The sequence below is a fragment of the Rossellomorea sp. SC111 genome, from assembly GCF_024733565.1.
GTDB lineage: Bacteria > Bacillota > Bacilli > Bacillales > Bacillaceae_B > Rossellomorea.
In genome coordinates this window covers 173,014-230,684 of sequence record NZ_JANIOC010000006.1, presented here as the reverse complement: position 1 = coordinate 230,684, position 57,671 = coordinate 173,014, and the positions used below count along the sequence as shown (strand labels likewise).

At 41.6% G+C, this 57,671-nt stretch carries 51 protein-coding genes (1 of these 51 running past the window's edge); 12 read left to right on the top strand and 39 right to left on the bottom strand.

All coding sequences use genetic code 11. The features are described from left to right. Positions 1-122: 122 nt before the first annotated feature. The 3 genes from NQ095_RS10105 to NQ095_RS10095 all read left to right on the top strand — a co-directional run bounded on the left by NQ095_RS10105 (position 123) and on the right by NQ095_RS10095 (position 3,369). On the top strand, positions 123-890 hold the full coding sequence (locus NQ095_RS10105; RefSeq protein ID WP_258263338.1) for a CsxC family protein: 768 nt from the start codon (positions 123-125) through the stop codon (positions 888-890). Positions 891-1,077: 187 nt separating this feature from the next. Next, a complete protein-coding gene (locus NQ095_RS10100; protein ID WP_258263337.1) occupies positions 1,078-1,833 on the top strand; it encodes a CsxC family protein in 756 nt (251 codons plus the stop codon). A gap of 318 nt (positions 1,834-2,151) precedes the next feature. Next, positions 2,152-3,369, top strand: a complete 1,218-nt coding sequence (locus NQ095_RS10095) for a hypothetical protein (protein WP_258263336.1) — start codon at positions 2,152-2,154, stop codon at positions 3,367-3,369. Between the two features lie 150 nt (positions 3,370-3,519). Here the strand turns inward: NQ095_RS10095 and NQ095_RS10090 are convergent, their stop codons facing one another. Further along, complete coding sequence (locus NQ095_RS10090) at positions 3,520-4,275, bottom strand: CsxC family protein (RefSeq protein WP_258263335.1); 756 nt, start codon at positions 4,273-4,275, stop codon at positions 3,520-3,522. Between the two features lie 354 nt (positions 4,276-4,629). Here NQ095_RS10090 and NQ095_RS10085 point away from each other — a divergent pair, with 354 nt between their 5' ends. Further along, positions 4,630-5,667, top strand: a complete 1,038-nt coding sequence (locus NQ095_RS10085) for a coiled-coil domain-containing protein (protein WP_258263334.1) — start codon at positions 4,630-4,632, stop codon at positions 5,665-5,667. Positions 5,668-5,708: 41 nt separating this feature from the next. On the opposite strand, the gene NQ095_RS10080 is transcribed toward NQ095_RS10085, so the two are convergent. Further along, on the bottom strand, positions 5,709-6,911 hold the full coding sequence (locus NQ095_RS10080; protein WP_258263333.1) for a hypothetical protein: 1,203 nt from the start codon (positions 6,909-6,911) through the stop codon (positions 5,709-5,711). 281 nt (positions 6,912-7,192) lie between these two features. On the opposite strand from NQ095_RS10080, the gene sat reads away from it, so the two are divergent. The 5 genes from sat to NQ095_RS10055 all read left to right on the top strand — a co-directional run bounded on the left by sat (position 7,193) and on the right by NQ095_RS10055 (position 12,560). Then, positions 7,193-8,353, top strand: a complete 1,161-nt coding sequence (gene sat, locus NQ095_RS10075) for a sulfate adenylyltransferase (protein ID WP_258263389.1) — start codon at positions 7,193-7,195, stop codon at positions 8,351-8,353. Positions 8,354-8,366: 13 nt separating this feature from the next. Further along, positions 8,367-10,124, top strand: coding sequence for an SLC13 family permease (locus tag NQ095_RS10070; protein WP_258263332.1), 1,758 nt, complete (start codon positions 8,367-8,369; stop codon positions 10,122-10,124). Between the two features lie 26 nt (positions 10,125-10,150). After that, positions 10,151-10,747: an adenylyl-sulfate kinase gene (gene cysC / locus NQ095_RS10065; protein ID WP_258263331.1), complete on the top strand. Its 597-nt coding sequence runs from the start codon at positions 10,151-10,153 to the stop codon at positions 10,745-10,747. A 58-nt stretch (positions 10,748-10,805) separates the two neighbouring features. Continuing rightward, positions 10,806-11,576: a 3'(2'),5'-bisphosphate nucleotidase CysQ gene (cysQ, locus tag NQ095_RS10060; RefSeq protein ID WP_258263330.1), complete on the top strand. Its 771-nt coding sequence runs from the start codon at positions 10,806-10,808 to the stop codon at positions 11,574-11,576. Between the two features lie 102 nt (positions 11,577-11,678). Then, a complete protein-coding gene (locus NQ095_RS10055) occupies positions 11,679-12,560 on the top strand; it encodes a glycosyltransferase family 2 protein (RefSeq protein WP_258263329.1) in 882 nt (293 codons plus the stop codon). A 56-nt stretch (positions 12,561-12,616) separates the two neighbouring features. On the opposite strand, the gene NQ095_RS10050 is transcribed toward NQ095_RS10055, so the two are convergent. The 6 genes from NQ095_RS10050 to NQ095_RS10025 all read right to left on the bottom strand — a co-directional run bounded on the left by NQ095_RS10050 (position 12,617) and on the right by NQ095_RS10025 (position 19,019). After that, positions 12,617-13,498: an NAD-dependent epimerase/dehydratase family protein gene (locus NQ095_RS10050; RefSeq protein ID WP_258263328.1), complete on the bottom strand. Its 882-nt coding sequence runs from the start codon at positions 13,496-13,498 to the stop codon at positions 12,617-12,619. After that, positions 13,495-14,316: a dTDP-4-dehydrorhamnose reductase family protein gene (locus NQ095_RS10045; protein ID WP_258263327.1), complete on the bottom strand. Its 822-nt coding sequence runs from the start codon at positions 14,314-14,316 to the stop codon at positions 13,495-13,497. The genes NQ095_RS10050 and NQ095_RS10045 overlap by 4 nt, the downstream gene beginning before the upstream one ends. Beyond that, complete coding sequence (locus NQ095_RS10040; RefSeq protein ID WP_258263326.1) at positions 14,313-15,305, bottom strand: polysaccharide biosynthesis protein; 993 nt, start codon at positions 15,303-15,305, stop codon at positions 14,313-14,315. Before NQ095_RS10040 ends, NQ095_RS10045 begins: the two co-directional genes overlap by 4 nt. Beyond that, positions 15,295-16,389 (bottom strand): non-hydrolyzing UDP-N-acetylglucosamine 2-epimerase, encoded by a 1,095-nt coding sequence (gene wecB / locus NQ095_RS10035; RefSeq protein WP_258263325.1) that lies wholly within the window; start codon positions 16,387-16,389, stop codon positions 15,295-15,297. The genes NQ095_RS10040 and wecB overlap by 11 nt, the downstream gene beginning before the upstream one ends. A 244-nt stretch (positions 16,390-16,633) precedes the next feature. After that, the gene (locus tag NQ095_RS10030) at positions 16,634-17,857 is read right to left on the bottom strand and encodes a glycosyltransferase family 4 protein (RefSeq protein ID WP_258263324.1); all 1,224 of its coding nucleotides are present in this window, start codon (positions 17,855-17,857) and stop codon (positions 16,634-16,636) included. Between the two features lie 202 nt (positions 17,858-18,059). Beyond that, positions 18,060-19,019, bottom strand: a complete 960-nt coding sequence (locus tag NQ095_RS10025; RefSeq protein ID WP_258263323.1) for a YncE family protein — start codon at positions 19,017-19,019, stop codon at positions 18,060-18,062. A 255-nt stretch (positions 19,020-19,274) separates the two neighbouring features. Between NQ095_RS10025 and NQ095_RS10020 the strand changes: the two genes are divergently transcribed. Then, a complete protein-coding gene (locus tag NQ095_RS10020; protein WP_258263322.1) occupies positions 19,275-20,342 on the top strand; it encodes a glycosyltransferase family 4 protein in 1,068 nt (355 codons plus the stop codon). Positions 20,343-20,435: 93 nt separating this feature from the next. Next, the gene (locus NQ095_RS10015; protein WP_309137632.1) at positions 20,436-21,338 is read left to right on the top strand and encodes an NAD-dependent epimerase/dehydratase family protein; all 903 of its coding nucleotides are present in this window, start codon (positions 20,436-20,438) and stop codon (positions 21,336-21,338) included. Between the two features lie 56 nt (positions 21,339-21,394). On the opposite strand, the gene NQ095_RS10010 is transcribed toward NQ095_RS10015, so the two are convergent. From NQ095_RS10010 to NQ095_RS09995, 4 genes are all read right to left on the bottom strand, one after another. Then, the gene (locus NQ095_RS10010; protein ID WP_258263320.1) at positions 21,395-22,096 is read right to left on the bottom strand and encodes a glycosyltransferase family 2 protein; all 702 of its coding nucleotides are present in this window, start codon (positions 22,094-22,096) and stop codon (positions 21,395-21,397) included. 102 nt (positions 22,097-22,198) lie between these two features. Then, positions 22,199-22,588: a M67 family metallopeptidase gene (locus NQ095_RS10005; protein ID WP_258263388.1), complete on the bottom strand. Its 390-nt coding sequence runs from the start codon at positions 22,586-22,588 to the stop codon at positions 22,199-22,201. A 165-nt stretch (positions 22,589-22,753) separates the two neighbouring features. Continuing rightward, positions 22,754-23,965, bottom strand: a complete 1,212-nt coding sequence (locus NQ095_RS10000) for a hypothetical protein (protein ID WP_258263319.1) — start codon at positions 23,963-23,965, stop codon at positions 22,754-22,756. A gap of 93 nt (positions 23,966-24,058) precedes the next feature. After that, the gene (locus NQ095_RS09995) at positions 24,059-25,231 is read right to left on the bottom strand and encodes a BMQ_0737 family morphogenetic spore coat protein (RefSeq protein ID WP_258263318.1); all 1,173 of its coding nucleotides are present in this window, start codon (positions 25,229-25,231) and stop codon (positions 24,059-24,061) included. A 483-nt stretch (positions 25,232-25,714) separates the two neighbouring features. On the opposite strand from NQ095_RS09995, the gene NQ095_RS09990 reads away from it, so the two are divergent. After that, a complete protein-coding gene (locus NQ095_RS09990; RefSeq protein ID WP_258263317.1) occupies positions 25,715-26,722 on the top strand; it encodes a hypothetical protein in 1,008 nt (335 codons plus the stop codon). 21 nt (positions 26,723-26,743) lie between these two features. Here NQ095_RS09990 and NQ095_RS09985 read toward each other — a convergent pair whose 3' ends face one another. The 27 genes from NQ095_RS09985 to asd all read right to left on the bottom strand — a co-directional run. Beyond that, a complete protein-coding gene (locus tag NQ095_RS09985) occupies positions 26,744-27,610 on the bottom strand; it encodes a 2-oxoacid:ferredoxin oxidoreductase subunit beta (protein WP_258263316.1) in 867 nt (288 codons plus the stop codon). A 3-nt stretch (positions 27,611-27,613) separates the two neighbouring features. Next, positions 27,614-29,356: a 2-oxoacid:acceptor oxidoreductase subunit alpha gene (locus tag NQ095_RS09980; protein WP_258263315.1), complete on the bottom strand. Its 1,743-nt coding sequence runs from the start codon at positions 29,354-29,356 to the stop codon at positions 27,614-27,616. A gap of 858 nt (positions 29,357-30,214) precedes the next feature. Beyond that, the gene (locus NQ095_RS09975) at positions 30,215-31,138 is read right to left on the bottom strand and encodes a dipeptidase (RefSeq protein WP_258263314.1); all 924 of its coding nucleotides are present in this window, start codon (positions 31,136-31,138) and stop codon (positions 30,215-30,217) included. Positions 31,139-31,238: 100 nt separating this feature from the next. Further along, on the bottom strand, positions 31,239-31,499 hold the full coding sequence (spoVS, locus tag NQ095_RS09970) for a stage V sporulation protein SpoVS (RefSeq protein ID WP_034760060.1): 261 nt from the start codon (positions 31,497-31,499) through the stop codon (positions 31,239-31,241). 136 nt (positions 31,500-31,635) lie between these two features. Next, on the bottom strand, positions 31,636-32,439 hold the full coding sequence (locus NQ095_RS09965) for a TIGR00282 family metallophosphoesterase (protein WP_258263313.1): 804 nt from the start codon (positions 32,437-32,439) through the stop codon (positions 31,636-31,638). Positions 32,440-32,601: 162 nt separating this feature from the next. After that, positions 32,602-34,161, bottom strand: coding sequence for a ribonuclease Y (gene rny, locus NQ095_RS09960; RefSeq protein WP_258263312.1), 1,560 nt, complete (start codon positions 34,159-34,161; stop codon positions 32,602-32,604). Between the two features lie 447 nt (positions 34,162-34,608). Further along, positions 34,609-35,646 carry a recombinase RecA gene (recA, locus tag NQ095_RS09955; protein WP_060669610.1) on the bottom strand — a complete coding sequence of 346 codons (1,038 nt, stop codon included), beginning with the start codon at positions 35,644-35,646 and terminating at the stop codon, positions 34,609-34,611. Positions 35,647-35,843: 197 nt separating this feature from the next. Continuing rightward, positions 35,844-37,079, bottom strand: coding sequence for a competence/damage-inducible protein A (locus NQ095_RS09950; RefSeq protein WP_258263311.1), 1,236 nt, complete (start codon positions 37,077-37,079; stop codon positions 35,844-35,846). Positions 37,080-37,150: 71 nt separating this feature from the next. Then, complete coding sequence (pgsA, locus tag NQ095_RS09945) at positions 37,151-37,729, bottom strand: CDP-diacylglycerol--glycerol-3-phosphate 3-phosphatidyltransferase (RefSeq protein ID WP_258263310.1); 579 nt, start codon at positions 37,727-37,729, stop codon at positions 37,151-37,153. Positions 37,730-37,810: 81 nt separating this feature from the next. Beyond that, positions 37,811-38,710 carry a helix-turn-helix domain-containing protein gene (locus NQ095_RS09940; RefSeq protein ID WP_258263309.1) on the bottom strand — a complete coding sequence of 300 codons (900 nt, stop codon included), beginning with the start codon at positions 38,708-38,710 and terminating at the stop codon, positions 37,811-37,813. Between the two features lie 19 nt (positions 38,711-38,729). After that, the gene (locus NQ095_RS09935; protein WP_034760078.1) at positions 38,730-39,521 is read right to left on the bottom strand and encodes a DUF3388 domain-containing protein; all 792 of its coding nucleotides are present in this window, start codon (positions 39,519-39,521) and stop codon (positions 38,730-38,732) included. Positions 39,522-39,751: 230 nt separating this feature from the next. Then, on the bottom strand, positions 39,752-40,009 hold the full coding sequence (locus NQ095_RS09930; protein ID WP_258263308.1) for a DUF3243 domain-containing protein: 258 nt from the start codon (positions 40,007-40,009) through the stop codon (positions 39,752-39,754). 88 nt (positions 40,010-40,097) lie between these two features. Next, positions 40,098-40,814 (bottom strand): elongation factor P 5-aminopentanone reductase, encoded by a 717-nt coding sequence (ymfI, locus tag NQ095_RS09925; RefSeq protein ID WP_258263307.1) that lies wholly within the window; start codon positions 40,812-40,814, stop codon positions 40,098-40,100. Between the two features lie 69 nt (positions 40,815-40,883). Then, positions 40,884-42,173 carry an EF-P 5-aminopentanol modification-associated protein YfmH gene (yfmH, locus tag NQ095_RS09920; protein ID WP_258263306.1) on the bottom strand — a complete coding sequence of 430 codons (1,290 nt, stop codon included), beginning with the start codon at positions 42,171-42,173 and terminating at the stop codon, positions 40,884-40,886. A gap of 2 nt (positions 42,174-42,175) precedes the next feature. Further along, positions 42,176-43,450: an EF-P 5-aminopentanol modification-associated protein YfmF gene (gene yfmF / locus NQ095_RS09915; RefSeq protein WP_258263305.1), complete on the bottom strand. Its 1,275-nt coding sequence runs from the start codon at positions 43,448-43,450 to the stop codon at positions 42,176-42,178. Positions 43,451-43,721: 271 nt separating this feature from the next. Further along, on the bottom strand, positions 43,722-44,681 hold the full coding sequence (locus NQ095_RS09910; protein ID WP_258263304.1) for an ABC transporter permease: 960 nt from the start codon (positions 44,679-44,681) through the stop codon (positions 43,722-43,724). Next, positions 44,682-45,731, bottom strand: a complete 1,050-nt coding sequence (locus NQ095_RS09905) for an ABC transporter permease (RefSeq protein ID WP_258263303.1) — start codon at positions 45,729-45,731, stop codon at positions 44,682-44,684. Beyond that, entirely contained in the window at positions 45,724-47,259 is a 1,536-nt protein-coding gene (locus tag NQ095_RS09900) for an ABC transporter ATP-binding protein (RefSeq protein ID WP_258263302.1), read from the bottom strand. The genes NQ095_RS09905 and NQ095_RS09900 overlap by 8 nt, the downstream gene beginning before the upstream one ends. A 209-nt stretch (positions 47,260-47,468) precedes the next feature. Next, positions 47,469-48,563, bottom strand: a complete 1,095-nt coding sequence (locus tag NQ095_RS09895; protein ID WP_258263301.1) for a BMP family lipoprotein — start codon at positions 48,561-48,563, stop codon at positions 47,469-47,471. Between the two features lie 50 nt (positions 48,564-48,613). After that, a complete protein-coding gene (locus NQ095_RS09890) occupies positions 48,614-49,339 on the bottom strand; it encodes a GntR family transcriptional regulator (RefSeq protein ID WP_258263300.1) in 726 nt (241 codons plus the stop codon). 425 nt (positions 49,340-49,764) lie between these two features. Beyond that, a complete protein-coding gene (locus NQ095_RS09885; RefSeq protein WP_258263299.1) occupies positions 49,765-52,128 on the bottom strand; it encodes a DNA translocase FtsK in 2,364 nt (787 codons plus the stop codon). Between the two features lie 184 nt (positions 52,129-52,312). After that, complete coding sequence (locus NQ095_RS09880) at positions 52,313-52,519, bottom strand: YlzJ-like family protein (RefSeq protein ID WP_258263298.1); 207 nt, start codon at positions 52,517-52,519, stop codon at positions 52,313-52,315. Beyond that, positions 52,516-53,250 carry a ClpP family protease gene (locus NQ095_RS09875; protein WP_258263387.1) on the bottom strand — a complete coding sequence of 245 codons (735 nt, stop codon included), beginning with the start codon at positions 53,248-53,250 and terminating at the stop codon, positions 52,516-52,518. Before NQ095_RS09875 ends, NQ095_RS09880 begins: the two co-directional genes overlap by 4 nt. Positions 53,251-53,394: 144 nt before the next feature. Beyond that, the gene (locus tag NQ095_RS09870) at positions 53,395-55,062 is read right to left on the bottom strand and encodes a ribonuclease J (RefSeq protein ID WP_309137631.1); all 1,668 of its coding nucleotides are present in this window, start codon (positions 55,060-55,062) and stop codon (positions 53,395-53,397) included. Positions 55,063-55,348: 286 nt separating this feature from the next. Further along, entirely contained in the window at positions 55,349-56,221 is an 873-nt protein-coding gene (gene dapA / locus NQ095_RS09865) for a 4-hydroxy-tetrahydrodipicolinate synthase (RefSeq protein ID WP_375162828.1), read from the bottom strand. Between the two features lie 22 nt (positions 56,222-56,243). After that, positions 56,244-57,482 (bottom strand): aspartate kinase, encoded by a 1,239-nt coding sequence (gene dapG / locus NQ095_RS09860; RefSeq protein ID WP_258263295.1) that lies wholly within the window; start codon positions 57,480-57,482, stop codon positions 56,244-56,246. An 87-nt stretch (positions 57,483-57,569) separates the two neighbouring features. Continuing rightward, a protein-coding gene (gene asd / locus NQ095_RS09855; RefSeq protein WP_258263386.1) for an aspartate-semialdehyde dehydrogenase crosses the window boundary here: on the bottom strand, positions 57,570-57,671 show its end. 948 nt of this gene lie beyond the right edge of the window; only the last 102 of its 1,050 coding nucleotides appear in the window; the start codon falls outside the window, past its right edge; its stop codon occupies positions 57,570-57,572.

Sequence of the window (57,671 nt, the reverse complement as noted above, 5' to 3'; positions counted from 1 at the left end):
AAATGAATTTCCCTCGTAAATTTCCACTCTTATACTGATTCATTTAACCACTCTTAATAGATTCAGTCAGCATACTATAAAGTGTAGTTTAAATATTGTTTAATTATATAGGAGGAAAAAAAATGAGTGATTATAATAAGAATAGAAATTGTGTGAATGTGGATAAGTCTGCATCACTTGATCACTGCGACAACACAACTGTAAACCCAATTCTTACCCCGGCAGGAGAAAGAATTGTCCATGTACCGGTAGATTTAGGAGTATATCGTGTATCCAGTAACCTTGAAGCACACATCACATTCCCGGAACCTGTAATGGAAATCAAAGATGTAAAAAAGAAGGTTGAAATTGTTCAATGCCGTTTAATGACGATTCCAACCAGCAATGGCGACTTCAGTGAAGATGGTACACAATTTCCCCTGTTGCTATCAGGATATGTGCGCAAGAACATTCAATATGCTACACCATGTGGAGGATCAGGACTTGATGGATCCTGTGTATCTTCTGACATTAAATCATTAACGGTCCGCGTTCCATTTAAATGTATGACTACAATTACCCTGGAATCCCCGGTCCAACTTCCAAGAACGAATAATCGGCAGGAATTTGACTTCTTTAGAGCTCAAGACTTAGGGACAGGCTATCCTGAGAAAGATCAATATTTATCAAATGATATCTCCCAATTCCATCAATACAGCAATCAATACTATAATCAGCTTCCTTATTGTGAATTGCTTTCAAGCAGCATCCTAGAATGGGATGAATCAACAGATCGAGTAGCTGATGGTCCTGTAGGTGAAGGATATTTCTACAATATGCTAGAAAAAATGTCCCTCAACTTTACCGTTAAAGTACTACAAAAACAGCAAGTTCGTATTAATGCATTATAAGCATCGCCCTATTATCATCAGCACTGCCCCAACTGTTAGCATACAGTAGGGGCAGTGCTTTTTTTCATTATTCCTAAGTGGTTCTAAATCATTCTCGAGTCATTGATCTTTTTGCATATAGGCTTTGGCCCAAACAACTATCAATTTAAATCATAAGATGGCATTATCTTGCTTTAGGAGGCCCATAATGTTTGATAACCACAATAAAATGTCTGAATGTAGTGAAACGTCACATCCCCATGAATGTAAAAGCCATTGTCACCATCCAAAAGTTAGTATAGGTAAAATTGTGACCAAAGTTCCTGTTGTAATAGCTGAACTGTCACTGGAAATAAATGTAGATGCGACCATTACCTTTCCAGAAGCCGTTTTGGAAATTAAAGATATTAAAAAAACGATCAAATTAACACAGTGCAGACTTCTCCTCCCTACTAACAAACTATTTGTAAAAGGGTTTGTTCGAAAAAACATTCAATATGCAAGCCCTTGTAAAGAAATTGAAGAAACTTCCCTTTCTTCGATTGCCTCAGATCTTCACTCCTATACTGTAGATATACCTTTTCAATGTGTGACAGACATAAAGCATTTCTTATCCATGCCCGTCATGCCGGAAGTAAATAACCGTCAGGAATTTGATTTCCTTATCTCGAAACCCTTACCTTCGGGGTATCCGGAAAAAGATGAATTACTAACACATGATATATCTCAATTCCATCAGGAAAGTCATCAATATTACAATGAAATACCTTACTGCGAATTAGTTTCCAGTAAAATCATCGAGTGGGATGAAGCAATCGACCGGTGTCCCCTCCCTCATTCTGGTCCCATTGGAGAAGGCTACTTCCGCACAATCGAAGAGAAAATGGTCATAGATATTTGTGTGAAAGTCCTTCAGAACCAACAAATCCGGGTTACCTCCACCACCAATGATGATTGCGACTGATTATGACTATTCATTGATTTTAGAGAGGAGGTAAATGATTAGGTGTGATGTTGAAGAGCACCGATCACCATGATTATGAGAGAAGAACATAATAATGATATAGAGAACCATTTTATGGATAACATGAAAGAAAATGAAAAAAATAGCCGGAAATCGCCTTCATTTTCTCTGTTTAACCTTACTCAGAATCACGATTTTTCCTTACAAGGTCATGTGTCGAATAAAAATAATCCCATAAAAGATACAGTCCTTCCCAAGGAAACTCAGGAAAAAATTCATTCCCAGCCAACGTTTTTCCCTCCACCTAAGGTGATGGATATGGAAGTAAACCAAGAAAATATACTGAGCAAAACCGATGAGTCTGTAGATGAGGAGGAATACGGGGACTTGAAGTCCGATAACACCGAAAATGATTTATCTGATACCCGGAATAACTACGGCCATTCGACTTCAGATGAATATAAAGAAATCTCTCCCTCCGTGGAGAAAGAAGTTATTATAGAGGATTCTGAAGAGGAAAATGAACCTGTGTCGATCCGAGAAGAGATATTTATGATGCTCGAGGAAGACCTGGAGGAACAAAGAAAGCTCCATCAAGACCAAGAAAACGATCACGAACCAAATGGCATTTCCAAAGACGCTTCCCCTACTGCAGTTGAAGAAGAAATGCTGTATTCGAATCCTGAATTTGATCATGAAGAAAATCACCAGCCTTCATTTAGTCATTACTTAGAAACAATATACTGTGAAAAGAACTCAAATCCGATGAAAAGTAAACAGACTGATTTCGTTCATTGCATTGGTTCCCTAACCTCGGTTCTCAAAAAAATTTCCACAGAGCGGGAAACGATCATTGAACATCAAGATAATATCGGGGAAGTCGAGAATGAACATCCAAGTCTGACGGCATTAAAAGAGCGTTTCGAAAATGAACTATTTTCAGCAGAGCAACAGCTGGAAAATGTGAGCGAAACCTCGGTACCCGACTTACGGTCTTTAAAAATAAAGATTCCCGTTGTACTGTCTACTTTGCAGGTTGAAGTCGCCATCTTTGAAGACGTTGAATTACCGTTTCCAATTGAACATATACATTCCATACATTGGTCCATCCACTCTCTTAAGAAGCATATTCCTATTCCTGCTGCGATTGTGTTTGTGAAAGGGACGCTTGTTGCTTCGATAGAATATGTAAATCCAGGGGAAACAACTTCTATCCACTCTATCAAAATCCCGATTCAATGGAGGCACACCACTCCCACTCGTTGGAAACTTCCGCCTAATATCCCTAAGAGTGAGAAGAGGGAATACACATTCCTGGCAGAAAACAACCAAGAACCAACTATTCATCATGAATGTCATTATTCCTTCTGTGATTCAATTGAACATTTTCTACAAGATTTCACGTTTATCAGTCAACATGAATCCTTTAAGCAAAATGGCAAATCCACTTTAAGAATTCAAGGTTGTTTACACGTATGCCTTCATTTAACACAAGAACAATTTGTGCACATCCAATCGGATGATCTGATTCAATGATATGTATACTGAATAAAGAGGAAGGGGCTCACCCTCAAGGTGAACCCCTTTTCAACTCGACACTCTACCCTCTCACAGCTATCTTCGTATCCTTTTAAAATGCCTTCAAGACAGCGTGTTTCAGTACGCCGAAGACATTCTATTTTGCCATTATCGTTGGATGATATTCCTAAAACGATCAAATACTACTTCTGGACCTTGTTGATCTTCACCTGTATCAGCATCTCCAGCCAATTGTTGTCTCTTCTGAGTCAATTTAATAAGAAGGTTAATGTCCATTTTTTCTGTGATTTTATTAAAGCGTCCCCAATTATCAAAGTTTTCGGTAATATCCCACTGATTTACTGCAGAAGCAAGAAGTTTGCAATTAATAGGCTCATTATTGATTTCAAATGTCAATGATCCGAATTCGCAACGGTTTGCTCCCATTCCGTCTTTGGCAAGTTCTCTTCTTTGTAAAACATTTTCCTTAATGCTGAAGTCGATTCCAAATGGTTTATTGACAGGATTGGCCAGTCTCACTCGATCATACGCTTTAAAAGGAATGTCAACACTATAATCTTTTACTACTCCGTAGGAACCCTCTACATATTGAATGTTCTTATGGACAATTCCTTCTACAAATAATTTCACGTATTCAGGAAACCCTGGTACAGGAATCGCTTTACACTGGGTGAGTGAGACGTTTTTCTCGATGTTTTTAATGGCGCTCGCATAAGTTGGAAGATAAATATCCGCTTCAGTTAAAGATTGCAGAAATACATCTCCAAGAACGACCGTTACTTCTTCCAAGTCAAGATCGGGTACATATGTTTCTGTAAATAAGCTTTTTGATTTTGCTTTATCGCTTGATGGTTGTGGTGGGCATCCGTGATGACCAAACCCGCAGCCTGTATTCTTTTTCATATTCATTCACTCCTGATAGTCATAAATTAATCAGTAGAAAAGGCAATAAGTGTAGCGAAAATAGTGAGTATTCCTTTTCTATCGACTTACTATAATCTATGATTTTTTTGAAGAAATGAGTGGACGAGTGTCGGTAGGCTTCAACATATTTCTAGCATTACTTATAGTAAACTATGAAACATAATACGAACTCATATGCAATAAGGGTTAATCAATCTAAACAACTTGGGTATTTGTAACGTTTACCCAATCGGATCCATACAATAGAGTAAAAGTCTTTAGGAGGAGATTATTATAAGGGAGGATGCGAAATTATCACCGATGTACACGATTTCTGATCAAGAGGTCCTCTATTTGAAATCTGAGATCGAGAACTTGAATAAAACGATTCGAACGCTGAAAAGCAGTTATTTGTTTGCAGAAAATGAGTACCATAAGGAACAACTTCAAAAGGTACAGGAGGAATTAACGCTTGCTGACCGCCGGATAAATGAGAACGAAACAGTTGAGAGGGAACTCATTAAAGACCGAAACCTGTTTAAAGAAGGGAAAGAGAAGCTTGAAGGTCAGGTAAGGGCACTTCATGACGCCTTACATGGCAAGGATGAGTTGTTGCAGCAGTCGCAAGCGACCAAACATGACCTCCAACAGGAACTCCTTTCCAACAATCTCGAAAAAGAACAACTTTCTCAAAAAATAACGGAATTGGAAAAAAACCAGCACGAGCTATTCAGTAAAAATCAATCCCTATTGGAGGAAAACATCCTGCACCTAAGAAAAATAGACAGCTTAAACAGTGAACTGCAAGGTAAAAAGCTTCATATTTCTGATTTGAACACAGCTTTGGCTCATTCAGAAGATACTAAGAAAGAAGTATTCTTTAACCTGATAGTTAAAACCGAAGAGTTAGAAAAGGTCATGTCAGAGAGGAAGCATACCCTTGATTCATTGCAATTGGCAAAAGAGCACTTAATTGAAGCCGAAAAGCAAAAAATGGAGTACATTAAGACATTCATCACTCAATATCAAAAGCATTTTGAAGAAAATGAATGGTGGCTTTCCTCACAATTTGCTGATATCGATCAACGTACCAAACTTCAGGATGAACGAATCGATGCGGTAGAACAAGAGCAGGAAATTCACTTTACCCTACAGAATGAAGTGCTGGAGGGGAAATTTGAGCAAGTGGAGCAAAAGTTTTTGGATTTTCTTGAAGAGGTCGACTCCATACGGGAATATAATGTAACCCTGACCCATAGTCTATTGGAGCTCAAAAGACTTGTTGAGAGCCAAAAACGCAGTCAGTCTCATATCATTACAGCACGTCAAAAATCTTCTGCAGAAAAACTTCCAGCTCCGATGAATTTTTTCATAGAGGATGAAAAAGAATGAAGAAAACGATGCCACAGTAGATTCCGTGGCATCGTTTTTAATTAAAATGTAATTTTAATCTTGTTATTTGAGCTGAGCTGAAGGTCTTGATCTTCAAATAATACAAACCCTAAAATGGTTGAAACTTCCTGTTCTTTTAGAGATTCAACCGTAAATTGCAGCCCCTCCACTGCTATCGTTTCACCAGGTGGGATGAATGATTCCTGTATCGTTTCTATCCAATACTCTCCTGTGGAATAGGCTTTTTCCAACCAATCTTTCCCCATATACTTCCATCCTTGTGCCCCGTTTTGACCTTGGAGAGAAAAAATTTCGCTCATTTCAGGTGGCAGGATCTGACCTCCTATTTCTATCTTATCAGGAGGATCCATTCGAAAACAGATCTTTGGATTCATCAGATCTACATTTCCTGTGTTCTTTATGAAGAAATCGGCTTTAATGGAGTAGCGTTCTGATTTTCGATTAGGTATTACATTGTAATCAAAATATATTTCCGCATATGGCTTTCTTTCCTGTGCTTCACGAACTTTCCGGTTTGCTTTTCGCATTTTGATTTCTTCGTACGTTTTATCATCCATGTGGATCTCTTTACTCGGCTTCTTCTCAACCGTATTTGTGTCTGATTCCCCTGACTGATTACTCGCTGCTTGAAATAAATGAAGAACATCTAAATCCAGTAAGCTGGGCTTTTGATTTCCAAGTAGCGTCTTAAGTACACAATGCGTTAGAATGGCGGGGGCTTCTTTTAGCAAGAACTCCTCGTCTTTGCACTTTATCGAGCACCTTAGATGAGGAATGGCATGGTGTTCAGGTATCAAATAGTATCCCTTAAATGACAGTTCATGCTTATATATTTCGAGATTTTTTTTTACATTAATGGAATTCAGTCTTTCATTGTACCCTACAGAAATGGACCTTTTGTCTCCCTTCGACTTACTGGAGACTAAATCAACAAATAAATCCCCGTCCCTTATCCTGCCAGTATCACTTTTTGTAGAAACGTCGATTCCATAATCGGTTAAAACCCCGGTCACTTTTTCGTTGATTTCATTGTTTATGCTTGCATTCGTTGTGTTTACAGATAGCCATACTTTCTTTCCATGAAGGGAACTTTTCACTTCCACCTTCTGTTCTTCTTCGTCCAAATGAAATTGAAGATTATTCTCCGCACAATAAAATTGGATGGCAGCTACAGAATGTGTTGGAATCGTTCCCCAATCATGGTTGTTGATTGATAATTTCATGTACAGGCTCACCACCCTTTTGTTGTAGTCTATGTATCTTATGAATACAGGGAAAAAAATATGAATTTCTGAAATTATTTATCACTGAACCAAGCTTCTGCTTTCATTTCTAGGCAGATGCTTGTTTTATTAAACAGCCCTCTCCCACTGGTAGATCTTCACATAAACTAGTAAAAGCAAGATTGTTAGCGTTCTACACAGCGAAAAATGGAGCCGTAGATGATGGATTCTTGGCATCAACTGCTGTGTTAAATTTATTCCAATCGAAAGGAGAAATCAGTATGATATCCCCACACGGAGATATGCTTGTTGATCAAGTTGTTATCGGGAATGAACGAGATGAGTTACTTAAAAAGTCATCCACTCTCCCCTCAATCACGCTCGATTCGTGGGGTCTGTCCGACCTAGTTCTGCTCTCAACGGGAGCCTTCAGCCCCTTAACGGGATTCATGAATCAAAAAGACTATCTACACGTATTGAAAGACATGAGGTTATCGAACGGGTTGGTTTGGAGTTTGCCCATTACCCTCCCGGTACCCAAGAGATTGAGTAAGACTTTATCCATCGGGGAAACCGTTTCACTTAAAGGACAAGATGGAGTAATCTACGGAACAATAGAAGTTGAAGAAATATATGAATATAGTAAAGAAGCGGAAGCCCTTTTCGTATTTAAGACATTGGACAACCTTCACCCGGGTGTTCAAAAGACATATCAGAAAGACGAAGTGTGTGTCTCTGGTCCGATCAAACTTCTTCAGTTCCCTGCCATTTTCAAGAAAGATTTCCAAACACCGAAACAGCTTAGAGAGCGATTTAGTGAATTGGGGTGGAACACAGTCGTTGCATTTCAAACGAGGAATCCCATTCACAGGGCTCATGAATATCTGCAAAAAACTGCACTCGAACTAGTCGATGGTCTATTGATACACCCCTTGGTAGGAGACACAAAGCAAGATGATATTCCTGCAGAAATCCGTATGAAAAGCTATAGAGCATTACTCGACGAGTATTATCCCAGAGAGAGAGTCCTGTTATCCACATTCCCTGCAGCCATGAGATATGCTGGACCCAGGGAAGCCTTATTCCACAGTATTGTAAGAAAAAACTTTGGATGCACCCATTTTATTGTCGGCAGGGATCACGCAGGTGTCAGGGATTACTATGGCACATACGATGCCCAGGAAATCTTCAATCAATTTTCAAGAGAAGAGATCGGTATCGAGATACTGAAGTTCGAACATGCCTTCCACTGTATTAAGTGTGGGGGAATGGCTACTTCAAAAACATGCCCTCATGACGAACCATTTCATGTCCACCTTAGCGGTACAAAGGTGCGAAAAATGTTAAGAGACGGAATGAGGCCCCCAAAAGAGTTCTCAAGGCCTGAAGTGATAGAGGTACTTCTCAATGAAATGAGGAAAGGTTCTCAAAGGGAGCGGTGAAGGAGACTACATCATGCTTGAATTTTATATTGTAATACTTGGAATGATCGTTATGCTATCATTTCTGGTTTTTGAATTGGAGCGACCCGAAATCATTCTTCCATCCACTCTCCTCCTTTTCGTCATGACTGGGGTCATTACACCACAGGAAGCTATAAGGGGGTTCTCAAATGAAGGGATGCTGACCATCGGTTTATTGTTCATCATTGCCGGAAGTATTCAAAACAGTGGAATTGTGGATCATGCCTTCAAGAAGCTATTAAACCGTTCAGCTTCAAGAAAACACATGCTTGCCAAGCTCCTCTTCCCCATCTCCTTCCTTTCCGCGTTCCTGAACAATACTCCCATCGTCATCGCTTTTACGCCACTGGTGAAGAAATGGTGTGAAGATCATCATCTCGCCCCTTCTAAATTTCTTATCCCAATTTCATATGCTACGATTCTTGGAGGTACCATTACAATGATTGGTACTTCCACAAATCTTGTTGTCCATGGTTTGCTTCTTGACTCGAACCTGCCAGGATTCACGTTTTTTGAACTGGGTAAAATAGGGGTACCGATAACTCTCATAGGTCTGTGCTACCTCATATTTTTCAGTTCTTCCTTATTGCCTGAGAGAGGAAGCAGACCTGTCAATATGGAAACCTTAAGAGAGTTCACGGGAGAGATTTTAATACTTGATGACTTCCCTTTCATTCAAAAGACCGTTGAACAAGCCAGGTTAAGAAGCTTAAAAGGACTATTTCTTGTTAGTATCATCAGGGAGGATGAAACCATTACTCCAGTATCGAATACAACAGCATTAAAGGCATATGACCGTTTGATATTCACCGGGGATATTACCTCCATCACAGAACTTCAATCCCATAAAGGCCTCCAATTACAAAGTAATGGCGGCTCCTCTTTTCCGAAGCACCATCGGTTGACGGAGGCAGTGGTCTCCCATCATTCTTCCTTATTATATAAGAAGATTAAGGATACCAATTTCAGGAGCAGGTTCAATGCAGCTGTCATTGCTGTTCATAGACAAAATCAACGGCTGAAATATAAAATTGGCGATGTCATTTTAAAACCGGGAGATATTTTACTACTTGTCACGGGAACTGATTTTTATAAGAAAACCAGCACCAATGATTTCTATATTGCCACTCCACTGGACAAGACCATGATGACTCGAAAACAGACCATGAATGGGTGGTTCTCCATCGCACTACTAGGAACGATGATCCTTATGGTGACATTGGGATATATTTCGATGTTTACAGGAATGGCGTTTGTGACACTGTTATTACTTTCTTTAAGAATCGTCAGTCCCCTGCAGGCAAAAACAGCCATTCAATGGAATGTACTGATGGTGGTTGCCTGCTCGTTCGGTATCGGCTATGCGATGATCGACTCAGGTGTTGCCGCTTTTCTTGCCGATCTACTGATGCTCGCATCAAAGCCGTTTGGGCTTTTTGCCATAATTATGGCAATCTACCTCCTTACTAATGTGTTTACCGAAATGATTACGAACAGCGCTGCCGCCGTCCTGATGTTCCCTATTATCCTCGAAGTTTCAAATACTTTGGATCTAAATCCCACCGCGTTGGCCGTAACAGTCACCATTGCCGCTTCAGCAAGCTTTGCGACACCGATCGGTTATCAAACCAACCTGATCGTATATGGACCAGGTGGCTATCGATTCAAGGACTTCCTGAAGGTGGGTATCCCCTTGAATATCCTGACAATGATCACCACAGTATTATTGGTCTACTACTTTTGGTTATAAATATCGAAAACAATGGAGGTGATAAGATGAATCAAAAAAATATTACTTGGCATGAGGGTAAGGTCCAGAAAGCAAACAGGCAACATTTAAATGGGCATAAAAGCGCATTGCTATGGTTTACAGGTTTGTCTGGTTCCGGTAAGTCCACAATCTCAGTTGAAGTAGAGAAGAAATTACATGAGCTTGGACTTCACACTTTCCGTCTTGATGGTGATAATATTCGTCGCGGTTTGAATCGTGATTTAGCATTTTCAGAAGAAGATCGTACGGAAAACATCCGGAGAATTGGAGAGGTATCGAAGTTATTTGTCGATGCCGGCATCTTAACCTTGGCTGCCTTTATTTCTCCATTTAAAGAAGATCGGGAATTTGTCAGATCCCTATTATCTAATGAGGAGTTCATAGAAATCTATGTACAGGCGAGTATAGAGACTTGCGCAGGTCGAGACCCGAAAGGCCTTTATGAGAAGGTGAGAAAAGGGGAGTTAAAAAACTTTAGTGGAATCGATTCTCCTTATGAAATCCCCGAATCCCCTGAAATCGTGATTGATACTGAGAATCAATCTATAGATGAGTCAGTTTTACGAATCGTAAACCATTTAAAGAATAAGCGATTGATATAATCCGAATCGAATTTAAAAGAAAGTCACTTCCCTATTTAATACGAGGAGTTGATGAAATATGCTGAATGACGTAATTGAAATAGCGATTGGGGCAGGAAAAAAAGTGCTGGAAGTATATGAGGCTCCGTATACCATTCATGAAAAAGCAGATAAATCCCCCCTCACCATCGCAGATCAGTTGTCACATGAACATATAAAAACCGAATTAAGCAAACTTTCTCCCGGCATTCCCTTACTGAGTGAAGAAGGGGCCAGCATCCCTTACAATGAGAGAAAGAACTGGTCATCTTTCTGGCTGGTTGACCCTCTGGATGGAACGAAAGAATTCATTAATAAAAATGGCGAATTCACTGTCAATATCGCCCTTATCCAAGGAAACCGGCCAGTATTGGGGATCGTTTATGCACCTGTAACAGATACTCTTTATTTTGCGGATAAGAACAAAGGCGCATATAAAGTCATGGCTGCCAGTTCTTTGGAGAAAAGAAAGCAGGTAAAGATCAATACCGCATCATCTGGTGTAAAGAGAATCGTGATCTCAAGATCCCACTTGTCGGAAGCGACTCAGGAGTATATCGACGACCTTCAACGGCGAGAAGGAAAACTTGAATTCACTTCGATTGGAAGTTCATTGAAGTTTTGTTTGATTGCAGACGGCAGCGCACACTATTATCCCCGACTCGCGCCAACAATGGAGTGGGATACAGCTGCCGGTCAGGTAATTGTAGAGGAAGCTAACGGTCAGGTGATTGAATATGAAACGGGTAATCCACTGGTATATAACAAGAAAGACCTTACGAACCCCTCATTCCTCTGTTCCATAAAATAATGAAGAATGCTGCGGCACTCGTCGCAGCCTCTTTCATTATTCACGGAAAATCCCTATTTACATACACTAACGTAGAATATTTCAGTTTAAGGGAGCGAGATTATGGGAAACAAGCCTCCAAAGGTATCCATCATTTTCCCGGTGCGTAATGAAGGAAAGAATGTAAAGATGACACTGGACTCTTTGTTCACGGTGAAGACCAATATAGAGTTGGAAGCCGTTATCGTGGATGATGCTTCAAATGATCAATGCTGTAATTTTCTAAACCACTATCCATACCGGGACAAAGTAACGTATATTAGGACGAACGGGGTCGGACCTGCTAATGCCAGAAACCTGGGAGCAGGGAAAGCCCGACATCCATATTTAGCATTCTGTGACGCTCATATGACCTTCGAAAATTTCTGGATCGATCGTTTAGTCTACTACATCGTCAAGGGAACAAGCGACGCCGTATGCCCTGCCATCGGATCCATACAAGATCCCGTCGTAAAAGGATATGGCCAGTCCCTCACTACCTCACTCAAGATCAAATGGCATCAGAAACGAAAATCTTTGTTTGAAACAGCTATCCTGCCAGGTGCCTGCATTATCACCTCTAAACAAGTGTTTGACGACGTAGGTGGATTTGAAACAGGCTTTTCTACATGGGGCCATGAAGATGTTGAATTATCCCTCAAGCTTTGGCTGTTTGGGTATCGATGCCATTGTGAGCCAAACGTCACCGTACTGCACTTGTTTAGAACAACTCATCCGTACACAGTAAACTATGAAGGAATATATTATAATTTACTAAGGATGGCCTATCTTCATTTTGATGATAAAAGAATCAAGAAAGCCAAATCACTGGTCGTACATGGATCGGCAGCAACTATAGAAAAAAAGGTGCTCAAAGATGGTGTATTACGAAAAAGGGCTCAATATATAAAAAGAAGAAAAATGGATATTGATAACTTATTTAAGAAATTCAATATTTACTTTTAATAAAACAAAAAATTCAAGACAGCTGAAAGGAATTTCAGTTGTCTTGAGATACAAGATTATTGCTCCTGATAATAAAGGAGGGTATCCTTCAAACTTTGGTTTAGGGATATGGTTTGTTTCCAGGAGAGACTCTCTAGTTTTTCAATCGAATATTGAACGCCAGGGGTAGATAGAAAATGTTCGGTCGTTAATGGCAGGTCGCTTTGAGATAACCTCTTCAATTCTTTAGCTACCTCGAGAAACTTGTACGTTTTCCCTGAAGCAACGACGTACGTTTCATTTTTACACCCCTTTTGGAGAATGCAGTCATACGCACTTACCGCATCCCTTACATCCAGGAAATCTCGGCGATCCAGAATGTTATGGAAGTGAAAACCTTTCCCGTCCACGTTGCGATGTTGCACACATTTTTGCGCAAGAAGAGCGCAAATTCCATTGGAATGGCCGGGACCGATTAAATTGGACGTCTTGGCAATCCGAATATCCAGATCATAAAATGATGACCAGCTTGTGGATAGGAGCGTCTGAATATACTTAGATAATCCATATGGGTGATTGGGTACTATAGAGTGGCATGGATTGAATTCAATGACAGAGCCAATAATGAGGATTCGTGCGGAAGGAATTGTTCCCTTAACTCCTTCCAGTAGATTCATCGTCCCTATTACATTCGTATTTATGGTGGAAATCGGATCTTCCCATGATTGTCCGGTATGATTTTGAGCTGCAAGATGAAGAATCATGTCCGGTTGGATATTTTCAAATAATACCTTCATTCCTTTTGCATCCATTAGATCACACAGCACACTTCGAACTTCTTTTATGGGATGAAAATGACTGCGTACAGCTCCAAAAACCTCATAGCCCCTTTTGATGAAATATTCACATGCATGGATCCCCGTAAAGCCTGTAGCCCCAGTGATGAATACTTTATTCATCTCCCCTTCATCCAATCACGAAGTTCAAGGAGCATCTCCTTGTAACCTGGGACGGAGTATTTATAATCATTCCGTGTGTGTAGGAGGGTTTTATCATGGACCGGTTTTGCGACTGGTATGATGACCACTCCATTGTTTCCGAATATTTCCTTAAAGAGAAGCAGAAGATCATATTTAGAAATCTTTTGATCTACACTCAGATGATACAGTCCTGAAACCCCATTCGTTATGAATGAGTGTATCGCTTTAGCGAGTTCCAGTGTAGTCACTCCATTCCAGAAGACGTTCTGATAACCATTGATCCTCCCTTTCTGCTGAAGGAACCAGTGGAGAAGGCCAATACCATCTTTTTTCAGTTCAGGCCCTATGATAGAAGTGCGAACAGTCAGATGAGGTGGGGCATCAATCTCTCCCAAGGACTTTGACTTAGAATAGATGTTAGTCCCATCTTTCACGTCATGCTCTGTATACCTCCCTTTCTCTCCTGAAAACACGCAATCTGTACTAATATGAATCAATTTGCCACCGTATTCATTTATCATTCCCACCAATGCGTGAGGTAAAAGACTGTTTACCTGGACCGATTCCATTACATGGGTTTCAGCATAGTCATTTAGTAGACCCGTCGCATTGATAACGATATCTGCACTTTGCTCACTCAAAACCTTCCTCACACTGTCAAGGTCCCTAACATCTAATCGAATTCCTAGAGGATCTTCTTTTCTAACAGTATAAGACACCTCATGGCCACATCCCTTCATATATTCAACGATGACATGACCAGCCATTCCATGTCCTCCTAGAACGAGAATCTTCATTCTAGAAACCCTCCATCCTTCAGCATCGTCTTTATCTGATCATAAGGGATGATGTTATCACTGGAAGAATACGTATCAAGATCTACTTGAGGAAAATCTTCATAATATTCCATGAGCCCTTTAATCGGAATGGTTGGCAGGATGACAAAATACTCATTGTCATAAACGATGGTATTATGGCTTTCAAATTCCGTTAAAAGTAGTTCATGCAATTTTTCTCCAGGACGAATTCCCAGTTCCTCAATGATCACTTCTTTATCAGGTGAATATTGATCGATTAGTACCTGTGCAAGATCGATGATTTTACATGTAGGCATTTTCATGACGAAAATTTCTCCACCATGACTTTCATAGGTTGCCTTGAATAACAGTTTGATGGCATCTTTTATGGTCAGAAAAAAACGCGTCATTTTTTTATCAGTAATCCCGATTTTAGATTTTGTTTTGATTCCATGCTTGAATACGTGAATGACGCTGCCGTTTGTGCCTAATACGTTTCCACCTCGTACACAGACAAACTTTGTTTTATCTGTTAACACATTAGCATTGATGATCAACTTTTCTCCCATAGCTTTTGTGAATCCATAAAAATTGGAAGGGTTCGCTGCTTTATCCGTAGAAATATTAATGACTTTTTCAACATTATTTTCGATTGCAGCGTCAATGATATTCTGTGTTCCCATTACATTCGTCTTCAATGCTTCCAGTGGCTGAAATTCACAAACCGGGACATGCTTTAGGGCAGCGAGGTGAAAGATATAATCAACCTTTTGTGAAGCTTCTATAACAGCTTCCTTGTCCCTCACATCTCCTATGACGAACGTTAACTTGGGGTGATTTTCAAACTTTTGCTTCATTAATACCTGACTCGTTTCATTACGTGAGAAAATACGAATCTCTTTCGGGTCTTTTTCAAGCAGTTGACTCACCAGTTCATTTCCCCATGATCCGGTACCACCGGTGACTAGAATGGTCTTATTAGTAAACAATGTCGGAACCTCCTAATAAAATATTTATCACTTTATCTGAAACATTTCTATCCAGATACTCTGCCGGACATGTCCAGTTGGATAGTTTCGAAGTCATCACCTTAACCCCAGTTAAGATGTTATCTTCCTTTAACCCTGATATAAAATTACTCCCACAATCCACGGTTTCCGGTCTCTCTGTTGTCTTCCTGATGGTTACGGTCGGAATGTGAAAAATACAACATTCTTCTTGTACGGTGCCGCTATCCGTTAATGCGCAATAAGCATTTTTCTCAAGCTTAATGAAGTCAAAAAACCCGAAAGGTTCGTGAAGTTCTATTAGTGGATGCAAATGTAAGTGAGGGGCAGCTTGCAATTTTGACCGTGTTCTAGGATGAGTGCTAAGAATAATTCTTTTGTTGTAAGTGATTGCAAGTTGGTTCATTGCTTTGACAATGGAAGTAAGATGAGCGGAGTTGTCGACGTTTTCAGCACGATGAATGGTCGCAAGGAAGTATTCCTGTTTCTCAAGTTTCAAATTTTGAAGGATAACACTATCCTCTATCTGCTGCTCGTAGTGGCTAAGAACTTCAAAAATAGGATTGCCCGTTATGATGATTTTGCTTGATGTCATTCCTTCTTTAAGCAAATTGGTCTTGCTGTAAGGGGTGTATACAAGATTGTAGGAAGATACGGCATCAATGATTTTCCGGTTTTTTTCCTCTGGTACATTTAAGTCAAAACAGCGATTCCCTGCTTCCATATGAACCACAGGGATCATCATCCTTTCAGCAAGAATGGCACTAAGCCCACTATTTGTATCCCCAAGCACCAGTACTTTGTCCGGCTTTTCTTTGATTAGTATCTTTTCAAGCTCAGTAAATAAAGATGAAAGTTGCTCACCCAGGGATTGCTGTTTATCCGCCAACACATAATCAGGCTCTCTTAAACCCAGTTCCTTAAAGAAGACACCATTTAGGGAATGAGTAAAATTTTGACCTGAATGGACAATAATATGTTCATCGGCGAGTAAATCCAATTTCTTCATAATGAGACTTAACCGGATGATTTCAGGTCTCGTTCCTAATACCGTCACTATCTTCATAATCACCTCTCCTTTTATATTCTCTTATTATATTTATGTTAGGATTTAAGACATGTCCTAGACTGTTCTCTCTATTTTTTAAAAAGGCTAGTGACTAGTTTAATTGTTCATCTACTAGACAGTACTGTTTCGCTGTATGCCCGTGTATAGTCGGTCTCAACTATCGATAAATGGTTTCTAACTAGCTTGTAGGTGATTTTTTATTTTTGTTTCCTGCTCAATATTTCCATGCACCACCTTCTAACTAGAAAATTCCAAGCTTGTCATGCCTAGCTTTAACATACAACTCCAAAATAGAACCACCCAATCTATTCACATCCCACATCGCTTTCCCCATCTGTTTAGCAGATTGACTCATTCGTTCCCTGATTTCATGATTCTCCAATAGATATTGGATGCTTTCTGATAACTGTCTGCTGTTTGCCTTTTCTGTTATCACACCATTTTTGTAATTATCTACCATTTCCGGCAGACCTCCTGCATTACTTACAATGGTAGGTACTCCTGACAGCTGAGCTTCTATTACTGCGAATGGCTGATTTTCCTGCAAACTTGGAAGAACGAGCATGTCTGCTTGATGCAAATGTTCTTTCACGTTGGAACGGTTTCCCAGAAACTTTACATTCCCTTCAATCCCTAATCTTCTGCACTCGGCTTTTAATTCCTTTTCCATCTCTCCTTCTCCCAATATCCTGCACTCCCATGTATTCTTATTATTCAGCAATGATAATGCTTCCATAAGATGGTGCAGTCCTTTCAGGTATACAAGCCGACTTATGACCAGGATGATTTGTTTATCCTCTTTTCTTTTAGAGGGTAATTTTTGAGTGAATTCAGAAAGCTTCACTCCATATCGGATTGTATGGATTTTTGAAGGCTGCATCCGAAATTCTCTTTCAATGATCCCTCTCATCCATTGACTGGATGTGTGGATGTAATCACTGGCTTCATATCCAATTTGTTCTAGACGCGAATAATATTGGAGAAGGAAGGAATTCCATATTTCTCGATCACCTAAAGTGACGTGTCTTGTTTTATATTGATGAAATATCGCTCCAGTCAGGAAGCCATGTACACTTGTAACGAGAGGGAGGTGATTGGGTTTAATCCGGCTCAGAGCAACTGCAGCGATTACATCCTGTGCATGAATTACATCATAATGGTTCAAATTCAATTCCGATACTCCCTGTTCAAAGAGATACCGGTTCATTTCCGCATTGTATACCCAGGGTTCCCTCACCAAATGGGGAACAGATTGCAACAATTTTTCATTAACATATGGACGGTAATGTGCAAGATCTATCACAGTGTTTCGATTCAGAAGGACCACTTTTTTATTATCATCTCTCGTGCATAGAACATCGACTGTGTGTCCCTGCTTGATAAGATTCTCTCTTAAATTTGAAACAAATGACCATATGCCTCCGCCTGGCAAAGGGAACACCGTAGCAATTAGTAATTTCATCATCCATCAAACCTTCGGGCACTGATCTAATACAGATTTTAGTCTTGAGTCAGGAATAGCTAATTTATCTTGTTTCAACATCCGTGCTTTTTTGGATGGTTTGTTGGTAACCGTAGGTCTAGAATATCCATACACATGTCTAAGATAATTCTTTCTTGGTAACATGACGCTCACTCCCATGAAAAATGAATAGTTTACTTGCCGATCAATGAATTGAATAAATCACGTTCATGTTTTGCTCTTCCAGGTTTTTTTCCCACAATAGCGTATTCGAATGAATATTATAGCAAGCGAGACGTGTAGGCATAACTCCATAATCACCAACATAATACGTCTTTCCATCGGCAGTTTTCTTACTGGATGGACGTATACGCGAGAAACCGATCAAGATCAATTCCTCCGACAATGGTTTAATCCCCCGGCACCACCCGATTTTCTCTTTGTGTTTACTTATTTCAACCAGATTCACTTCGCGTTCAACCTTCAGCGTCGAGGAGTTTACAATGATGATCCTTCCATCTACCTGTGTAAAATATATTTTTCCATTGTAGATAACACCGTCATGAATAAGTTGACGACCAATGTCTATTCGCTTTTGACTATCATTCAAACATATGGCATCCTTCTGCAAGCATCTCGTCACCCATACCTCCCCATTCAGTTCAAAGACAAAATTGGGGTGTGACATATGAGGCTTGGTGTTGGCAATCTTTCTATAATCAATGTCTGGGCTGAAGCGGCTCCACGGATCATCCCCCATTACATTCCATAGGTTTACCACCTGACCCTTTCGATCCAGTTCCGCTACCATATCCAGTCCTGTGTTTGCAACCAGGAGATTTCCATTCTTCCTGGGAGTCACATGGTGAACATCATTGAATAACGGTAAACTCACGTAATCGATCATTTTACTGGTAAGGAGATCGAATACTAGGACTTCCGTCTGCGTACCCACATATAATTGGTTGTCTCTTACTGTACCTGCAGTGAACGAAATCGATGCTTTCTCATCAGGACAAACTTTAAGTGGAGATACATACTCGATGACTCTTGTTGTTTCTTTTGTCGTGCCATCCATCTTTAATACAATCGCTTTTTTGAATTGCTCCCAATCATTCATTACTTTGGATTTCTGTTCCGCACCGATAAGGAATAAATCTTTCAACTATTCTCACCTCATTATGATAAATATTTCACTTCACTGACAGAATGCTTGGATTCTCGATATTGCTCCGGTCCTTATCCTATCTATGCTTCTCGATATACTATGTACAGCTTGTTTCTTTTGACATACATATTTAACAAAATAGGAACTCCTTAAAAAAAATAGCCGTATAGCCCTCTACAAAACCGTTCCTTTCACATATAAAAGTAATAAGATTGTTTTATTAGATCGTACATTTTGATTGGAGGATGACAGATGAAAGTCTTATTTGTCTTTTACGTACCGAGTGGAGGCGTAGAAACGTTAAACAGACAAAGATCCATCGCACTCAAACAAGTGGGAATCACTTGTGACTTTTTGTATTATAGTAAACGGAGAAAATTACTGAATCACGAGAATTCAAATGTTTTTATCACCAATAATGATCAAGAGATACAAAATATCCTTAGAAAAGAGAACTATGATGCGATCGTTATCACGTCGGATTATGCAGCAATGGAACGATTTCGGAAGTTGGGATTCAAAGGGAAAATCATACTCGAAATACAGGGGTTCGGTCCACAGGCTGTGGCCAGACAGCAATTGCAACTTGCCATTCCCTATGTACAAAACTATTGTGATGCTCTCTTATATCCCAAAACTCCACATATTGGTGCAATCTTCAGGGAGTTCTTTAAAACGACTCCAATCTTTGAATTTAATAACTGCTTTGATCACAAGGCATTCACCTATCAAACATTGCCTAAGCCATCAAAGCCGATTGTGGCATGGATCGGAAGACTTGAGGACAATAAAAATTGGCGCGAATTCTTATCCATTGGTCAACAATTAATCATGAAGAGACCTGAAATCGATTTATACATGTTTGAAGATCCGAGTCTATCCACCCAGCAAGAACGAAACGATTTCATCCAGTTGAAAAGTAGATTAGGCTTGGATAAACACATTCATCTGTTACAAAACGTACCCAACAATCAGATGGCTGCTTATTACTCCAGAATTGGTGACTCAGGTGGATTCTTGTGCTCCACCTCTAAAGTTGAAGGTGCTCCTTATTCTTTATTGGAAGCCATGAGTTGCAGGTGTCCAGTCCTTACGACAGATTCTGATGGGGTCAGAAGTTCGATCTTGCACAATCAATCCGGGAAATACTATCAAATCGGGAATATTCAGCATGCGGTACAACAAGCTGAAGAATTGATGAATGATACTAAACTTCGTCTCTACATCATTGAGAACGGATTACTCCATTTACAATCGCAATTTAGCCACCAACAATACAGCCGGCATTTCTCCAGGATGCTTAAGGTTCTAAATGCTTAGTTTCGACCATATCTCGGGCGAGTGTTCCATCAAAGGTCTTACCTTTTGCATATGTTATTAAAAAAGTAAAAGGTGAGATGCCAATTGAAAGCAATGGTGACAGGAGGAGCCGGTTTTATCGGCTCCCATCTAGTTGATACGTTAATTTCCAGGGGCTATTGTGTACATGTGATCGACAATCTAAGCAGTGGGAAGAAGGAGTATTTGAATCCATCAGCCATTTTCCACAACATGGATATCACTTCATCAGAAGCGTATGACGTCCTATTGTCGGAAAGTCCGGAGTATGTTTTCCATTTAGCTGCTCAGGCTGATGTTTCACGTTCCACAAAGTGGCCATTCGAGGATATGCAAACCAACATTGCGGGGACACTTAATTTACTGGAGGCGTGCAGACATTTCCCTGTAAAGAGCTTTGTATTTTCATCTACATCTGCCGTCTATGGAAATGCTCCCACAGATTTCATTGACGAAACCTGCCCCCCTTCTCCTATATCCTTCTATGGATTATCGAAATTCACCTCAGAAAGTTATATTAAATTGTACGGAGACACCTTTGGAATACCATTCTCCATACTCAGGTATGGAAATGTCTACGGCCCCAGGCAAACGTCCAAAGGGGAAGGAGGGGTTATTGCTGTATTTCTTGAGACCCTTATGAAAAATGAAAGCCTGAAAATAAACGGGGATGGACTTCAGACGCGAGATTATGTATATGTCCAGGATGTCGTAGAAGCAAATATTCTAGCTGCAGCAAAGGGGAACCAACACATTATGCAGATTGGTACAGGCAAAAAGACATCTGTCCTGCAATTGATTAACTTATTACAAAATGTACATTCAAAAAAAATAACTTCCTTTCATGCGCAAGACCGTCAAGGAGATATCAAGCATAGCTGCCTTGATAATAGGTTTGCTAAACGCATATTGACTTGGGAACCTCAATTCCCAATTAAAGATGGGCTTAGAAAAACGTATTGGTCCTATACAAGTTGAGAATATGTACAAAAAAGACATCAAACAGATTCGATTGATGTCTTTTTGTTTTGTTGTTAAAAACCTTTTTTTCTTGCCATCTTAAAGAATTGTCGATATTTATTCTGGATGTGCAGGGATTCCTTTACCATCCCCGCGCCATTTTTTGCAGAACCCATTTCGGAATGGACCCGGTATAACACTAGCACTTCATCGAGATAGTGCATATGTGTATGGAGTGTCAACCGGCACCACATTTCATAATCCTGAGTGTATTTCAACCTTTCGTCAAACCAACCGGCCTGCTTTATCAAATCCGTTTCGGCCATCACAGTGCAGCCGTTTACTGGACAAGCCTTAAGCAGTAGTTTTTGCAACACATTTCTACTCATTCTACGTGAATGGATTTCATTGACAACTTTATTATTTTGATCAATCGTTTTAAATGCCGTATAGGATAGCCTCGCTCCTACCGTCTGCATGTAGGCAAGTTGCTTCGCGACCTTACTTTCCATGAACATATCATCTGAACTCAGCCATGCAAAGTATTTCCCGGTTGCATGCCTTAAACCTGTATTCAGTGCAGAGGCAGTTCCTCCATTTGCTTTCCTGATATATTTGATTCTGTTCTTGAATGGTTGAATTTTTTCAACATACTGAGTTGAACCATCATCCACAACGATTACTTCGATATCCTTATAAGTTTGACGAAGTGCGCTATTAATGGATTGATCGATATAAGCACAATTATAAAATGGAATAATGATTGATACTTTCACTTTCGTTCACCGCTTTCATAGGAAGTGATACTATTATTATATGTAGTTCCTTATATGTTGCTTGTACCATTACCTAATAAAGAAGAGTGCCATTAGCACTCTTCATACAATTCTGATATTTATATGTTTCACTTTTCCCTTATTAATTTTATAGCAGCAGAGCTCTTCCTCCTTCCCCCCAACTGAAGCAATAAAATAATAGACATCAGGATATATGGAAAAAGATACATCATCCTTTGAAGGAACCGGTTTTCCAAATGGATGGGAGTGATAGATCCCTAAAAACGATTCTTTTCTTCCATGCATACGTGATAAGACCAATTCCTGCTCATCTGGATCAATAGCAAAAGAATATGGCGTGGATTCAATATTTTGCATTGGCCAAACCGTCAAACATCTGTTTTCCACTCCGGAAATCAAGCCGCAAGATTCATTGGGCAGATCTTTTTTCACTTCCAGCATAATCCTGGTATAGACACGGTGGGAAAGGATGACCGTTTCTTTAGGCGTTGCACCCGCATCCTTTATATTTGAATTTCGTCCTTTTGGCTTCCATTTGCATTCTTTCTTCTTTCTTAATACCCAAGGGTATACTTTTTTTCTGCTTGTAAATTTTATTCAGATCTTTGGACTGCATGATTATCCCCCCTTTCAAATTCACCTCATGTATTTATTTGGATTGAACATGGTCCGTTTAGCATCCGAAGACATTGGAATATTACCGTATTCATCGAATTGAGGATTGACTTGTGGAGCTTGTTTTTTTGCTGAACTCTGCTGCTTCATTTTATTGTACAATTCATTTTTTTTATTTGATTGAGCTTGGAGCTCCTTTCGCAGCTGCGTTAATTCCTTTTCAAGCTCTGATTCCCTCTGATTTTTTTCTTTTTGTTTCCCTGAATACTTATCATTTAGCAGTTCCACTTGCCTTTCGAGTTCATTTTCTCGTTGTTTACATTCTTCTACCTGTGCCTTCAATCCAAGGATTTTTTCTTCATAAAATCCTTCCACTGTTTTTAACTCTTCATATAGTGCATTCATCTGATTCAAGTAGTCCTGGGTTGTTTCCGCCCTTTTTTTATTTTGATCCAGGGAATCCTTTACTTCGTTGAATTTATCTGAATAAGACATCAAATGATCCTCGATCAAATCAAGTTTCTTAATAATTTCTGGATGATTGTTTTCCTCTTCCTTGCCCCATAAGAATTTCCACACTTTATGATGCCACCTTTCATTTTTTTGTCCCTTTAATTTATGTTTTTGCATTTGTAACCAGTCTATATAAACATGAAAAGCATGTTGAAACATCTCAAACTCATTAGACTCTTTACCTTCCAATAAGAAATATCTATTCGCCTCCATTAATAGCAAAATAACTTTATTCTTTAAAGATTCGAGACTGGATTTTCCTTCACTTGAATGACTTTCATATATGACTCTTATTTCAGGGATGAAGGAAGGAGGGAAAGGGATGTCACTCTCCGACTTTATACCTTCTTGAGTATCCGTCTCAACAGTCAACGTTGTTCGTTTATCCTGAGATTTATCAAACAATGTTTCTCCAGCTGATAAAGAGTCGAGATCTACCTGTTTTTGTATTTGAATAAACAGCTCATGTTTTACTTCCATCTCCTGAAGTAAATAATCAATTTGTTCGGTTAAGGTCTGTATAGTATGATGGTTTTCAGCAATTTCCAGCTGATAGACCCTGTGTTTCGATCTTTCTCTGGACAATTCCTCCGACACATTTCGGATCCGGTTTGAATAATGAGTATAGAGAGCCTCTAAATCATTCGAAAGAACTTGAATGTCATTTATAATGTCATGATGCTCTATGTTGGTGCTAGATGTATGATCCTCCTCAATCATTTTTGTCACCCCCCGTTGGCGTTTTTATTATCATATGTACGGTTTGTTTACATGTTAAAAAAAAGGAGAGAGATACCTCTCTCCCTCATTTAATTAGGCGTCCATATCTCCAAGTAAGTCAGCGAATGTTTCACACTCACCAAACTCGACTAATGCATCTACAACACCACTATCAAAGATGACAACGTTGGCAGTATTTCTAAGGATTAAGCGGAAACCTTCAGTTGGTGCATCAAAGATTTGAAGCTCATAGAATAATTGTTCAGGTGCTCCGTCAAAGTAACGGATTCCTTCTCCAACTGCCGTAAGTGCATCGGTACCACAAGTAACTCTGTCGATAGAAGATGGATCGAATGTGAAGCTGAAATCAGGCTGGAAGCCAGTAGCTGTAGGAGCTGGTGTAGGACCGACTTCTGTATCTGTAAAGGAGTAAGAGAATGTGCTGTCTCCAAGAGAACATTCCTGACAAATCTCGGCTCTCAATGTGGATAGCCCCGTTACGATGTCAGCTGTTCCTCCAGTACCGAATGTTGCCTCTGTATCTTCATTTCTAGCAAGAGCTGTTCCTTGACATTCACAGTTCGCAACAGGGAATAATCCAGGACATTGTCGAGGGAATTCTAGTAAACTAAGGTCGCACTTAAGTCTTTCTTCTGGCACAGGAATGTTATTCGGACGAGGGAAACAGAATTTAGCCAATACTTCCAATTTAACTGGGTACTCGACTTGAACATCTTTACAAAGGACTACTTTCAGTGGAATCATCGGTCCAAATGGATCTGGTCCCATTAATACTCCACCAGAAGTCGCTATGACCTGTGTCGCTCTGATGTTTAAGTTTGCATTTGTGATTCCGACCGGTACGCATAGCATGATTTCATCTGTGAATTGAGTGCGTACAGTGAATGAACATTCCGCTACTCCTGCAATTAAAATCGTTACTTCTACAGGAACTGTCCACACGATTAGGACTTTCCCCGGGTTACCGTTCTCAATGATAGAGGCTGAAACACTTACGTCTGCTGGATCTACCGGAGCGGTTTGTACCTCTACTCTTTGGCCAGCCGCTAATGCTGCACTGACTGCCGCACGACATGCTTCATCTGGAATAAAGTTTTTGTTCTCATACTTGTTCGCGAAGAACACCCAGTCATATACTTTGTCAACGCGGATACATTCCGGTGCTAAGTCATTGGGATCCAAAGGGATTGGTGACGGTGATGGTGTCGGAGTCTGGGAACCCCTAATTTGTTTACGCTTCTTCAAACAAATCTTCCTTTCTTTTAATGAATATTTATATCACATTATATCCTATGGACGAGAAAGAATTTGGTATAGAGTAAACACCTATTTATTCAAAAAAAAATTAATAGGCGTATTCATAGTTTTTTGAATACTATTAAAAAATAGGCTGGTTCTATAGACGTTTGACAGTACATCAGGAATGAAACCGTCATATTATATAACATAAGAAAGGAGGAATGTTAAAGCATAAAAGCAGGCTACATGTTAAAATAAAAAATTTAAACATTCATATATAGTTTAATTTAAACTTTATTGGGTTACGCAGCTTCCTTTAAATGAATATTACGAACGTGAACGATCAACTATCATTGCAATGATATTAATTATATATAAAAGCCATGTAAACGCTGGGAAGTTTACATGGCTTCTTTCATGGACAAATACCGTTCATCTTGATCATTACATATACATAATAGAAATAAATGGTGAAAGGAGCTAATTTCCATGAGACAACTTTCCAACATCCAGCTCCAGCAACAAATCATCCATTATAAATCTGAAATGGAAAAGTACAAAAAAAAGTGTGAAAGGTTAGAAAACAGAACCCTTCCCCAAAATTATGTCGACATCAAGAAAGAAAATGCTCTATTACAAAGCCGGATACAAACATGTCTTAGGGAGCTTGAAATCCAGGCATCTGAAAAACACATGGAATCCTCAAAATACCAAGCCCTTTTGTCTGCTCAGGAAAGGGAAGTAAAAAAGCTCCGGTATATTCTTAACCAGGTCAAAGACCAACTACGGACATACACGACTCATTATGTATCAGAAACCAATAAACAAACCGAACACTATCTTGAATCAAGGAATTCACTGGTACACGAAATCAGGGCCTTACAAGTTGAGAATAGTTACTTATTGAAAGAGAAGGAACTCCTAATGATTTCCAACCAAGAAGCAGATAAACAATTATATAAAAAAGAAATCCTATTATGGGAGCTTGAGGCACTGTTAGAGGATTTGAAAAAAGAATCGGCATCAAAAATGCACCGGTTGCTTATCGAAAAATGTTTTACTGAAGATCAGAATCATCGTCTTCTGTATGACAATGAGATGTTACAAAATCGCCTATACTTCAATGAGATCGAGTTATATGAGTCTTATAACCTCCTGACGGAATCCAAGATCATATCTGAATGGGTCAATAAGCGGCAAAAAGAATATCTTGAACGTGCAGGTCAAGTTCAGAAGGATAATGAGTCATCAATTCAAAAGTTACAGGAAGAATTAAGAAAAATGCAGGATGATAAAAACGTCATCACCCGTTCACTTCAATCCGTCAGAATGAACATCAAAGACTTGAAGGATAAAGTATTCTTCATTGATGAAGAAGATCCCATCGCCACGAAAGACACTCTGAAAAATTATGAAAATACCATCCATCATCTTCAATTCACCAACTCTCTCTTGAATGAAGAAATCAATAAATTAAAAAACAAACCGGGCCCCTAAAAAGGAGTCCGGTTTCTTCCATTACATAAATTCTTTCACTAATTCATCAAATTTACTTTCATCTAATTTTAAATCATGAGTGCTGAGAGGCTCTTCGGAATAACCTGACACCAAGTCCTGGTAGGATGGCTGTTCATTGTTTTGATAAATCAAGCCAGTAACCAGTCCATCCTTCTCCATAAGAGTATTCATGGCTTGCTCCCGATTCGATGGGTCATATCCTTCTACATCACCGAGCTTTGTCAGGTTCTCCTTGAACCAATCGTACGTATTGATTTTATTATATGTGACACAAGGGCTGAATACATTGATCAGGGAAAAACCTTTATGGTTAAGTCCCGCTTCGATTAATGCCGTCAGCTCTTTCAAGTCAGAAGAGAAGCTTTGAGCGACAAAGGTTGCTCCTGCCGAAAGGGCCATTTCCATTGGGGCAAGTGCCTGTTCGATCGATCCCTGTGGCGTAGACTTGGTTTTGAACCCGGCGGACGAACGTGGAGACGTTTGTCCTTTTGTTAATCCATAAATTTGATTGTCCATTACAATATATGTGACATCAACATTCCGGCGAATGGCATGAATCGTATGCCCAAGACCGATGGCGAATCCATCCCCATCCCCGCCTGAAGCGATGACGGTTAAATCTTTATTGGCCATCTTCAATCCTTGGGCAATCGGAAGTGACCGCCCATGGATTCCGTGAAAGCCGTAAGAATTGATGTATCCGGAAATACGTCCCGAACATCCGATCCCTGAAACGACCGCTAACTGTTCCGGATCCAGACCCACATTGGCAGAAGCCCGTTGGATCGCAGCTTGTACCGAGAAGTCACCACATCCAGGACACCAGTTTGGTTTAACATTATTCCTGAAATCTTTGAAGGTAGCCATGGATCAGTTCAACTCCTTACATCTTGAATGAATTTCATTTGGTAAGTATGGTGTGCCATCATACTTTGTCATTTTAACGATTTTATTCCCGTAGCCTACATTCATTTTGATAATATTGGCTAATTGACCGGTAGCGTTATTCTCAATCACGACCACTTTCTTCGCAGTTTGCATTAATAGTTCCAATTCATCTGCAGGGAAAGGATGGATTAAACGGACGTGGGCATGATTCACTTTCAATCCATCGGCTTCCAAACGACCCATCGATTCTTCAATCACCCCGCGAGTGGAGTTGAAACCTACTAATAATAAGTCAGGCTCTTCATGAGGAGCATGTGTGTGTATTGGAGTTTGGAATTTGATTTTCTCAAGTTTCCGCAGTCGTTTATCCATCTGCGCCTGTCTGTTCACAGGAGATTCAGATGGCTTCCCAGTTTCATCGTGCTCTACCCCTGTGACATGATGAATCCCATTTTTCATACCTGGGATGACGCGGGGTGATACCCCATCTTCAGTCACTTCAAAGCGCTTATAATATTTCTTAGGCTCTAATTCTTCTAATTCAGATTCGTTTGAAGAAAGTTTTCCTCTGCGTATTTCCACTTTACTGTAATCAAGTGGTTCCACCGTTTGTTTACCTAAGGAAAGTTGGAGATCCGAAAGAATGATGACCGGGCATTGATACTCTTCCGCCAGGTTAAAAGCTTCCACTGTATCATAAAAAGCTTCCTGAACTGTACTTGGAGCCAGGACGATCTTAGGGATTTCTCCGTGGGTACCGTAAATCATCGCCATCAAATCGGATTGTTCCTGTTTCGTAGGCAACCCTGTAGACGGTCCCCCGCGCTGCGTATCCACTACAACCAGTGGCTGTTCTGTCATCCCCGATAGCCCTATCGCTTCCATCATGAGTGAGAGCCCTGGTCCTGCTGAAGCCGTGAAGGAACGGATCCCTCCGTAGTTCGCTCCAATTGCCATAGTGGCCGCTGCAATTTCATCCTCTGTTTGGATGACGGTCCCGCCGACCATTGGAAGCTTCTTAATAAGATACTCCATGATCTCAGAAGCAGGCGTAATCGGATAAGCTGCCATCAAACGAACGCCTCCTGCCAATGCACCTAGTGCAATGGCGTCGTTACCGATCATGAACATGCGTTTTTTCCCGTCTGCTTCTCTCAGTTGCAGTGAACCGACCTTGTCACCGAGTTCTGCTTTCATCGTCGCGAATCCCTGCTTAATCGCTTCCATATTTTTCTCCACGACCGTTTCACCTTTACGACCAAAGATTTCTTCCACTACTTCCTTGAAAACATTTGGATCCAGGTTGAGAACGGCACAGGTAGCCCCAACTGCCACCATGTTCTTCATAAGGGAAGTCCCGAGCTCCGTCGCTAATTCAGTGAAGGGTACAACGTATAGGGATGCATCCGTATCTTCAGGTTTCACAGGTTTGAATTTCGCATCGGCGATCATAACGCCATCGCTATGTAATTCTTTATAATTGACATCAATCGTTTCCTGGTCAAATGCAACCAAAATATCTAAATCATCAGCAATCGCACGAACTTGAGTGGTGCTTACACGGATCTTATTATTTGTATGTCCTCCTTTAATACGGGAGGAGAAATGGCGGTAACCATATAAGAAATATCCAAGGCGATTGAGGGCCATGGAAAAGATTTCACCTGTACTCTCAATACCTTCACCCTGCTGTCCGCCAACTTTCCATGAAAGCTGTTCCTTCATTCATTACACCCCTTCATTCATTATTTGCAACATCTATTGTTGAAGCATATTCTCTTCATTAGGATCGATCATCTATTACTGATGCAGCATTTTCATATATTTACTCTATCAGTTTATCACTTTTCTCTTTAAATCACTACTGTATTGAAGAGATTATCATTCGAAACACGTCCATATCGGCACAAGTGAGGATGGGACATAACTAACTCTTGTTCCTCTAAAGACGAACAATCAACCAATTAGTTAGGATCACCTGTTACACCGCTGCCAGATTTCCGTGCAAGACTTCGCTTTCCTCGGGCGTTCGGCTTGCCTCCTCGTCGCAGACGCTCCTGCGGGGTCTTACCTATTCCGCTTTTCCCGTAGGAGTCTTCGTCTTGCACTCCAATCAACAGCTAGAACCTGCTATATACATCGATTGCTTTAGCAGAATAATATAGTCCCGGTATGTCGGAGCAGTATGGATCATTCACATCAGGTAAGAAAGAGTATTTGTATGATTAACTGAAATCCGTCACTGAAACTAATAGAATAGAAATTGGGGTATGCAATCGTGTAGCAATTATAGTGAGACGCTTACGCTTGGAAAGTTGATTTCCGTTCCAGGTGCTCGACTCCTGCGGGAATTGCGGGAAAGTTGAGACCCCGCAGGGCGAAGCCCGAGGAGGCTCAACTCACGCCCCGCGGAAAGCGAGCACCTGGAACGGAAATCAACCACTACTCACTACATCTAAAACATAAATATGTACGTTAACAGCCAAATGATGAATCCGAACGATCTGATTTCAAAAAAGAATTTCGAATGATCGTTCGGACTTTCTTTTTAATTAAACACTTTTGTCCCAGCTTCATTTGTAATCAATCAGGTAGTCTCTCAAAGAAGTTCAGGAATAAGAATTTTTCCACTAGCTTTTCACTGTAGTATCGTTGGAGGGTGTTGATTAGGTTACCATAGTGAATGTATGAGGATAGGCCCTGTACGGTTTCGGATATACCGTCGAAGTCTGAGCCAAATCCGATATGGTCCTCACCTCCGAGACTGCATATATGTTCGATATGGCGGACTACATCAGAAATCTCCGCTGTCCCTTTCTTGTTTAAAAACGGCGGGACAAAGGTGATGCCCATCACACTGTTTTTCTTGATGAGTGCCTCAATTTGATCATTCTTTAGGTTTCGTGGATTGGGACAGATCGAGTAGGCATTAGAGTGGGAGGCTATTGGATATTCAGCTGAATCCATCACATCCCAGAATGCTTTTTCACATAAATGGGAGACATCTGTCCAAAGTCTTTTCTCATTTAAGAAGGATATGATTTCCTCCCCGAAGTTAGTCAGCCCGCTCCCTCTTGGTTCAAGCGCACCATCTGCTGCTGCATTTGCCCAATTCCACGTTAAACCGACTGACCGGACTCCCAGCCTGTAAAGGATCTCGAGCTTCGTAAGATCCTCCTCCACTGCTTCGGCACCTTCCAGTGTCAGCATTGCTCCTATTTCATCTTCCTCAAGGTGTTTTATATCGTTTTTACAGGTGACGAATTTCAGTTTAGGGTTTGGCTTAAGGATCTGATTATGAAACAGATTCACCATTTCAAGTGCTGCTTGAAACCGTTGCCCCGGCTTCAGGTAAGATGGGATATAAATTGCGAACAACTGTACTTTACTACTGCTTTGAATGAGTTGAGGATATGTAATATGTAAGGAACTCTTTGATTGAAAGGCTCCACTCCCCGGCTCTAAATATAGTTTCATCAAAACATCACAGTGTGCATCAAATATCATATTTGGTCTTCCTTTCCGTTTCTTTTCATATATGTATATTTGTTCATAGTATAAAGGCTGTCCACTAAAGGGTCCCCTTTAATGAACAGCCTATGGTTTATTATCTCGGTTCCACGATTAACTTTATCGCCGTACGTTCTTCTCCATCGATCAGAATATCTGTAAACGCAGGAATACATATTAAATCTAAACCACTGGGAGCCACAAAGCCTCTTGCAATGGCAACAGCCTTGACCGCTTGATTTAAAGCTCCTGCACCGATTGCTTGTATTTCAGCTCCTCCTCTCTCACGAAGAACACCGGCGAGTGCACCAGCTACAGAATTAGGATTAGATTTTGCTGAAACTTTTAATATTTCCATTCCTTTTCCTCCTTGTCATTTCCCCCATACCGTATGTCCGTGGTAAAGAACAAACTTGGTATAAATGATTCCACTGATACTATATTCAGGAAATGGACAAATCATTCCGGTAACACCGAAAAAGGAAGGAAAACATTTAATATTCTGCCATAAATGGATGGTCTTCGTTGATCAATATGCGCTCGATTTTTTTAGATTTCCCCGACTTCTGATCAATATCGATTAAACAAGCACTCAGGATTTTACGACCGGCCTTCGGTACTTCAAAACGGACAGGAAGACTGGTCTGGAACCTCCTTAGAACAGAATCCCTACTCATTCCCAATACCTCATCGTATGGTCCGGTCATACCAACATCACACATAAAGGCTGTCCCATTTGGAAGGATCCGGTTGTCCGCCGTTTGAACATGTGTGTGTGTTCCAATCACTGCAGACACGCGGCCATCCAGAAACCACCCTACAGCCTGCTTCTCACTTGTTGCTTCTGCATGAAAATCAACGAAAATCACGGATGTTCTCTTTTTCGCCTCATCTACAAGCTCATCAAGAGCTTTGAATGGATCATCAAGTGGAGGCATAAACGTCCTTCCTTGAGCATTGATGACCGCAACCTCTTTACCGTACACCTCCCCGAACACCAAACCGCTTCCCGGCGTTCCTTCCGGGAAATTAGCCGGCCTCACCATTTGTTTCGATGAGTCGATAAAATTAAAGATATCCTTATTGTCCCATGTGTGATTTCCCAGCGTGACCATATTGGCACCATCTTGTATGAATTGTTTATATATTTTCTCAGTTATTCCTCTTCCTGATGCAGCATTTTCCCCATTTACGATCGTAAAATCCGGTGAATGCTTCCTCTTTAACTTAGGCAGGTATTCTGTAATCATTTCACGGCCCATTGAACCTACTACGTCTCCAACAAATAATATTTTCATTAAAATTCCCTTCTCTATATGTATTCATCCTTGTCATTATTGTATCACAAATAATCTGTCGCCTAATCATCCTTATAAAATCCAACATCCATTCTGCGACGGATGATAGAAAGAGATAAAAAAAGCTGACTCGAAAGGGATATCCCTCCTCGAGTCAACCTCTTATTTTGCGTATTCGACGGCCCTTGTTTCACGGATGACCGTTACTTTAATATGGCCTGGATAGTCAAGCTCATCTTCAATACGTTTACGGATATCCCTTGCCAATCGGTGGGATTCCAGATCGTCAATGGCTTCCGGCCTAACCATGATACGTACTTCACGGCCAGCCTGGATTGCGAAGGATTTCTCAACGCCTTCATATGACTCTGAGATTTCTTCAAGTTTCTCCAGTCGACGGATGTAGTTCTCAAGCGTCTCACTTCTTGCTCCAGGTCGGGCAGCAGATAAAGCATCGGCTGCAGCAACCAGTACGGCAATGATGGACGTTGGCTCTGTATCTCCGTGGTGAGAAGCAATACTGTTGATGACAACAGGATGCTCTTTGTACTTCGTTGCAAGCTCTACACCAATTTCGACGTGGCTTCCTTCCACTTCATGGTCGATCGCTTTACCGATATCATGAAGCAATCCGGCGCGTTTGGCGAGTCTTTCATCCTCACCAAGCTCTGCTGCGAGTAGTCCGGATAGATAGGCCACTTCCATTGAGTGTTTTAAAACGTTTTGACCGTAACTTGTACGATACTTCAAACGTCCCAAGATCTTGATCAAATCCGGATGAAGCCCATGAACGCCTACTTCGAAAGTTGTCTGTTCACCAATTTCCCGGATATACTCATCCACTTCACGGCGGGATTTATCCACCATTTCTTCAATTCGTGCAGGGTGGATACGTCCATCCTGAACTAATTTCTCTAATGCAATTCGAGCCGTTTCTCTACGAATCGGATCAAAACCAGAAAGAATAACTGCTTCAGGAGTATCATCGATTATCAAATCAATTCCCGTAAGTGTTTCCAGCGTACGAATGTTACGTCCTTCCCGCCCAATAATTCGACCTTTCATCTCATCATTCGGTAGATTCACAACACTGACCGTTGTTTCTGCCACATGTTCGGCAGCACAACGTTGAATAGCCAGTGAAAGGACTTCTTTCGCCTTCTTATCTGCATCTTCCTTCGCACGGGTTTCATGCTCTCTGACCATGATGGCGATATCATGGGAGAGTTCATTTTCAACGCGGTCAAGGATGATTCCTTTCGCTTCATCACGAGTCAGGCTTGAGATACGTTCTAGCTCTGTTTGCTGTGATCGTACCATCTCGTCCACTTTGCTTTCCGTCTCTTCAATATGTTGTTGTCTCTCGTTAAGAGTCCCCTCTTTTCTCTCGAGTAAGCCTTCACGCTTATCAAGCGATTCATCTTTCCGATCGAGGTTTTCCTCTTTTTGCATCAAACGATTTTCTTGTTTTTGCAATTCATTTCTTCGTTCACGAAGGTCGTTTTCCATTTCAGTGCGAAGTTTATGATTTTCGTCCTTTGCTTCCAAAAGTGCTTCTTTCTTCAGAGCATCTGCCTCGCGCTTCGCATCTTCTAAAATCTGCTCCGCTGAACCTTTAGCACCAGCAATCTTTGCTTCAGCAATGGACTTACGAATTAGGTATCCAACAACTACACCGACGATTAGGCCAAGCAAAATGGAGATGATTGTTATGGGTTGCATTATTTCACCTCCTCTTGCTATGAACTGTCATCATGTTTTTTACATGTCGGCTTGTACATTGCTCATTTGAACAAAATATACAGCGCTAGGCTTTCAAATATTCATTCGAAAAATTTGTAAAATATACATGTTAATTTTAAATCTCTGAAAATTTATTGTCAAGGGGTTGAGCCTTCTATCACTAGATTTCTCAAGGGTTTTTTTGTAATCGACAAAAATTGACACTGTCGCATTGGGCTTGTAAATGTGTTTTGATCAAAACCATCTTTTTCATTTTTTTTTAGAAGTGCGGGTTCAACCGGTGATTCCCGGGTATGTATAACCTGACAAGTATCGATTACCCACCGTTTTCCAGAAAAGGGGTTGTTACTATTTTCCACCAAAACGCGTATTCCCATACATAATAAAGAGAAGCAAACCAAATCATGTTTGCTTCTCTTTCCCCACTTAGTCTTCCAGAAGACTTAATTCACCTTGATCGTCCGTTTCAGCACGGCCAGTATCCAATCCGTAATGCTCACGGATCTTCAGCATGATTTCATTACGGATCTCAGGATTTTCCTTCAGGAAGATCTTCGCGTTTTCACGTCCCTGACCAAGGCGCTCTTCGTTGTAGGAGTACCAGGCACCGCTCTTTTGAACGATGTCCAATTCAGACCCAAGATCGACGATTTCACCTTCTTTGGAGATTCCTTCACCGTACATGATATCGACTTCGGCTACACGGAAAGGTGGAGCCACTTTATTTTTCACTACTTTGATCTTCGTTTTATTTCCTACCATTTCATTCCCCTGCTTAAGGGTTTCGGCACGGCGGACTTCCAAACGTACGGAAGAATAGAACTTCAGTGCACGTCCCCCGGGAGTCGTTTCAGGATTACCGAACATGACCCCGACCTTCTCACGGATCTGGTTAATGAATATGGCGATGGTCTTCGATTTATTGATGGCACCGGAAAGTTTACGAAGGGCCTGTGACATCAAACGGGCTTGAAGACCAACGTGAGCGTCTCCCATCTCTCCTTCGATTTCTGCTTTCGGTACAAGGGCTGCAACAGAGTCGATAACGATGGCGTCCACCGCTCCACTACGTACAAGAGCTTCAGCGATTTCCAATGCCTGCTCACCTGTATCTGGTTGTGAAAGCAATAATTCATCTATGTTTACCCCAAGCTTTTGAGCATACTCGGGATCAAGTGCGTGCTCAGCATCGATGAATGCTGCCTGCCCGCCCTGAGCCTGTACCTCTGCTATCGCATGAAGTGCCACGGTTGTTTTACCGGATGATTCGGGACCATACACCTCAATGATCCTTCCACGTGGATATCCGCCTATTCCAAGAGCAGCGTCCAGTGCTAGTGAACCACTTGGACATGTTACTACGTTTCTGTCCGTTTTCTCCCCAAGCTTCATGATTGAGCCTTTACCAAACTGCTTTTCTATTTGTTTTAACGCCATATCTAAGGCTGCTTTACGATCGCTCACAAATCTTCCTCCTTTGAATATAAACCTTGTAATTGACAACTTATAAGTTTGTCTCAAATCCAACCTATCTATACTATAAACGTTTTTATTAGAGAAAACAAGAAAAAAATCGAACATTCATTCGGTTTTTTTCTTTGGATGTGCCGGATTAAAAAAAGATAAAAAGCTGCCTCCAAAAAGAAGACAGCTTTAACTAACTAACTCAATTCCTTGATCAAATAGTGCCAACCATACTTCGCCGTTCTCATCCGGTTCCCATTCCGGCCACCGCCAAGGTTCAGTAGAAATGCCTTGGTCGTTCCATCCTTCATGGATAATCCAATCCAGACGGTCCCGGCAGGCTGTCCTTGGTGTGGATCCGGTCCTGCTACACCTGTAAAGCTGACCCCGATGTCGGTGGAAAACAGCTCTCTTACGTTTTCAGCCAGTTCCCGTGCACATTGCTCACTTACTGATGAATGCTGTTTCAGTGTACTATCATTAACAGATAAAATCCTTGTCTTGATGTCATCTTGATAGCAGACTACCCCACCACTTAATACATCAGATGCCCCAGGGAGGGACGTCAGCTGAGCCTGGAACAGTCCTCCAGTCAAACTTTCTGCACATGAAAGGGTAAGGCCCTTCTCTTTTAATAGATGGAACCCCACTTCGACAAGGGAATCCTGATTATAACCGTAGAAGTATTCTCCCACCCTGTTCAAGACCTCTTTTTCCACTGAATCCAATAGTGAAATGGCAATATCCCTTGACTCGTGCTTGGCCGTCAGCCTCAAGGTCACCTCTCCGTCACCTGCGAGAGGTGCGATGGTGGGGTTGGTTTGTCTGTCGATCAGATCTTCTAATTCCGTTTCAAGCTCTGCTTCCCCGATGCCAAAGAAACGAAGGACCCGTGAGTGGATGACTTCTTTTTTCTTCATTAAGTTCAGGATTGCCTGTTTGCCGTGCTTATCAAACATCGGTCTCATTTCAGACGGCGGACCAGGGAGAAGCATATAGGCATTGCCGCCCTTTTTCAATAACATGCCCGGAGCCATACCGTGTTCGTTCTTCAATACGTGGGCACCCGATAATATAAGGGCTTGCTTTTCATTGTTCGGAGTCATTTCACGATTGACCTTTTTAAAATAGCTTTTAATCGATTCCAATGCGTCAATATCCATGCTTAAAGTCGTTCCTAAAGCATTTGCAATCGTTTCTTTTGTCAGATCATCCTTTGTGGGTCCAAGACCACCAGTGAATATCAACAAGTCCGCTCGCTTCTCCGCTACCTCAATTGCCTGGTGTAAACGGGCAGGATTATCCCCCACACTTGTGTGGTAATACACATTTACTCCCATTTCAGCTAACTGCTCGGAAATGAATTGAGCATTGGAATTGACGATCTGTCCGAGCAACAACTCAGAACCAACCGCTATTATTTCTGCATTCATCTTTAATCCCCCTAAAATATGATGAAAAGAAGGGGATGATTCTATTTGAATCAATCCCCTGGTTTACACTGTTATTTCGAATTCACAAATGCTTTTTTATTATGTTTGAAATAGTCCCATCCTGACCAAATTGTAAAGAACATAGCAACCCATAAAGCAATCGTAGCAAATGGAAGATCGATCAGTTCGAAAATGGCGTTATGAAGAAGAAGGGCTGAGATTGCGATGATCTGTGCCCAGGTTTTAATCTTGCCGAGTTGACCTGCTGCAACCACTTCCCCTTCCCCCGCTAATACGAGACGAAGACCTGTTACGGCAAACTCACGACTGATGATGATGATGACGATCCACGATGGGGCAAGGCCCAACTCGACAAGTACGATAAGCGCAGCCGATACAAGCAATTTATCTGCCAACGGGTCTAAGAATTTCCCCAAATTTGTCACCAGGTCCAGTTTTCTGGCATAATACCCGTCAATCCAATCCGTCGTTGCCGCAATGATAAAAATCAAAGCTCCCACAAAATGCTTGACCGGCATTTCCGCCCCTAGAAACATCATCTCACCCCAATTGAACGGTGCAAGCATGATGATTAAAAATAATGGAATCAAAAATATCCTTGATACTGTAATCTTATTAGGTAAGTTCACCTTTCTACCTCCAATGCTTTAAAAACGCGTATACCCTTAGTATGTAAGAAAAAGGAGTTATTAAAACTCCCCCCGTTTCAATTATTGCTCTGAGTGCGGTACGTAATTGATGATGATATCCTGCCTCACGACATCTGTTGCAGATATTTTATACTCAAGCTGTTTACCGTTCACACTTATATCCGTATTCGAAGCATCTCCAATAATGAGGTATGCCTGTTTATCATCGGAAAGGTCAAAGTCCTTTTTACTTCCCTGTTTCAACAGTCCTTCAAACAAAACCTGCTCGTCGGTGTTAAAGACTTTTACCCACGTGTCTCCCTTAGCTGACAATTCCAGCTTGAATTCTTTTGCATTATTCAATTCGTACGTCGTTTTATAGTCTGAGGAATCCACTGCTTCTAAAGACTGTTCAGGCTGCGAAGTATCTTCCCCGTTTTTTTGATCTTCTGAAGGCTTCGGTTCTTCGGTCTGTTCTTTATCCTTAGTTTCATCTTCAGGCTTCTCGCCTTCAGCACTCTTATTCTCATCAACATCCACTTGTGTCTGGTTTTCTGTTTGGTTGGATTCAGGTGCCTTGTCCCCTACTTTCCCTTGCCAAAATACCCATAAGGCAATCAGTGCACCAATGACAAATAGAGCTATGAGCAGCTTCGGTAAAAAGTCAAATACCTTCGTCGAGCTCTCTGGAACACTCTTCCGGGATTGCACCCTTGAAAGGGAAATCGGGATTTCATCTTCATAGGTCGTCGGGATTTCATCCTTGTGTTCTTCGAAAATCACCTCGGGAGGAAGTCCGACTGCTTCACAATATTGCTTAATGAATGCGCGCACGTAGAATTTACCCGGCATCGCATCATAATTCCCTTCTTCAATCCCAATCAAATAGCGTTTTTGTATTTTTGTTATCCTTTGTAAATCATCAAGGCTGTAATCTTTCGCCTCTCGAGCTTCCTTTAAACGATTTCCTAATTCCGTCACTACTTAACACCTTCCAATATTAAAAATCAAAACCTCCAAAATCGGAATTTTGAAATAGATTATTTTGTTCAACTAATTCGTATGTAATTTCTTCATCAGGATCGTTTCTAAGTTCAATGATATAATCAAAATCTTCAAGTGAATATTCAGAGTTTTGAACGAATACATCAGGATGTTCAATTACTTTCACAGCAGGTAATCTCATGATCTCCCTCACCAGCTGCCAATGTTTCTCACTTGCACGGCGTGTAGAAACGATGCCGTCTATAATAAATAAGTTCTCAGCGGAATACTCATCTTCAATGAGCTTGCTTCGTATCGTTTGCTTTAATAATGTAGAAGAGACAAAAAGCCACTTCTTATTCGCACATACACTTGATGCCACGATGGATTCGGTCTTCCCTACCCGGGGCATCCCTCTGATCCCAACAAGCTTGTGTCCCTCCTGCTTAAATAATTCAGCTAAAAAATCAACTAATAAACCAAGCTCATCACGAACAAATCGAAACGTTTTCTTGTCGTCGGCATCACGTTGGATATAGCGGCCGTGACGCACAGCAAGACGATCCCTTAATTTAGGTTCCCGGAGCTTTGTCACATTGATTGTATCCATCGTTTGCAGGATGGATTCAAGCCTCATGATCTGTTCATCATTATTGGCAAGGAGAAGCATTCCCCTTCTTCCTTCATCCACACCATTTATCGTCACTATATTGATAGAAAGCATTCCTAATAACGAGGATATATCACCTAAGAGGCCTGGACGATTTTTTTGTATTTCATATTCTAAATACCATTCCTTGCGTTCCATCGCTTACCTCCCCTGAAAAACTGTGACATCCACTTCGATATAAATTGACATAATTCGAAAATTTATTTAAACATCTAGGTATTATAATAAATGATTTTCTGGCAATAGAAAAGCAAAACCTACATAAATATGTGCAATTTCTCATTAATACCTGAAATGATAACTTGAAGACCAATATTATGTGGTGTTAGTCATTCCCCATAAGAAAAAGGAGAGGGAAATCCCTCTCCTTAACGACCGCCGTTATTATTAACAAGCTTGACCATCATATTGGCGATGGCATGTTGCTCTTCTGGAGACGCGACTGACCATAAATCCGCTAATACTTTTTCCTGATCGTTCTTAGCTTCGACTTGATTGGCTAAGTAATCACCGATTTGATAAGCCAAGTCATTTACCGTTTCGTGCTCCATACCGCCGTGTTCTGCCTGGTTTAGGCGTTCCCCTAAAAAGTTTTTCCAATCAGACCAGTTATCTAATACAGACATTTGTCATGACCTCCTTTATTGAAATACAACCTTAGTTTGTATCCCGGAGGAGAAATTATGCGCTGGAATCATCTGTTTGAAAATTTTTTTATGTGTGCCATCCACCATTGACGGAAAGGGTTTGACCTGTAATATATGAGGCCCTGGATGATAGAAGGAACTGAATGGAGTCCGCGATTTCCCCTGGTTGAGCAAACCGGCCAAAAGGGATCTCTTCACGGATCGCATCTTTATCTTCATCAGTGAATGAGCCCATCATGGACGTATCAACGGCACCGGGTGCTATGGCGTTTACCCTTACCCCGCTTAATGCAAGCTCTTTACTCAAGGATTTCACAAATGCTATTTGAGCACCTTTGACGGTTGAATATACAACCTCACAGGCACCTCCTATCTGTCCCCAGATTGAACTCACCATGACAATCGCCCCTTTCCGGTCAATCAACTTAGGCAGGAGTTTTTGAACAAGGAGCATCGGACTTTTGACATGAAGGTTGATCATCTGATCCATATCGTCTTCTGAGTGGTCCTGGAAGAGACCCCAGGTAGAATTTCCACTACAGTAAATGATCGCATCGAGTTGAAATATGGAACGGACAAGATTATCCAATTTCTCAGGGTTGGCAAGATTCACCTGAATGGGGATCGCCTCCACTCCCAACGCTTCAACTTTATGAACCAATTCTTTCATTGCATCTTCATTGGAATGATAATGCAAGTATAGATTCCACCCCTCCTCTGCCAATGTAAGGGCAGTACTGCTCCCGATTCCACCTGATGCCCCTGTAATTAATGCATATTTCATTTGCTTCACTCCAAACGTCATTCACATAAATAGAGGAACTATCCTATAAAAAGGATAGCTCCCCTCCCATTATGATTTAGGTACGACCTGACATACCGTAAATCGTTCTTCACTGATAATGAACCCCGCAACCGCCTGGATATCTTCATATTTCAACGATTCAAGGGTAGGCACGACTTCAAATAAATCCATTTCATTGAAGGCATAGCGGGTAAATTGATTCGCAATATACTCAGGAGAATTGATGGCACGCAGGAATGCACCAATCTTCTTCTTCTTCGTTCTCTCAAGATTTTCCTCAGTAAATAGAGATTCCTGTTTAGCTTTCAGGAGCAGCGATTGTACCTTCTCAGAAAGTTCATCCGGCTTTTCCGTATCTCCTCCGACTGTAAGGAAACCAAAGCCATTTTCCTGTGTATAGTCATAATGGAATGTCTCATCGATCAAGCCATCATTATAAAGTTCGGAATAGTACGGTGAACTCTTCCCGAACAGCATATCAAGAAAAACATTCATGGAAAGCTCTTGTCTAAGCATTTCCCGCCCCTGCTGGGTAGGTTCCGGAGCTTTCAGTCCGACGATACATTTAGGACTTTGAACGTTCATCTTAAGAACCTGTTTTTTCTCCGCGACTGTCTCTGGTTCATCGTCGAATTTACGCTTGATTTCAGGCATTTTTTCATAATCTTTCTTTTCCTGATTCGAACGGACCTGATTCATGACCTGTTCGGGATCCACCGATCCAACCACGAATAAGAGCATATTACTTGGATGGTAGAATGTATTATAACACTGATAGAGCATATCCTTTGTAATCGGGGTGATGGATTCGATCGTTCCTGCAATATCAATTTTCACAGGGTGATTCTTATACATATTCTGGATTACACCGAAGTATAAACGCCAATCAGGATTATCATCATACATGGTGATTTCCTGCCCGATGATGCCTTTTTCCTTTTCCACCGTTTTCTCCGTAAAGTACGGATCTTGTACGAAATCGATGAGTGTTTCTAAATTTCGTTCTACATTTGTCGTACTTGAGAATAGATAAGCTGTTCGTGTAAAAGAAGTGAAGGCATTGGCTGATGCCCCTTGGCGACTGAATTGTTGAAAGACATCTCCATCCTCTTTTTCAAACAGTTTATGTTCTAAGAAATGGGCGATTCCATCGGGTACTTTGACGAATTCATCTTCATCCAAAGGGACAAAATGATTGTCGATGCTTCCATATTTCGTTGTAAATGTAGCATACGTCTTGTTAAACCCTTTTTTCGGGAGGATATATACGTCGAGACCATTTGACATTTTTTCATAGTACAAATTTTCTTGTAATTGATCGAAGGAAATTTTCTTCATCTTTATCCCTCCATTCCTGTTAGAAAGTAAATCGTATCAAGTTCAACTTTATTTGCGGCTTTTACGATATCATCTTTTGTTGTCTTCTCAATCTCATCCAACCAATGTTTCAGGTCGATTTCTTCATGAGCTACGGCATTATGGTAAAGAACTTCAACCAAACCTCTTGACGTGTCGATGGTTTCAAGGAGCTGGTTACGGATGACCGCTTTAGTCTGGTCGATTTCTCCATCCGTGAAGTCTCCATCCTTCATCGCCTGAAGCTGCTCGTTGATGATTCCTACCGCTTGATCATACTTCTCAAATTCGATACCGGACATCACCATCAATAAACCTTTATGACTCTCGAGACGGCTCGCAGCATAATATGCCAGGCTCGCTTTCTCCCTCACATTGATGAACAATTTGGAATGGGAGAAGCCCCCGAAAATACCATTGAATACTTGAAGAGCGAAATAGTCATCGTCGCCATATTGAGTATGTGTACGATAACCCATGTTCAGCTTTCCTTGTTTCACATCCTGTTTTTCTTTTACCACGTTTTCTTTTTCCTTTTCCTTCACAAGGGAAGCATCTACTTGTTTAGGAGTACGTTCACTTAATTCAAGCAGTCGATCACAGAGGCTTTCAACCTCTTTAACATCGACATCACCGATCACATAAAGATCAAACTGATCTTCATCCATCACTTTTTGATAATAATCATATAAATTCTTCGAAGTAATGGACTCCACTTCTTCACTTACACCGTTTACATGGAGGGCGAAACGCTCACCCTTACACATTTCTTCCACGAGTCTTGAATTGGCATAGCGCATTTTATCGTCATATACTGCTTGAATTCTTACCTTTTGATTCCGTTTTTCTTTTTCGACTGTTTTCTTGTCGAACTCATTGTTTTCAACAAGAGGGTTCTGAAGGACATCTGCAAGGAATTCGATTCCTTTTTGAAGCAGGGGCTCAGAATCCTTCAAAAACTTTTCGTTGGCGATTTCAACAGACATACTGACCACATGGTACTCACCTTTTTTACCTAAATCCACAAAAAAGTTCGCTCCATATAACTCATCCAGATGGGAGCGTAACTCAGTTGTGCTCCGATAGGTCTTTGTGCTGCTCTGCATTACATGGGGGAGCAATCCCCGTAACGTAATTGTTTCGGGGTCGAGGGGGGCTTTCATCTTTAATACGAGGCTATTGGTTTTATACTTATCCGTTTGAACGATATGTAGCGTGTAACCAGGTTTCTTCTTTATTATTTCGTTTATGGCTGTCATCGTACCGTCCTCCTTAGTTCCATACTTTCATCGATTTAAAAGCAAAATTAATAAACACCCTTATTGTGCGGTATTTATGTATAACTATACATGTAGAGAGAGATTGATTTCAAGCATCTTCCTCTGTTGGTAAAATACACTTTTGAATAAACCATTATATGCATATGGATTTCCCTTTATGTTTGATTCAAAAACCATTTCAAACGCAATTTAAACAAAGAAAAAGGATATCCCTATTTTCAGGATATCCTTTCAATTATTCTCGATACTATTAACGGTTTCCTTTGATGTATGGAGTACCAAGAGCTTTAGGTGCATCTGCTCGACCGATGAAGCCGGTTAGTGCCAGAATGGTAAGCACATATGGCGCAATCAACAGGAATACACTAGGGATGTTTTCAAACAACGGGATACTTGATCCGATGATACTTAAACTTTGAGCGAAGCCGAAGAACAGGGCCGCTCCCATGGCTCCAAGTGGATGCCATTTCCCGAAGATCAAGGCTGCAAGGGCCATGAACCCTTGTCCACTGATTGTTGCATGACTGAAGTCAGAGGAAATCGCCTGCGCATATACTCCCCCTCCGACACCTGCAAAAGCGCCGGAAATGATGACACCGATATAGCGCATCTTCGTAACATTGATCCCCATTGTGTCTGCGGCCATAGGATGCTCACCTACAGAACGCAATCTTAAGCCGAATGGAGTTTTGAACATAATGAACCAGACAATGAAGGATACAAGGATCGCGACGAATGGCGGCCAATATGTGTTAGAAAAGAATATATCTCCGATGACCGGAATCTTGTGTAGTAAAGGAACATCGATTTTGCCGAATCCTTCAGAGATGATATCCGTTTGTCCCTTTCCATATATACGTTTGACCAAGAAAAGAGTCAATCCCACTGCAAGAAGGTTGATGGCGACACCGGAAACGACCTGGTCAGCCCTGAATGTTATAGAAGCAACTGCATGCAGGATGGCAAGCAGTGCCCCCATCGCCATGGCAATGATCAAAGCCACCCATGGTGTCGCAGCACCGAAAGTATCAGCAAATGCAAGGTTAAATACGATACTTGAGAATGCACCTATGACCATCAGACCTTCAAGTCCGATATTTACTACGCCTGAACGCTCTGAGAACGCCCCTCCCAAAGCAGTGAAAATAAGTGGTGTCGCCCACAGTAATGTTGATGGGATGAGGATCGTCAGAATATCAAAAAAACCCACTTATTTCACCCCCTTTTTACTAAATCGTTGAATCAGATAACGAATCATATAACCGGATGCTACAAAGAAAATAATAAGGGCAATTATGATGTCGACAAGTTCATTTGGAATACCGGCATCCAGTGGCATATTCAGTGCCCCCACTTTGAGACCACCAAATAACAGGGCGGCGAACACTACTCCGATGGCTGCATTACCACCAAGAAGGGCCACAGCGATCCCGTCGAATCCGACGCCTGTAAATCCTCCCTTGATTGAAGCATAGCCGAATGTACCAAGGCCTTCCATCGCTCCAGCAAGGCCAGCAAAAGCCCCTGAGATGACCATGGAAAGGATGATGTTACCGTTCACGTTCATGCCGGCGTATTGAGAAGCGTGCTGGTTGAATCCTACAGAACGAAGCTCATATCCACGCGTTGTCTTTTCAAGCAAGAACCACATTATGAATACACATGCAAGTGCGATGAAAATCCCCCAATGCAATCGGGAGTAATCTGTCAGGCTTTCAAAGAAAGGTGACTTCAATGAAGCTGTATCCGCAATCATTTCTGTACGATCTTTACGGTCAGTAATGACATCACGGATAATGGCATTTGTAACATGAAGAGCAATATAGTTCATCATGATCGTGACAATGACTTCATGTACGCGGAATTTCGCTTTAAGAAGTCCCGGTATAAAGCCCCATAGCGCTCCTGCAAATGCGGCAGCAATGATTGCAAGGGGTAAATGGATCAGTTTAGGTAAATCATCAAAGGCTACCCCTACCCATACCGCTGCAAGCCAGCCCACAATCAATTGACCTTCCACACCGATGTTAAATAGACCCGTTCTAAAAGCAAAGGCAACAGCCAGTCCTGCTAAAATATATGGTGTCACTTGACGGATTGTTTCTCCTACATAATAGATCTCCCCGAAGATCCCATTCCATAATGCAGCGTAACCTGCAATCGGGTCATACCCACTCACCAGCATGATGATCGTTCCGACAATGATTCCTAAAAGGACTGAGATTACCGGGATTAATATATTTGTTAAGCGGTTAGACATGTGATTCCCCTCCCGTTTCCTTCCTCTTCGAACCTGCCATTAAAAGTCCAAGTTCTTGTTCGGTTGTTTCCCTAGGATTAACAATCGCTACAATTTGACCTTCGTAGATAACGGCGATACGGTCACTTACATTCATGATTTCATCAAGTTCAAATGACAGCAGGAGAACCGCTTTTCCATTATCTCTTTGTTCAATCAGACGTTTATGGATAAACTCGATCGCCCCTACATCAAGTCCCCTGGTCGGCTGGGCAGCAATCAATAGATCCGGATCCCGGTCAACCTCACGACCGATGATTGCTTTTTGCTGATTCCCGCCGGATAAAGCACGGGCCAGGGTGAATTCTGATGGAGTCCTGACATCAAATTCCGATATCAATTTTCTTGCCTGATTGTAAATATTTTTATAACTAAGTACCCCTTTGTTTGAATACGGTTTTTGGTAATAGGTCTGGAGAACCATATTTTCCCCTATAGGAAAATCAAGTACCAGGCCATGTTTATGCCTGTCCTGAGGAATGTGACCTACACCTGACTCGTAAATTTTACGGGGTTTCATATTTGCGATTTCTTTTCCATTCAGTTTGATTGAACCACTGTCGACTTTATGGAGACCTGTGATGGCCTCAATCAACTCACTTTGTCCGTTTCCGTCCACACCGGCTATGCCAAGGATTTCCCCTGCTTTCACCTCAAGGTTCAACCCATTTACAACAGGGACATTTCGCTGATCTTTTACGTTTAAGTCACGAATCTCGAGAACATTATCACTAGGTGTAGCTTCTTTCTTCTCTGTTTTAAATGTGACTTCACGTCCCACCATCAGGCTGGCAAGGTGATTCGGGTCAGTTTCCGAGACTTTCACCGTGCCGATCCCTTTACCCTTTCTGATAACGGTTACATTATCACACACTTCCATGATCTCTTTTAGCTTGTGAGTGATGAGGATGATTGATTTACCTTCTTTAATCAGTGTTTTCATGATTTGAATCAGTTCTTTAATCTCCTGCGGTGTCAAAACAGCGGTCGGTTCATCAAAGATCAGGATTTCCGCCCCTCGGTAAAGTGTTTTTAAAATCTCTACACGTTGCTGCATACCTACAGAAATTTCAGAAATTTTAGCGCTCGGATCTACTTTCAATCCATATTTTTCAGAGATATCCAGGATATCTTTTTCCGCTTTTTTAATATCCACCGTGGCTCCGGATTTCGGCTCTCTTCCAAGGATGATATTCTCTGTTACAGTGAAGGTATCAACCAGCATAAAATGCTGATGGACCATACCTATCCCAAGATCATTGGCGATGTTCGGATTGGTAATGTTCACTTTCTGTCCTTTTACCCGTATTTCTCCTTGTTCAGGTTGGTATAGCCCGAATAATACATTCATTAAAGTTGACTTACCTGCACCATTTTCACCAAGAAGCGCATGAATTTCACCTTTTTCGAGCTGAAGGGTAATATTGTCATTTGCTACGATGCCGGGAAATTCTTTGCGGATATTCAGCATCTCGATTACATAATCCATTGCTAATCACTCCTTGCATAGACTAGGGATATTTATCTAGTAGTTAGAGGTCAGACCTTCACTACTCAGAAAAAAAAGGGTTTCCCCGAATAAAAATCTAAATGAAAGATAGAAATGTTCTATACTTCAATTAAATTTCTATTAAAATATATATCTCTTATTTATCAGGACAGGGGCCAGTGTTAGCTGGCCACCTATCCCATAAGGTATTAGTTAGCTGAGAAAGCTTCCGCATCCTTGATCGTTTCAGGAACTGTTACTTCACCGCTAGTAATCTTTTCTTTCCATTCATCTACTTTTTTCATGACTTCATCTTTGTTGGAAAGTTCGGCATTCAGTTCAGCAAGTCCCACGCCGTCTTCTTTAAGACCGTATAGGATTTGTTCTCCGCCTGGGAAGTTTCCTTCTTTCGCTTTAGTGGATAGATCCACTACAGCGTTATCAACGCGTTTCAATGCAGATGTAAGGATGATGTTATGATCTCCTACTTTACCTTCTGCAGATTGATCAGAGTCAACGCCGATAGCCCAAAGTTCACGTGAAGGATCTTTTTCTTTCAGGTCACGTGCTTCTTTGAATAATCCATTACCAGTTCCACCAGCTGCGTGGAAGATTACGTCAACATCTTGAGTGTACATTTTTGATGCGATTGTTTGTCCAAGTTCAGCTTTGTCGAATGCACCTGCATAGTCTGCAACGATTTCCGCATCAGGATTGACCGCTTTAACACCAGCAATGAAACCGGAGTGGAAGCGTTCGATTACCGGGATCTCCATACCACCGATAAATCCGATTTTATTCGTTTTAGTAGCAAGTCCAGCTGTTACACCAGCAAGAAAAGAAGCTTCTTGCTCCTTGAACATGATGCTTGCAACGTTTGGTTGATCTACTACAGCATCAACGATTGCGAAGTGTGAATCTTTTTGTTGTTGTGCAATTTCTGTAATTGCACCTTCCATAAGGAATCCGATACCATATACTAAGTCAAAGTCTTGACGAGCTAATTTGTTTAAGTTCGTAGCATAGTCAGCATCTGATTGTGACTGTAAGTAGTCAAATCCATCTTTACCTTTTTCCAGGTCGTTTTCTTTACCGAAGGCTTTAAGACCTTCCCATGCTGATTGGTTGAAAGACTTATCATCCACGCCACCAACATCTGTAACCATTGCTACTGTAAATTGATCTTCTTTCTTGCCTTCACCACTAGATGCACCTTCTTTGTCCTCGCTTGTTCCACAAGCACCTAATAATGTACCTGCTGCCAGAACAAATGACAACGCTAAACCGAATTTACGTTTTTTCACCTAGAGTACCCCCTATTATTGTAATAAATTAGTAGTAAGATGAATTGCTGTTATACGCGTTTTCTAAGTACCTGGAAGCTGAATTTGTCTGATCGGAAATAGTTTACGGAATACAGGATCGGCTCATCGTTTTCATCAAAATGCATTTGTTTTAAAACGAGTAAGGCCGTTTCCGGTTCGCAATTTAGAATAGGGGAAATTTTATCGTGATATCCCATTGGTTCAATTTGTGCCACGGCATGGGTAATTCTCTTATTCTCCCGTTTTTCTAAAACGGTGAAAATCGAATTGTCCTCATGGGTAAAATTCCTCGGCATGACTTTCTCGGGAATTTTGTCCACACAATATACAACCGGTTCCCCGTTTGCAGTTCGAACCCTTTCTATGAGGATCACTTCGTCCTCTTCATTGCAAGTAAACCTCTTCACATCATCCTCAGTAGCTTCTTGAGTTGTTGAGCTTAAGAAAATGGTCCCTGGCTCCATACCAGCCTGCTTGATCATGTTCGTTACACTGTTCAGCTGCTCGATACCTGAAGTGAAGAGCGGCTTGGCGTTTACAAATGTACCTACACCATGACGTCGTACGATGACACTTTCTTCCTCAAGAATTCTGAGAGCTTCCCTAAGAGTAGCTCTACTTACACCTAATTGTTTGGAAAGATCGAATTCAGATGGGAGTTTTTCTTTTTCTTTGTAAATTCCCGCCTCGATATCCTTCTTCAAACGATCAATTACTTGTAAGTATAAATGCCGATTGTCTGTTTTTATTGTCACTGGAACCACCACCACATTTTCTCAAGACATCAGACCTCTGATGTATATCTTTCCTACTAATCGAAAATACTATAACACTTTTCTTTTGATAAATAAATAGCATTGTGTGATTTTGTCGAAAAAAATGATTAGAATGACAATTTAGAATCCTTTTCTGTAAAATTATTGAAAAAATAGTTGAATACATCGGTTGAAATGGTATATATTAACTACTTTTTTACAGTCCTATCGTTTTTCGTTATCATTTTTTACATACTCTAAACAAAGGCATTACATTTGTAAACGCTTTTAATAGTATAACACATTCGTGGATAAACCCGTATCACTTTTATTAAAGCGTATTCAAATGATGGATTTCCCTCATTTTACTCATTAAAAAAAGGCATGTTACTCCATCCGAAATGAATAGAGTAACACACCTTTGGTTATGAACTTTGCTCTTCTGATGGTTTGCCGACCAGGACGGTTCTTGGCTTACTGCCTTCATATGGGCCTACGACACCCCTTACTTCCATTTCATCGATCAATCTCGCAGCCCTTGTATAGCCGATCCTGAATCTTCTTTGAAGCATCGAAACGGATGCTGTTTGCATTTCCGCAATCAACTGGACGGCATCATGATATAACTCGTCCTCCGCTTCCCCTGACTTCTCATCCTCCGGTACTTCATCGGGAATCATTTCTTCCTGATATTGAGCCTTTTGTTGAGAGATGACAAAGTCAACGATTTCTTCTACTTCTTCATCTGATAAAAATGCACCTTGCACCCTTGTGGGCTTGGATGCCCCTACAGGCATAAAGAGCATATCGCCTCTTCCCAACAGCTTTTCAGCACCACCGGAATCCAGGATCGTTCTGGAATCGGTTTGGGATGATACGGCGAAGGCAATCCTTGACGGGATATTGGCTTTAATGACCCCTGTTATGACGTCTACCGACGGACGCTGCGTCGCTATGATAAGATGGATCCCGGCAGCACGTGCCATCTGTGCAAGCCTGGTGATGGCATCCTCCACGTCGTTCGAGGCGACCATCATGAGATCCGCCAGCTCGTCTACAATGACAACGATATAAGGTAGCAGAGGCTGTTTATCTTCATTTTCTATATTCTGTCTCTTAACGTAGTCATTGTAACCTTCAATATTCCTCGTTCCCGTATGAGAGAATAACTCATACCTTCGCTCCATTTCACTTACAACCTTCTTTAATGCCTGGGACGCTTTCTTGGCATCTGTTACGACGGGAGCCAGGAGATGTGGAACTCCATTGTACACGTTAAGTTCAACCATTTTCGGATCAATCATCATCAGCTTAACTTCATGGGGCTTTGCCCTCATGAGTATACTCGTGATGATGCCATTGATACATACACTCTTACCGCTGCCTGTTGCACCCGCTACTAGTAAGTGAGGCATTTTATTCAGCTCAGCAAGTACCGCTTCACCGGTAATATCACGCCCTAAGCCAATCTGCAGTTTGGCATCCGGTTTGTTATGCTCCTTCGCCTCAAGTACCTCCCGCAGGGACACCATGGCTACTTCTGAGTTCGGAACTTCTATACCGATGGCCGATTTACCAGGGATCGGGGCTTCAATCCGAATATCTTTCGCCGCAAGGGCCAACGCCAGGTCATCACTCAGGTTGACGATCCTGCTTACTTTCACCCCTACATCTGGATGTACTTCATACTTCGTGACTGCTGGACCAAGGTGGACTTGTGTCACTTTCGCCTTTACTCCGAAGCTCTGGAATGTTCTTTCAAGCTTTGCGGCGTTGGCATGAATCAATTGATACTCGTTACTCTGATCCGTTTTTCTCGGGGTTTTTAATAAAGAGATTGAAGGAAGCTTGTAATCTTTATTTTCCACTTCCGTAAAGGTGATCGGCGGGGCTGCTTCCGCTTCCCCTTCCACATCGCCCTCTTTCCTAGATGAAGATGCCTCTTTATCGTTACTGGTCACGTCCCCTGAAGAGACGGGGTCTTCTTTTGATTGTGATCCGCCATATGCACGCTCTGCGAAATTCGAAATGATCGGTTCCCGTGTTTTTTCTTCCTGGGGAAGCATTGGTGCAGCATGTTCTTCTTTTCTTAATGGTGCATCTTGCTTTGTCTTCTCTTTTATTTCTTTTTTCTTGGAATTCTCTTCTTTCCAGTCGCTCATATCCTGTTTAAATGCAGACCATTGCCCACTCATGAACGTCCCAAAGCGTTTCCCTGCTCTTCCAAGTACGTCCCCAATGGATTTACCTGTCACAAGGATGATGCCGATCATAATGAAAGTTGCGCTGACGATCCTAGCTCCCTGGGAATCAAATAGAAAGTAGGATACCGCAAACAGGATGCTTCCGATCATTCCCCCTCCAAGATCGGAAGTACTGGATTCACCGTTGACGTCCATCCAATATAAATCCCAAGTATTCATGATGACACTGGGATTAGCGAATGAGCCGTCATTTGAAAGGAGATCAAATAATTTCACATGACTTAAGAGGAGGAAACTGGCAATGATGATGTACACCCCGACAAGTCTCCTGCTGAATAACATCGGAACCTCTCTCTTAATCATAAGGTAGCCAGCTACATACAGCATCCATAGAAGGGCAATCATATACCATTCCCCCAGGAAGAAACGATAAAAATATACAAGTGCCTTTCCAACGGCTCCAAGCTCTATGATCGATATCAAGCTTAATGCGGCCAGGATCAATCCGATGATCTCATACTTGATCGTCTGTTTTAGAGCCGAGCCGGTTTGAGAGCGTTTTTTTCTTTTTTTCCGTTTTGCCAAACCATTCACCTAAATTCTGTTGAAGTCTATCTGATTTATGTACTAAAAGATGAAGAAAGGGCTGACCCTTTGGGGCAATGTATGTGCCTAAGGTGTCAAACCCTTCCCGTGAACTTTCCGTATCTACTGTCTTCTTAGTAATATTATAACATAACCACTATTTCGGGAAAATCCTCTTTCTCACTTAATTGTTGAGATATTCCCCTGGGCAAATTTGATCATTTAAGTAGTGGGCGGGATCACTGCTCATGACCCTGATGATTCGATATTTGTTTTCTTCCTGTTGGACCAGAAGGGGAACACCCTGATAGTTTATCATCATTTGCCCGCTAAATTCATTTCCATCGGCCGGGAACACCAGATCATTGGGAACCATTGTGTAGAGGATCATTGCACCAGCCCCTCTTGTGGATCTGCGTGCTTCTTCATCTCGATCAATTCATTGATCTTTCTGATTGCCGAACCGATGCCGCCAATCCCGTCGATCAATCCGTACTCCACGGCATCATCCCCCACCACATTCGTCCCTATATCCCTTGTAAGGTTCCCTTTTGCAAACATAAGATCTTTAAAATCCTCTTCCGTGATATTGCTGTGCTTGGTGACAAAGCTGACTACCCGATCCTGCATTTTATCCAGATACTCAAATGTTTGGGGCACACCGATGACTAAACCGGTTAGTCGAACGGGGTGGATCGTCATGGTAGCCGTACTTGCAATGAAAGAGAAGTCGCAAGATACAGCAATCGGAACCCCGATGCTATGTCCTCCCCCAAGCACGACAGAAACAGTAGGTTTTGATAATGAGGCTATCATTTCGGAAATGGCCAGACCCGCTTCTACGTCTCCCCCGACCGTGTTCAGAATCACAACCAGCCCTTCGATTTTGGGATTTTGTTCAATGGCCACAAGCTGGGGGATGACATGCTCATACTTTGTTGTTTTATTTTGAGGCGGAAGCTGCATATGTCCTTCTATCTGCCCCACAACGGTGAGGCAGTGTATATTGGAGTCTTGAGAAAGTTGTGGAACATTGGTTTGACCCAGCTGTTGAATCTTTTCCATCAATCCAGACGGCTTGTCTTTCTGATCATCCTGTCCTTTATTTGGCTCATCCTGCATATGTTCACGATATTGTTCCATGAAAACATCTCCTTTTCATTCCCATTCTCTTGTTATTATTTTAATATGGGAGTGTTTTCATACTTTATTCTTTAGGTTCAAATAAATATGGGACTATTTGTTTGTAACAAATAGCCCCATACGTCATACTTCCATGATGATCGGTAAAATCATCGGTCTTCTTCGTGTTTTATTAAATAGGAAATAATTTAGTTGATCCCGGATGTCCTGCTTGATCGCTGTCCATTCAAAAGATCCTTTTTGGAGATAGGAATGGACCACATCCGTCACGATTCCCCCTGCCCCTTCGATCAGTTCCTCGGATTCCCTTACATAAACGAAGCCCCTGGAGATGATTTCAGGTCCTGAGACGATGGACTTCGATCTTCTGTTAATGGTGACGACGACCGTAAACACACCGTCTTCCGATAATAACTTACGATCACGAAGAACAATATTCCCTACGTCCCCGACACCGATTCCATCGATCAATACATTACCCGCCTGAACACGGCCGCTCATTCTCATCTTACCATCTTTGTATTGAAGCACGTCTCCCCTATCCATGATAAAGATTTGCTTATAAGGAAGTCCGGTATCATGGGCGAGCTGGGTATGAGCGACGAGCATTTTATATTCACCCTGGATCGGGATGAAGTACTTCGGTTTCATGATATTCAACATGAACTTTAAGTCTTCCTGACTCCCGTGTCCTGACACATGAACTTTTTTCGTCGCGGTTAACACATTTGCTCCGGCTCTGTATAGCATGTCGATCGTCCTGCCTACAATCACTTCCATGCCTGGGGAAGGTGTGGCGGTAATGAGGACCGTGTCACCCTCCTCAATGTTCACAAGACGGTGGGAACGCTTGGACATACGTTGAAGTGCTTCAAACGGTTCCCCTTGAGTTCCTGTTGCGATAATGAGGACTTCATCTTTAGGATAATCCTCCATTTCGTCAATTCCGATGATCATTTCATCCCGGACATGAAGGTATCCGAGTTTCAAGGCAACATCATAGACTCTCTTTAAGCTCTTCCCGACCACAGCCACTTTTCGATTATTCTGCTCAGCTGCATCGAATACCTGCTGAAGACGAATTAAATTCGAGGCGAAGCATGCCACTATCACTCTCCCTGAAGCTTTTCTCAAGGCGTCCGTAATATGTTGTTCGATAACCGACTCTGGTGTTGTAAACCCTGGTCTCTCGGCCTCTTTACTGTCAGACAACAGACAAAGGACACCCTTCTCACCGATTTGCGCCATCTTGCCTAAATCCGGCCGGTAAAGATGTTTTGCAGATTGATCGAACTTGAATTCCCCTGTATGGACGATGACTCCTTCAGATGTATGTATGCACACCCCGACTGAATCGGGAATACTATGTGTGGTTTTAAAGAACGTAACATTCACACCGTCAAAAGTAAGGTAGCTATCAGAATGAATCGTATAGAACTTCACATCATCCCTGATATGCTCATCTTTCAAACGTGCCTTTACCAGTGCATTCGTTAAGCGTGTTCCATATACTGGAGCCTTGATCTTTGTTAATACATAGGAAATCGCACCAATACTGTCCTCATGTCCATGAGTGAGGAAGATCCCTTTTACCCGTTCTTTATTTTCAATCAAATATTGTATGTCAGGAATGACAATATCGATCCCAAGCATTTCATTTTCGGGAAACATAAGTCCTGCGTCGATTACGAATATTTCATCGTCAACTTCAATCACGTACATGTTCTTGCCTATCTCTCCCACTCCCCCGAGTGGTATCACCTTAATGCTTTCATTCTTTATCTTACTCACCATTATGTCCTCCTATGCTGTTCCTTCCCCGATCTTCAATCAGTTATATTCATTATACTTGATACCATTTTGGTAGTACAACCAATTTTATCCTTCATATTCAGGATGAGGAAAAAGACTGCAATCATTTATTCTACGTTACTATTTCGATACGGTAAGAATAAATCCTTCTTCTTTTGAATAATTGTCTTTCGAGTAACCAAACCGATCTTGTCCTATAAGAAAAAAACAAAAGACCGCGAAGGACATATCTTCACAGTCTTTAGGATATAGTCTGTGCATTAAATTAAGATAACACTTCGAGCAAGTGAGACAGTTTTGCTCTTTCTACTTCTGTTAAGGGGATCAGTGGCAATCGCACAGATCCGACGTCCAGGCCTTTCATCTGGAGGGCTGTTTTCACCGGAGTGGGGTTCGGGCTGGTAAACAGGCCTTTCATGATCGGAAGGAGCTTTTGATGCAGCTGGGCTGAATGGATGAGGTTCCCTCCTAAAAAGGCTGAGACCATCTCCTGCATCTCATTTCCAATGACATGGGAAGCCACTGACACAATTCCCGCCCCGCCTATGGATAATACCGGCAGGGTGAGGCCGTCATCACCACTGTACAACTTAAAATCATCAGTCGTATGGGAAATGATTTCAGTCATGCTATCCAGATCCCCACTTGCTTCTTTCACAGCAACGATGTTCACAATTTTCGAAAGACGTATAATCGTTTCAGGTGAGACATTGACGCTAGACCTGCCCGGAATATTATACAGCATGACAGGTAAGGAAGTTGACTCTGCAATCACCTTAAAATGCTGGTACATCCCTTCCTGACTCGGCTTATTATAATAAGGCGCTACAAGCATGATGGCATCGACGCCTGCCTCCTCCGCCTTTTTAGTAAGTTCGATCGAAGCATGTGTGTTGTTGCTTCCCGTCCCGGCAATGACCGGAATTCTGCCATTGACCACTTTCACGACATGACGGAATAATGCAATCTTCTCTTCTTTTGTTAAGGTGGGAGACTCCCCAGTAGTGCCTGCTACTACTAATGAGTCGGATCCATTCTCTATCAGATAATGGATTAATTGCGTCGTTTTAGTAAAATCAATATTTCCTTTACGGTCAAATGGTGTTACCATCGCCGTAGAAACGCGGCCAAAATTCAATCTAGTCACTCTCCTCGTAAGTTTATCCCACTCTGAATGTAGCATTTCTTTCTTGTAATTGGAATGTATCATGAAGGGCATTGATGGCATTGATCATGTCCATTTCCTTCACCAGAACCCAGATGGTCGTATGACTGTCTGCTGATTGAAGTATACGGATCCCTTCGTTAGACAGGGAAGAAACAATGGCAGAGGTCACTCCGGGGACACCTGTCATTCCCGCTCCCACTACTGAGATCTTAGCACACTCCGACTCTATGATGGGGTTATGCCCTATCTTTCTTAAAACCCTGATTGCATCACCCGCTACCGAAGAACCCACCGTGTACACGACTCCTCTCGGGGAAATATTAATAAAATCGACGCTGATTCCCTCTTTGGCCATGGCTTTGAACACTTCGGCCTGAAGATTGTACTGGTCTTCCTTAGCGAATACCTTAATTTGGGTGAGGTTCGAGACGTGAGCGATCCCTGTGACGGGGTGACTCCTGAACTCTTTATGGGCCTTCGTATTTTCCAATGTCGTCACGAGAGTGCCTTCTCCATTTGAATAGGTTGAACGGATCCGGATCGGCACATTCGAATTCATGGCAATTTCGACCGCCCTCGGATGGATTACCTTAGCTCCCTGATATGCCATGTTACACACTTCATTATATGAAACGACCGTTATCGGTCTTGCCTTGGAAGAAATGCGGGGATCCGCAGTCATGACCCCTTCCACATCTGTGAAAATATCGATGTAGTCCGCTTTTAATGCGACTCCAAGTGCAGAGGCGGAAGTATCGCTCCCCCCTCTGCCGATGGTGGTCACATCCCCGTCCTTGGTCGCTCCCTGAAAGCCTGCCACTACGACGGCATCATGATGTTCCAGTTCCCTTACCAAACGGCTGCATTTCATCTCTATAATTTTTGCATTGTTAAAATCGTTATTCGTCCGGAATCCTGCCTGGGCCCCGGTCAGGGCTGTCGAACGGATTCCATGCTCGAGGAGCATATTGGAAAAGACCAGACTCGAAATGATTTCTCCACAGGATAATAAAAGGTCCTGCTCCCGTTTGCTGATTGAAGTATTTTTGCCTCCGATTAAGGACAACAGGGAATCTGTGGCGTAGGGTTCACCTTTTCTTCCCATTGCTGAAACGACTACCACCACTTTATACCCTTTATCAATTGCTTGTTTCGTATGGGCAATTGCCTTCAAACGACTTGCCTCATCACGTACAGAAGTTCCACCAAATTTTTGAACGATCACTTTCATGACTACACCTCGTTGTCATATTCAAGAGGTATCTGGAAGACGATTAGTGGAATTATGCAAATTAATAGCTGAGATGATCCCTCTCCATTACTTAATTAGCCCAAGCTTCATTAAACTTTCTGCGATTTGAACAGAATTCCAGGCTGCACCCTTCAGTAAGTTGTCAGACACAACCCACATATGGAAACC

Bases quoted from the DNA above. Each gene is read 5' to 3' on its own strand.
- NQ095_RS09905 (WP_258263303.1), bottom strand. From the start codon at position 45,731: ATGTCTAACCGCTTAACAAATATATTAATCCCGGTAATCTCAGTCCTT.
- NQ095_RS09965 (WP_258263313.1), bottom strand. From the start codon at position 32,439: ATGAAAATATTATTTGTTGGAGACGTAGTAGGTTCAATGGGCCGTGAA.
- NQ095_RS09875 (WP_258263387.1), bottom strand. From the start codon at position 53,250: ATGCAGGATGAGCCAAATAAAGGACAGGATGATCAGAAAGACAAGCCG.
- NQ095_RS09950 (WP_258263311.1), bottom strand. From the start codon at position 37,079: ATGAATGCAGAAATAATAGCGGTTGGTTCTGAGTTGTTGCTCGGACAG.
- NQ095_RS10030 (WP_258263324.1), bottom strand. From the start codon at position 17,857: ATGATGAAATTACTAATTGCTACGGTGTTCCCTTTGCCAGGCGGAGGC.
- NQ095_RS10055 (WP_258263329.1), top strand. From the start codon at position 11,679: ATGGGAAACAAGCCTCCAAAGGTATCCATCATTTTCCCGGTGCGTAAT.
- NQ095_RS09975 (WP_258263314.1), bottom strand. From the start codon at position 31,138: ATGATATTTGATGCACACTGTGATGTTTTGATGAAACTATATTTAGAG.
- NQ095_RS10015 (WP_309137632.1), top strand. From the start codon at position 20,436: ATGGTGACAGGAGGAGCCGGTTTTATCGGCTCCCATCTAGTTGATACG.
- NQ095_RS09900 (WP_258263302.1), bottom strand. From the start codon at position 47,259: ATGGATTATGTAATCGAGATGCTGAATATCCGCAAAGAATTTCCCGGC.
- NQ095_RS09880 (WP_258263298.1), bottom strand. From the start codon at position 52,519: ATGATCCTCTACACAATGGTTCCCAATGATCTGGTGTTCCCGGCCGAT.
- NQ095_RS10095 (WP_258263336.1), top strand. From the start codon at position 2,152: ATGGAAGTAAACCAAGAAAATATACTGAGCAAAACCGATGAGTCTGTA.
- NQ095_RS10045 (WP_258263327.1), bottom strand. From the start codon at position 14,316: ATGAAGATTCTCGTTCTAGGAGGACATGGAATGGCTGGTCATGTCATC.
- dapG (WP_258263295.1), bottom strand. From the start codon at position 57,482: ATGAAAGTGATCGTTCAAAAATTTGGTGGAACTTCTGTACGTGATGAG.
- NQ095_RS09980 (WP_258263315.1), bottom strand. From the start codon at position 29,356: ATGAAGGAACAGCTTTCATGGAAAGTTGGCGGACAGCAGGGTGAAGGT.
- spoVS (WP_034760060.1), bottom strand. From the start codon at position 31,499: ATGGAAATATTAAAAGTTTCAGCAAAATCTAATCCTAATTCTGTAGCT.
- NQ095_RS10000 (WP_258263319.1), bottom strand. From the start codon at position 23,965: ATGATTGAGGAGGATCATACATCTAGCACCAACATAGAGCATCATGAC.
- NQ095_RS09930 (WP_258263308.1), bottom strand. From the start codon at position 40,009: ATGTCTGTATTAGATAACTGGTCTGATTGGAAAAACTTTTTAGGGGAA.
- cysC (WP_258263331.1), top strand. From the start codon at position 10,151: ATGAATCAAAAAAATATTACTTGGCATGAGGGTAAGGTCCAGAAAGCA.
- ymfI (WP_258263307.1), bottom strand. From the start codon at position 40,814: ATGAAATATGCATTAATTACAGGGGCATCAGGTGGAATCGGGAGCAGT.
- yfmH (WP_258263306.1), bottom strand. From the start codon at position 42,173: ATGAAGAAAATTTCCTTCGATCAATTACAAGAAAATTTGTACTATGAA.
- NQ095_RS09985 (WP_258263316.1), bottom strand. From the start codon at position 27,610: ATGGCTACCTTCAAAGATTTCAGGAATAATGTTAAACCAAACTGGTGT.
- wecB (WP_258263325.1), bottom strand. From the start codon at position 16,389: ATGAAGATAGTGACGGTATTAGGAACGAGACCTGAAATCATCCGGTTA.
- cysQ (WP_258263330.1), top strand. From the start codon at position 10,806: ATGCTGAATGACGTAATTGAAATAGCGATTGGGGCAGGAAAAAAAGTG.
- NQ095_RS10080 (WP_258263333.1), bottom strand. From the start codon at position 6,911: ATGAAATTATCAATCAACAACCATGATTGGGGAACGATTCCAACACAT.
- yfmF (WP_258263305.1), bottom strand. From the start codon at position 43,450: ATGACAGCCATAAACGAAATAATAAAGAAGAAACCTGGTTACACGCTA.
- NQ095_RS10100 (WP_258263337.1), top strand. From the start codon at position 1,078: ATGTTTGATAACCACAATAAAATGTCTGAATGTAGTGAAACGTCACAT.
- NQ095_RS10090 (WP_258263335.1), bottom strand. From the start codon at position 4,275: ATGAAAAAGAATACAGGCTGCGGGTTTGGTCATCACGGATGCCCACCA.
- NQ095_RS09990 (WP_258263317.1), top strand. From the start codon at position 25,715: ATGAGACAACTTTCCAACATCCAGCTCCAGCAACAAATCATCCATTAT.
- sat (WP_258263389.1), top strand. From the start codon at position 7,193: ATGATATCCCCACACGGAGATATGCTTGTTGATCAAGTTGTTATCGGG.
- NQ095_RS09935 (WP_034760078.1), bottom strand. From the start codon at position 39,521: ATGGAACGCAAGGAATGGTATTTAGAATATGAAATACAAAAAAATCGT.
- NQ095_RS10050 (WP_258263328.1), bottom strand. From the start codon at position 13,498: ATGAATAAAGTATTCATCACTGGGGCTACAGGCTTTACGGGGATCCAT.
- NQ095_RS10105 (WP_258263338.1), top strand. From the start codon at position 123: ATGAGTGATTATAATAAGAATAGAAATTGTGTGAATGTGGATAAGTCT.
- NQ095_RS10070 (WP_258263332.1), top strand. From the start codon at position 8,367: ATGCTTGAATTTTATATTGTAATACTTGGAATGATCGTTATGCTATCA.
- rny (WP_258263312.1), bottom strand. From the start codon at position 34,161: ATGCAACCCATAACAATCATCTCCATTTTGCTTGGCCTAATCGTCGGT.
- NQ095_RS10020 (WP_258263322.1), top strand. From the start codon at position 19,275: ATGAAAGTCTTATTTGTCTTTTACGTACCGAGTGGAGGCGTAGAAACG.